Genomic DNA, 57,671 nt, shown 5'->3' with positions numbered 1-57,671 from the left:
TGCGGCACGACGCCTGACCATATCCGGTCGATGGCGCGGACGGTGCGCCAGTATCGCGCCATGTGCAAAGACCACGATTTTGCTGGGGAAGAGTGCGCTGGCAAGGGGCTTGGCGACAGGGGGCCCGGTGGCAGGGGGCCTTCGGAAATCTCCGGCGCGGGCAAGATTGTCTCCTTTGTCCCAATTGGCTCGAAGTCAGGCGGAGCGAAGCCGGAGGCTGGCAAAGCTGAGGTGGAACGCATTCCCTTTGCCGAAAAGTCGCAGCTTGCGGCGAAGCTGGCACGGGGACAGATGGTCTATTCGCTCGAACTGGTTCCTCCTTCTGGTACCACGCTCGACACCATTATCGACAAGGCTCGAATCGCGAAGCAGGCAGGCATCGACGCCATCAATATCCCTGATGGACCGCGCGCGACATCGCGCGTCAGCACGCTTGTCACCGCAATCATGATCGAACAGCAGGTGGGGCTTGAGACCATTCTTCACTACACCTGCCGCGACCGCAATCTCATCAGCATGCAGGCAGACCTTCTCGGCGCCCATGCGATTGGCTTGCGCAATATACTCTGCATCACTGGCGATCCGCCCAAGCTTGGAGACTATCCCGATGCTACTGGCGTGTTCGATATCGACTCCATCGGCCTTACGCGCATGATTTACCGCCTGAACGGTGGCTTTGACATTTCCGGCAAGCCGATAGGCAAGCCGACCGGTCTGTCGCACGGAGTAGGCGTCAATCCGGGTCGCGCCAACTTCGAAACAGAAATGGAGCGGTTCCGCAAGAAAATTGACGCAGGCGCAGAGTGGGCAATTACCCAGCCGGTTTTCGACAGAGCAGTCATGGAAGAATTTCTCGATTATATAGAACGAAATGGCTTGCATATCTCCATCATTATGGGCATTTGGCCGCTTTCCAGCTTGAAAAACGCTCTCTTTATGAAAAATGAAGTACCGGGCATCGAAATTCCGGATGAGGTCATTCAGCGTATGGAACATTGCGCAAGTGCCGAATCAGCGCGCGAGGAGGGAGTGGCGATTGCGCGCGAATTGTACGAATCGCTGAAAGGGAGTATCCAGGGCGTCCAGCTTTCCGCTCCCTTTGGACGCATCGACTTGGCGCTGAGGGTTATCGGAAAATGAAAAGAAGCGAAAAATACGCGTTGCTCGAGCGTCTGGCTTTTGAGCGGATTCTGATTCTCGATGGCGCGATGGGAACGATGATCCAGCGCAGGCGCCTTTCCGAAGCGGATTTCCGCGGGCAGCGCTTTGCGGACCATCCAGTGAATCTTGCAGGCGACAATGATGTCCTTTGCCTGACTCGGCCCGATGTCATTCGCGATATTCATCGGGCCTACCTGGAGGCGGGAGCCGACATTATCGAGACCAATACCTTCAATGCGACTGCCATAAGCCAGGCGGACTACAAGCTGGAACCATGGGTGAGGGAGATTTCCAGGGCTGGAGCGAGCCTTGCGCGCCAGGCATGCGATGAAGCACAGGCGAGCAATCCGAAGAAGCCTCGTTTTGTTGCAGGCTCTATTGGGCCGACAGCAAAATCGCTCAGCATCGCTCCTGATGCTTCCGACCCCGGCAAAAGAGCCGTGAGCTTTGACGAGATGGCTGCTGCGTACCGGGAATGTGCGCTGGGACTCATCGAAGGCGGGGCGGACGTGCTTCTGATCGAGACAGTGTACGATACTTTGAATGCTAAGGCTGCGATCTGGGCCATACATTCAGTGTTCCGGGAATTGGGCAAAGAACTTCCCCTCATGATTTCCGGTACGATTGCGGATGCCTCGGGACGCCTGCTCGCTGGTCAGACGGCGCGCGCGTTTTGGCACTCGATTGCACATGCCGAGCCTTTTTCCATCGGTTTCAACTGCTCGATGGGTGCGGAGAGCCTTCTTCCTTTTGTTGAAGAGATTGCTGAAGAAGCGGAGTGCGCAGTGAGTCTGCACCCCAATGCCGGCATGCCCAACGAACTCGGTGAATACGACGATAGTCCCGAAAATATGGCACGAGTATTGCGCGAATTTGCGCGCGGCGTCGAAAAGAATGAACGGCATGGGGCGAACATCATAGGCGGTTGCTGCGGCACGACTCCGGAGCATATCAGAGCGATTGCGGAAGCTTTGGATGGAATTCGACCGCGCTTTTTCCGCCCCAAGACCTTTGCTTCCGGCTGGAGCTCCCACCAGAAACACAGCGTGCTTGCAGGCCTAGAGCCGCTCGATATAAGCCCCGAAACGCTGTTTGTCAACATCGGTGAGCGAACCAATGTCGCAGGCTCCCGCGCCTTTGCAAGGCTTATAAGGGAAGGCAAACTGACCGAGGCACTCGAAGTCGCCCGGGCGCAGATCGAAGCTGGCGCCCAGATCATCGATATCAACATGGACGACCCGCTCATCGATTCAGCCAACACCATGGCACGCTTTCTCGATCTTGTCGCAGCCGAGCCTGATATCGCGCGCGTACCGGTCATGCTCGATTCTTCCAATTGGAACACGCTTCTGGAGGGCCTCAAACACCTTCAGGGCAAGGGCATTGTCAATTCAATCAGCCTGAAAGATGGAGAGGAAACTTTCCTGGGGCGGGCTCGGACTATCCGGCGACTTGGTGCAGCCATTCTCGTTATGGCGATGGACGAGCATGGTCAGGCTGAAGACTACGAACGCAAAATCAGCATCTGCGAGCGCGCGTACCGATTGCTTACCGAGCAAGCGGGCATACCGGCCGAGGACATTATTCTCGATCCGAATATTTTTGCGATTGGCACTGGTATCGAGGAGCACCGGAACCACGCCGTGGATTATATCGCCGCCGTCGCGTGGATAAAGCGCAACCTGCCAGGGGCTCTTGTCTCGGGTGGGGTGTCCAATCTCTCGTTTGCCTTCCGCGGCAATGAGGCTTTGCGCTCGGCGATGCATGCTGTTTTTCTGTACCATGCGAGAGCAGCTGGCATGGACATGGGCATTGTCAACCCTGCCCAGCTCGTGCCATACGATGAAATCCCGCCTGATATCAGGGAGAGGATCGAAGATCTGGTGCTGAACCGAAGGCCGGATGCTGCTGAACGGCTGATCGAAGTTGCAGCGGGTCTTTCGGGCTCAGCTTCTGGTCAGCCTGGCGAAGCGAGCGAAAAACTCTCTCCGAAGGATCGGGTTATTCATGCGCTTGTATCCGGCAAGTCCGAGACACTGAAAGATGATATCGAAGAGCTTCGACGCCAGTATGCCCGTGCCCTTGAAATCATTGAAGGGCCGCTCATGGAAGGCATGAACAAGGTGGGTTCGCTCTTTGGGGAGGGCAAGCTTTTTCTTCCGCAGGTCGTTAAAAGCGCGAGGGTGATGAAGGAAGCGGTGCACATACTTCAGCCATACATCGAGGCTGAGCAGGCGGGACAGCCTTCCAGCAGGGGGAAAATTCTGCTTGCTACGGTCAGGGGCGATGTACACGACATAGGCAAAAATATAGTTTCTCTCATACTTTCCTGTAACGGCTATGAGGTGATCGATCTTGGGGTGATGGTGTCTTCCGAACGTATTGTAGAAGCGGCAATCGAATACCGCGTCGATGCAGTCGGGCTTTCCGGCCTTATTTCGCCCTCGCTGGAAGAGATGGGAAGAGTGGCTTCGCTGATGGAAGCACGCGGCTTACACATACCGCTGCTGGTTGGTGGCGCTACGACAAACCCGCTCCATACGGCACTCAGGATAGCTCCTGAGTACTCTGGTCCGGTTATCCACGTGGGCGATGCCTCCCAGGCGCCCGGCGTGATGGACAAGCTTCTTTCGGAAGGACGGCGCAATTCCTATCTGGAACAGGTACGGATGGAACAGGAGAACACGAGGACTCGTTATCAGGAAGGGCGGGAACTTGTGCGCTATGTGAGTCTTGAGGAGGCGCGGCGCAATGCGAGTGCTTCCAACCTTGTGCCGCCCGTACGTCCCCACGAGCCTGGTCCGGCTGTGCTTGCTTTTAAAGTAGCTGACCTTGTTCCCATGATCGATTGGTCGCATTTCTTTAGGGCATGGGGCCTTAAAGGGCGCTATCCCGACATTCTTCAGGATCCGCAGAAGGGCGAAGAGGCGCGCCGGTTCTATCGAGATGCTATGGAACTCCTCGAACGTGCTGCCCGGAGTGGCCTTCTTGAGGTAAAGAGCGTTTTCGGAATATTTCCCGCTGCTCGCGCGCAGGACGATATCCTTATTTACGCAGGAGAAGACAGAACTAGTCTTCGGGCCAGGCTTCCATGCCTGCGTCAGCAGCGTTTCAAGCCGGAAGGCGGCTATCTGTGCCTCGCGGACTTTCTGCAGGCAGCGGAAAGCGGCAAACCTGACTGGATTGGAGCCTTCGCAGTAAATGCTGGGGGCAATCTTGAAGAGAGCAAGATTGCGCTGGATGCAAAGGCCGACGACTACCGTGCGCTTTTGATAGCGAGCCTGGCTGATCGCCTGGCCGAAGCGGCTTCGGAGCGCCTCTACATGCTCGTCCGGGACGCCTATTGGGGATTCGGCTGTTCCGGAGTCGAGGGAATCCGGCCCGCCCCGGGCTACCCTACCTGCCCTGATCACAGGGACAAGGCGCTCATTTTTTCCTTATTGGATGTGAATCAGCGGATTGGTCTTTCGCTCACCGAATCGTTTATGATGAGGCCCGCGTCCGCCGTGTGCGGCTGGTACTTTGCAAGCCCTTCAGCCCGCTATTTTTCGGTGGGGAAAATAGGGCGGGATCAGGTCGAGGATTACGCGGCCCGGCGAGGAGAGCCACCCGAGGTTGCCGAAGCCTGGCTTATCGGTGCGCTCAATTATGACCCTTCGGCAAAGGCTTCAAGCGAAAACATCCCTGCATGCCCATCCTGTCTCCGACCACGATAAGAGCGCCGAGTACTTCGCTGGCTTTGCGCAAGCTTGCGAGTGCTGGCTCGATATCATCCGCTGTTTGTACCATATTGCCGGCTGCTGTCGCCCAGGCATCCGCGGTTGCAGCATCGCGGCAGAGAATCACCGCGGCGTCAGCATAGCCAAAACTTAATGATGGGCCGACAGTCCCGCTCGATGTACATAGCCCGCATGGCGAAAGCTCGGGCTGTATCTCGATACCAAGAACACCCGAGAGCGGCGAATTGCCCGCAAATACTGCAATTTCAAGAGGGCTTGAGAAAGCGAGCCAGAGATCGCCGCCATTTTCGACAATTATTTCCTTACAGCCGAAGGCAGAAATGAGCGCTCTGCCGACATGTTCTGCTATTGCCCCGGCTACGGCCGCCATCGGGCCGACGCCAGCCTTCAGGCCCGCCTGGAGCATGGCCCGCACCACAGGCGGGGCCGAAAGGTCGTCGTCCATTGGTGCAAGGGTTTCAAAAAAGTTCGCAGCTGACTTCCGGGATCTGCCATACCCCTCAATTTGCTTCCGGGCATCCATGAGTGCCGCTATTGCCGTCCCCTCCATTCCTGGGCTCCAGGACTCGGGAGAAACACCGATCCAGAGGTCGCTTTCCTTATACTGGATAGTCCATGACCGGAAGCGCTTACCCATGGTGTCCCGGTAGAAGCGCTCCCGGACGGGAGCTCCGCGGTGCGGCCTACCCGCGCCCTTGCTCATCCTTCAGTCTCCGAATTTGAGCGTAAAAAGGCCAAGAGGACAGGCAGGCACGCACAGCCCACAGGCTATGCACTTGCTGCGATCGACGTGCAGTTTCCAGTCAGGCTCCCCGATCGTGAGGCATCCCGAAAAGCACACTGCTGTACACGCTCCGCAATCGATGCATGCCTCTTGCTGAAAGCCAAGGCTTTCCGCGATAGGGATCATTCGCACAGAATGTTCGTTCAGAAATGCCTCAGCCCTGGCCAGGCTATCCGGCTCGCACTCGATTTCGACCAGCATGCTTCCTTCGCGCCCCGGCGAAATCTCGGCGCGCAGAATATTCACCTTCACATCGAAATGTTTTACCAGGCTATAAATAATTGGCTCTTCGACAACTTGTTCCGTATACTCGAGAATATATTTTTCTTTCATATCGCATCTCCTTCGACCCGAAGCCCGCGCACAACTGCATGGTCCGGCAGAGACTGAACAGGCGGCGCGAGAGGGAAGAGACCTGAAGCTACTTGCTTCTTGAGGATTTCCGCGATTTCCCGTGCCTTGGTCAGGCTCGAGAGAGGGGCGGTCCTGATTTTCTTTCCTTCGAGCGTTACATAGCCCGACCGCAGTTCGGCATAGCTCACCTTCGCGATGCCAGGATGCCCAGGGGCGGCATAATCGCAAATTGTTGTCTGAATCTGCTGGTTTGAAACCGAAACACTGCGTGCGATATCTTCATCCAGCACAGGAATGGGAATACCCACGCCCAAAAAGAGCGACACCCCATAGCGCTCGAAATATGCGGCCCTGATAAAGGCAGGATCCATTTTTTTGACATTGGCGGTGAGCATGAGTGTGCGAGCATTGCTCACAGGAAGTCCGAATTCGTTCCTCGGTTTTTCCGTGTTGAATTGGGTGCCATTCCAGCTGACAAACCCCTGGGCGCCGGCCAGGAACACTCTCGTCCCGATGCCGATTGTTTTGAGTTCCGGATCATTGAGCAGCGGCGAGAGCTCTCCCGACGTCGAGTAGGTGATATTGCCAAAACGCGGCAGCAGTGTACCCATGTAGGTGTACATGATGCGATTGCTCGAATTTGTGGCCGCCGGATAGTTCTGGTATGCGTTGCGCGGGTTGACCATGATGATTTCATTGACGTTGTCTTTATCGATTATGGTGCGAGCCGACCTTCGCGGATAGCAGTCGGTACCCTTGCCGTGCGCTTCCAGCACAAGACGCTCTCCGCGCACCAGAGCCTCGATCAAATGTCCCCCGCCATAACAGGGATTGCTTGGCGAGACTTCAGTTGTTCCGATATAGGCATCGACGGCTGCGAGCCCGCCAAAGATCGGTACACCATTGAGAGAAACTGATTCCATGCGCAGACCTGGCTCAGGGTGCCCGAAATTGATAAAGCACCCTGATGAACACATCGCGCCAAATGTCGCAGTTGTGACAACATCTACCCTGGCCGCAATTTCTGCGGGGGAGAGCTCCGACGCCATGCGGGCTACTTCTTCGGCTGTGAGCACAACCGCTTCGCCACGGGCGATTTTTTCGTTGATCTCTTCATAGGTCTTTTGCATTTCCGCCTCCCGCTCCGCGCAAGTTCGTCAGTATTTGGCTGCTGACGTTCGGGCGCTTCTGGATATTGAGGGCTACTATACGGCACTTCTGGATGCTTTTGAAGTATTTTGCAGGCAGAAATGCAAAAAAATACAATCGCGGCCGCCTGACATCTATGTCGCGTGGCCATTTCTAAAAAACGGCCGGTACACCATCTCATATTCCGGGAAAGGTTCGAGCGCCCTGGGCAAAAGGCCATTCGCCCAGGCGAAGAAAAGGCCGTAGTTGGTGACAGGGATGCCGAGCCCAGCGATGGCTTCTATTCTGGCATGGACCGCAGTCTCGTTGAGCATACAGCTTGCACAGTGGATGATGAGATCGCAGGGCATAGTTTTTACTACCTCGAGCGAGCGGGCGACGCTGAACCGGGCGTTGGGCTGGACGAGCTGTTGAAAGAGGCGAGGTATTTTGACGGTGGCGATATCGTCAGCTTGCCGGTGATGAGAACATGCTTCCATCACCGCCACATGGCCGCCGGCGGGGAAATTATTCAGAGCGGAAATGCCGCGAAGGAATGTATCGAGTTCGCCTTTCTTGCGCGCGAAGAGGATCGAGAAGCTGGTGAGAGGCTGGTCCGGGTCTATATCGGCAGCCACCTTGCTAAAAGCCTGGCTGTCGGTGATGACGAGGCGGGGTTTTTCCATGAGTCTGTTATAGGTTTCGAGAAGCTCACGTTCTTTGACTATGATAACGGTGCAGTCGCGGTCCAGGCCGTCGCGAATCGTCTCGACCTGCGGCTGGATGAGCCGGCCTTTAGGCGCGGCAAGGTCCACCGGAGCTACAAGCAGTATCGTGTCACCTTCCTGCACGAGCCCTTCAAGCGGGCTGGGCTCGAAATGCACGATATCTTTGAGCGCGGAAAGCGCTTTCCGCACCTCGGCGGCACCGTAGCCTTTCAGGTTGTCGACGGCGATATACTGCTCTTTTGAAAGCCATTGCAGTTTGGCCGCGTCAAATCCGCAGTCTGCATGAGTCAGTACGCTGATATAGGGTTTTTTGCTCGATTTCAGCTGTTCCAGAAAACGGATTTCCTGAGGCTGCGGCGCGCGGTGGGCAGGGGAGGCAAATACTACGATGGAAGAGGAAGCCAGGCGCGCCTTGGTTTTTTGTGTACGCATGGCGCCGAGCTCGCCCTCGTCGTCGATACCGGCAGTGTCGATAAATGCGACAGGGCCTAGACCCGGAAGTTCCATCTTTCGCACCACCGGATCGGTCGTTGTGCCCGCAACGGGAGATACGATCGCGACTTCCTTTTCAAAGAGCGTGTTCAAAAGGCTCGACTTTCCCGCATTTCTGATGCCGGCGATTACAATGCTGATGGATTCCGACAGGGGGCTTTCGTTGGTGGCGCGGGCATGAGCCGGGTTCTCGCTGGATGGGTTCATGGTGGTTCCTCATGGTTTCTCTGGAGGCGCGCTCATAGCCCCCGGTTTTGTCGGCGCAAAAGCCTCCAGTTGGCTGTATAGAATTTCTTCTGCTATGCCGCTTTCCTTGCTCAAGGTGCGAACAAGCTCTTCGATTGAAGCGAAGGGAAAGCAGGCGCCTTCTTTGCAATGGCTTTCGTAAAAGGTTTTGAGCGCTTCATAGGGAACGACGGCGCGCAGCGCATTCAGGAGGGCAAGGGATGAATGCAGGTTATACACAATCTTCGTAACACTTGCTTCGAGCCGCGGCAAAAGCTTTTCCGACAGCGCCCGGAGTGCTTCGCCAAGGTCATCCGATGCATGCAAAAGCCCGTCGAGGATAAATGGCAGAAACGCATTCAGCTGGAGGTTCCCTTCATGTGCATACTGCATGACAGCCGAACAATACGCGTTTGCACGCATAGCAAGGCCTTTTGCATATTCGATCATCACGGGGTTTGTCTTGAAGGGCATGATTGTCGAACCCCACTGCAGACTAGGGTGCACAAGTTCCCTGACTGCGGAACTTGTATAGAAAAAGAGGTCGTTGCACAGCTTGATTATGGTGCCGGCAACAAGGGAAAAGCCAGACGCGACTTCCGCCAGCTGGTCCTGGTTTGCGATGGCGTCGGGTAGGTTTTGCGAGCGCGAGAGCGGAAGTCCCGTTATGGCGCGAAGATGTTTTTCCGCAAGGAAAAGGTATTCTGGCGGAACGAAAAATGCTGTCCCAATCGCAGTGCCGCCCAGCGGCACAGTGCGCAAGCGCTCTTTTATTTTATGGAGTCGCCATCGGTCGCGCTCGACGGCTCCTGCCCAGGCGCCAGCTACCTGCGCAAGGCTCATGGGCAGTGCATCCTGCCATTCGGTTCTTCCTGTGACCACAATGCCGCGCCATGCCTGCTCCTTTGCTACAAGCGCTTCTTGCAGAGCAATAACGCCAGCTTCGATTTCTCGCAGGCGCCTGCACGCAACAATGATCACCGCAGTTGCGATGACATCGTTCGTCGACTGATAGCGCGCGCCTTCATCGAGAAAATGAAACGGAACATTCGTCCGGCTTTGGACAAGACTGGCTAGCACTTCGTTGAAATTCATGTGCAGGCTGGTACCCGCGCCTCCCTGTGCAAGCGGCAAAGGGAAAGCAGCATCATGAAGGCCACAGCGAATTTCTTCAATCGCCGTGCAGATTGCTGCATAGACCTCGGGAGCATACCTGTGCTCGCTCTCCTGAATGGCGGTGAAAATGGCTTTTTTCACCTCGGCGAGCGCCGCTATGAAGTCTCGCGGGGTCTGACCCCGTCCGAAGTTTTCCACGGCGTGCCGTGTTTGTTCACCATACATGGCTACGTTCCTTCAGCCTGAGCGCATCGCCTCGATCCCATGAAATGGAAAGCCCGACAGAGGCAATCCGCATTGCCTGGCATGACACGCACTGGAAGCCCGATTCATCGATGCAAATCTTTCCCGGGTAGAGCTGGTAGTCTTTCTTGTGTTCGACGGTCGTGATGTTCGGCATGAGAACATTCGCACCTGCTGCGAGCATTTTCTCGCGTCCCAGGGGATCAAGGCTTCCTGCGGCGGTTGTCGCAGGAATATGGCAATGGGGAAGCATGAGGCGCAGTAATGCTGTCGCCCTGATTGCGAGCTCGATGGGCTTTTGGACCGCACAGCGCAGGGGCGTATCGGGATGGGGGATAAAGGGGCCGACGCCGCCCATGTCCATATTGATCTTGCCAGCGAGCATGATGTTCTGGATAAGCGTTTCTTCGGTCTCTCCGGGCAGGCCGACCATAAAGCCAGAACCGACCTGCAAACCGCTTTCCCTGATACAATCGAGCGCCTTGAGCCGCGATGCAAGGCTATTCCCGTTTCTGAGCTTTTCGTGCAGAACAGGGTCGGCTGTTTCGAAACGCATGAGGTATCGATCGGCTCCGGCCCGGGCAAGGCTCCGATATGCCGCAAGGCTTTTTGTGCCAAAACTCAAGGTTATTGCTGCTTTTCCCGCGGTTCTATTCTTGATTTCCTCACACAATGAGGCAAGAAATTCAGTTGTGTAGCAGGGGTCTTCCCCGCCCTGAATGACAAAGGTTCTGAAACCGAACGCGAATCCCCTTTCTACGATGGCCAGTATTTCTTCCCTAGAAAGCCGGTAGCGCCTGACCTTTGCGTTGTTTCTTCTGATGCCGCAGTACAGGCAGTTTTGGGCGCAGTGGTTGGTTGCCTCGATAAGGCCCCGGAGAAAGACGCTCGTGCCGTGATATTCCAGGGATACAGCATGTGCGCGAGGAGTCAGGTCTTCAAGGGGCAGTTGAGCCAGCGCCCTGACCTCCTGTTCCGTCAATTGCGGCAAAAAGGCAGGAGAGCTCATAGGTAAATGTCCCGCTCGCCTGATGCGGTATCGAGAAGGGCTTTGTCGAGCACATGGGCGACTTTGGCCGGAGCGGTAGTTTTCATAGCCTCTATGAGCGCAAGACCCTTCTGCCGTGTCGGGGGAGAAGCATAGTCGTACAGGTACTCGGCAAAGGACACAAGCCCATTCGGAAGACAAAATTCTTTGATCAGTCCTGGCTTTGCCAGGTCCATGAAGTCAGCGCCAACCCGGCCACGCCGGTAGCATCCGGTACAAAATGAAGGAATATAGCCGTCATCGATCAGATCGGAAATTACTTCTTCAAGGGTTCTGTTGTCCCCAACGGAGAATTGTCCATTGTCTTCCTTGTGGGCGCTGTACCCGCCCGGATCTGTCTTTGAACCGGCAGAAATCTGGCTTACCCCATACGCGAATATTTCCTTTCTCAATGCCGGACTCTCGCGCGTCGAGAGAATGATGCCCGTATAGGGCAAGCTGATTCTGATAACGGCGATGAGCTTCTTAAAATCAATATCGCTTACAGGCGCAGGCGGATTGAACGATAGAGGTGCTCCCTTTGCTGGCTCGATTCTCGGCACGCTGACCGTATGCGGTCCACAGCCAAATGCCGCTTCAAGATGATGGGCATGTTCGAGTATTGCGAGAACTTCGTAGCGGTAATTGCCCAAGCCAAACAAGGCACCTATTCCTACATCGTCGATGCCTCCTTCCATCGCCCTGTCCATGACATACAGGCGGTTTCTGTAATCCGCCTTTGGGCCGTCAGGGTGATACATCGCGTACAATTCCGGGTTGTAGGTTTCCTGGAAACAGACATAGGTGCCAATATTTGCTTTTTTCAATGCCCGAAAGCCTTCGACAGATAGAGGAGCGATTTCGACATTGATTCTTCTGACTCTGGCCGTGTCTTCCCGTACGCTGTAGCTTGTTTGTATGGCTTCGAGGGTATATTCGAGCGACTGGTTTCCCGCTTCGCCCGATATAATCAGAATCCGCTTATGGCCTTGCTTGAGGAGTTCGGATGTCTGCTGAGCAATTTCATCCATGGTAAGGCGCTTGCGCTCGAGGCTGTGGTTCGAGCGCCTGAATCCACAGTACAAGCAATCGTTTGTGCAAAAGTTCCCGGTATACAGAGGCGCAAAGAGCACAAGCCGTTTGCCGTAGATTTCTTCTTTTATGTAATGGGCAGCGGCGAGAAGAAGGGAAAGCTGCGCCGGGTCTTGTACAGCAAGCAAAAGCGCAGCCTCTTCGGTGGTGATGCCTTTTAGGCGCTTTGCTTTGGCAAGAATTTTCTCTACTTGAGCAAAGGATGGCGCGGAAAGGCCAGACAATTCCTCGAGCTTTGCATAATCAAGAAAAGTTTGTGTCGCGGTGAGCATCGGCATCGTCTCCTATAGCACGCGTAAGGATGGATTTGACCTGAACGCCTTTAAGGCGCCCAAGCGGCCCGGTAAGGGCGTTAATCTGATCCGGATTTCCTTCGACAATCAGCGAAATGATCTGGACACCCCTGTCCTTGAAAGGCAGGCCCATTCTTCCGTTGATAATGTCGCTGTGATTGGAGAGGATGCTGTTGATGGCAGGAATATTGTCGCGGCCTTCTATAAGGATGGCAACGACACCGATTCTCTTTTCCATTGGAAGCTCCTTTGGATCAGAAAAAAAGCATAAACCTCGGGGTCAGACCCTCTTTCCCCTAAGTCAATACTATTATATCGAGTAAAAATGAGCGAATCAAGGGGCGTGAGGCGGGGGCGGGCGCGAAGTTGGGGCGGGGTATTTGCTATAGCTTGTATTGTCAGGCTGCAAGAGCTGGTTCGTACTATTGAATACTTTGTCGTGTCTGCATTACACTCATCCCACTTTGATGGCGGTCGCGGCTCCCGCCTGAACAAAACAGGAGGTCCTTACCCATGAACAAGGATAAGGCGTCGTATTCGTTCGTGTTTCTGGTTCTTTTTTCAATTTTTCTGGCCTGTCTGCTGATTTCCAACATTATTGCCGGCAAACTCATTCTCGTATTCGGCATGGTCTTGCCATCTGCGGTCATTCTGTTTCCGATCACCTATATTCTTGGTGATGTTTTTACCGAAGTGTATGGATATGAAAAAACCCGGTCCATTATCTGGATCGGCTTCGCGGCGAACATGCTTATGTCCATGATTTTCATGATAGCCGTAGCTCTTCCTTATCCGGGCTTTTTTAAGGACCAGAGCGCATATGCGACGGTGCTGGGGTTGACTCCAAGAATCGTGTTGGCATCGCTCATAGCATATTGGGCTGGCGAATTCGCGAATTCGATTTCGCTCTCGATATTGAAAAAGCTCACGAAGGGCAAATTCCTCTGGGTCAGAACGATCGGCTCGACGGTGGTCGGACAAAGCTTCGATACGGTTCTCTTTATCAGCATAAGCTTTGCGGGGAATGTGCCTTTGTCTGTGCTTCTGCAGATGATGGCGGCTCAATACCTTTTCAAAGTGGCGTACGAGGCCGTGCTTACGCCCTTTACGTATAAGGTTGTGGGCTATATCAAGCGGATTGAAGGGATTGATACCTTCGATCATGGAGTCGAGTACAATCCATTCAAACTAGGAGCAAAATGATGGCAGAGTACAAATTCGAAATTCTCGGCAAAAAAGTTTCGGAGCCGATGCGCAAACTTGAAACCTTCCCCACCCCTGAGCATGTGAAGAAAGTCGTTCTGGATTGCGACGAGGTGACGAGTCTCTGTCCTGTTACGGGACAGCCGGATTGGGAAACGGTTCGGATTGAGTTCGAGCCGGACAAATTCTGTATCGAAAGCAAGAGCCTCAAGCTGTACTTGTGGTCGTTCAGGGAGGAAGGAGCATTTTGCGAAAGCCTTTCCGCAAGGATAGCGCAGGATATTTTCGATGTGTGCAAGCCGCGCTGGGTTAAGGTGACTGTTGCACAAAAGGCCCGCGGCGGAATCGCGATAACTGCAGAGTCGCGGATTCCCGATTTGGAACAAGGTGCAGGGGCATAATGAGGCGCAATGCCTCATCATAAAATCTAGCCCTGCTCCATTGACAGGAGAATATTTAATCACTATATTTATATCGAAATTGATCTTCAGGGCGGGGTGCAATTCCCCACCGGCGGTAAAGCCCGCGAGCGAAGAAAACGGAAACGCCGTTTTTATAGCATGATTCGGTGAAACTCCGAAGCCGACAGTATAGTCTGGATGGAAGAAGATACATGTGTGGTAACACTTTGTCCGTTTTCGGACGTGTATAGCCCTGTAGACAATATTGTTTACGGGGTTTTTTTATGCACGAATTCTTCATGCAATCAGCTCTCGATCTTGCCCGAAAGGGTACCGGATTGGTACACCCCAATCCCCTTGTGGGAGCTGTGCTCGTGCGAGATGGTGAGATCATTGGACGGGGGTTCCATGCGTTCTATGGAGGCCCCCATGCAGAAGTCATGGCAATTGATAACGCCATCCTTTCTGGAAATACCGATTTTTCCAATACAACCCTCTATGTTACCCTGGAACCCTGTTGTCATTTCGGTAAGACGCCGCCCTGTACATCATTGATACTGAATAGTGGAATTCGTTCTGTAGTCGTGGGAATGGAAGATCCCAACCCTCTGGTCGCAGGCAAGGGAATCAGGATTCTGAAAGAGGCAGGGATTGATGTTGAAGTTGGAATTCTTGAAGCAGAATGCCGGGAACTAAATCGTGTTTTTATAACATACATTACAACTGGCAAGCCCTTTGTACTCCTGAAATCTGGATTATCTTTGGATGGAAAAATATCGACCGCTTCCGGGGAATCGAGATGGATTTCCTGTGAGGAATCGCGCAAAGACGTACATCGGCTTCGCAGCGAATACATGGCCATCATGTGCGGCATTGAAACGGTACTTTCCGACGATCCTGCGCTTACGGTTCGCATGGTTGAAGGGCGCAACCCTATACGGATCATTGCGGACAGCCATCTTCGCATTCCAATGGATTCCAACATCGTTACCACCGCACATAAGATTAAAACAATTATAGCTACCACAGAAGACAGCGATACTGCGAAAGCGGAAAAACTGAAAGATGCTGGCGTACATCTAATATACACCAGGCAAACAGAAGGACATGTGGATCTTCAGAAACTGATGACCATTTTGGGGCAAATGGAAATTGATAGTATCCTGCTGGAAGGCGGCGGTACCCTGGCTTTTTCTGCGCTAAAAGCGGGTATTGTGAATGCTGTACGCTTTTATATGACTCCTGTTTTATTAGGTGGCCAACGCGCCAGAACTGTAATCGCGGGTGAAGGATTTTCTGCTCTTGCCGATGCCTGCAAAATTGAGAACATTCGTATCGGTTCCTGCGGATCCGATATTTTGATCGAGGGGACCGTATGTTCACCGGCATAATTGAAGAAGTCGGGTATGTCCGGTCTATTACCCGGGGGGCTCATTCCGCAAGAATTACAATACTAGCCCACACCGTATGCCAAGGAACTCGTCTTGGGGACAGCATCGCTGTAAACGGGGTCTGCTTGACGGTGACAGAAATTTCCTCCTCAGTTTTTGTATCGGATATAATGGCGGAAACTCTTCAGCGAACAACCCTTGGCGAACTTCAATGCGGAGATGCGGTAAACCTTGAACGGGCTCTGACCCTTGCCACCCGACTCGGGGGACATTTGGTCAGCGGTCATGTCGATGGTGCCGGAACAATTCGTTCGATATTGAAAGAGGGCATCGCATCAATATTGGAAATCACTTGCAGTCCGGAGCTTCTGAAATATATTGCGGTAAAGGGATCCATAGCCCTTGATGGTATAAGCCTTACTGTCTGTGGGGTTTCTGATTCCAGTTTTTCTGTCTCGCTCATTCCTCATACACAGATGCAGACAAATGTATATCTAAAAAAAGTCGGGGATACCCTTAATATCGAATGCGATTTGATTGCCCGATATGTCGAAAAATTGATCATGTCCAAAATTCCTGATGAGGCTGAACACCCGCGCCCTGTTTTGACTGAGGAATTATTGAGATTGTCCGGGTTTATTGGAGGGGAATTATGAACAGTGTCGAAGAAGCGATACGCGCCTTTCGGGCTGGAAAGATGGTCATCATTACAGACCATGAGGACAGGGAAAACGAAGGGGATGTATGTATCGACGCGCAATTTGCCACCCCCGAGGTAATTAATTTCATGGCTCATTTTGCCTGTGGGCTTATCTGCGTGCCCATGGAACAACGGAGGCTGGAAGAGCTTGAACTGCAGCCTATGGTTCACCACAATGAGGATAATCACGGGACAGCTTTTACCGTTTCCGTGGATCACATCGAAACTGCTACCGGTATTTCAGCATTCGAGCGAGCACACACCATACAGAAACTTATAGATACATCCTGTGGGCCGGCCGATTTTCGGAGGCCTGGTCATATTTTCCCCCTCGCGGGACGTACCGGTGGAGTTCTGGAACGACAAGGACATACAGAAGCCGTACTCGATCTGGTCAAATTGGCCAGAAGCGAAATGCCAGCTTCTTCCAATACCGCTATTGCAGGCGTGATTTGCGAAATACTTGATTCTGATGGCACCATGGCTCGGCAAAAATCATTGGAAAATTTCGCGAAAACGCACAACCTTTGCATGATCAGCGTCGCCGATCTGGTCAGGTACAGAAAAGACCGGGAAGGCGGTATCACAAGGGAAACCGAGACTATTCTGCCGACGGAATACGGGAATTTCAAGCTTGTGGGGTATACCGAAAACGCAACAGGAAAAGAGCACCTCGCCCTGATTCTGGGTGATATATCGGGAGATGAGCCGGTCCTTTGTCGCGTGCATTCCGAATGCCTTACCGGCGATGCGCTCGGTTCCCTGCGATGCGACTGCGGGGAACAGTATAAAGAAGCAATGCGGCTGATTTCCCGCCAAGGACGTGGAATTCTTGTATATCTTCGACAGGAAGGCAGGGGAATAGGACTGATCAATAAATTAAAAGCCTATGCATTGCAAGACACAGGAATAGATACGGTTGATGCAAATATCCATCTCGGATTTCCGGCCGACATGCGAGATTACCGAATTGGAGCCTTGATACTGAGAGACCTTGGAGTCCGGAGCGTGCGACTTATGACCAACAATCCGCAGAAAATTGAAAGCATGGAACAAAATGGCATCAAGGTATTTCAGCGTATTCCCCTGCATATTCAGGCTAACACGTACAACAAGTTTTATTTGCGGACAAAACAAGAGCGGATGCATCATCAGCTCGAAACCTTGCAGATTTTAAACAGGAGTGCCAAATGAAAATTATGGAAGGGAATCTCATTGCTCAACATATCCGAATAGGAATTGTTGCTGGAAGATTCAACGAATTCATCGTATCAAAATTGCTCGAGGGAGCGCTTGACGGGCTAAAAAGGCACGGCATAGACGACACAAATATCATTATGGCCTGGGTTCCAGGGGCTTTTGAAATCCCCCTGGTCGCAAAAAAATTGGCCGAACGAACGGATATCGATGTGGTTATCTGCCTTGGTGCGGTAATTCGAGGATCGACACCGCACTTTGACTATGTAGCCGCGGAAGTATCAAAAGGGGTAGCCCAAGTCTCCTTGAGTTCGGAAAAGCCTGTTATCTTTGGTGTCCTTACGACGGAGAACATAGAACAAGCCATAGAACGAGCCGGAACAAAAGCGGGCAATAAAGGATATGATGCTGCCTTAAGCGCAATAGAGATGGCAAACCTCATGCGCGCATTGAGCGAATAATTGAGCGAATAGCTGATGTACAGGCTTTACCCGGCTTTACACAAGAGCCCGGATATGGTAAGCATCTTGCAGACATTTTTTTCGTTCTTGCGGGGGAACCTCACGGTTGAGAAGGTTAAAACCTGACCCTTGGAACCTGTCAGTTAATACTGTCGTAGGGAAGCAATGCACGTATTGAATAACTACTATTTAATGCAAGCGCTTCTCCATCGGTGGGGGAGCGCTTTTTTTGCATAAATTACACATAGCTCCTACCTGGTGGAAAAGACCAAACACGCCTCCTCTCCGGTATCCTTCAAAAGCGAAAAAAGAGGAGGAAATATGTACTCGACACAAATGGATGCCGCACGAAAAGGGCTTATAACGGAACAACTCCGTTTGGCAGCCGCGTGGGAGCAATTGGATGAAGAAGTCCTTAGAGCCCTCGTAGCGCAGGGCAAAGCGGTCATCCCCGCAAACAAGCGACACAAGAATCTGGTACCTCGCGCTATAGGCCGCACCCTGAAGACAAAAATTAACGTTAACCTTGGTACTTCACGGGACTGCTCCGACCAGGAAGCAGAGATGGAAAAAGTCCGTACAGCCTTGGCTTTGAATGCAGATGCCCTGATGGATTTGAGTTCCTTTGGGAACACCCATTCATTCCGTAAACGACTTATCGACGAATCCCCGGTCATGATCGGTACCGTGCCTATTTACGATGCGGTCGTTTATTACAACAAGCCTCTTCGGGAAATCACCGCAGAAGAATGGCTGGCAACTGTACGGATGCACGCGGAAGACGGGGTGGATTTTATGACCATCCATTGTGGTCTGAACCGCGCCACCGCGGAACGATTCAAGAAAAATCCACGGTTGACCGGAATGGTATCCCGCGGTGGATCTCTTCTGTTTTCGTGGATGGAAATGACGGGGAAGGAAAATCCTTTTTACGAGCATTATGATGAACTCCTTGCGATATGTCGTGAATATGACGTGACAATCAGCCTGGGAGACGCGTGCCGGCCCGGATCAATCGCCGATGCGAGTGACGCGGTACAAATTGAAGAGCTCATTGTGCTTGGCGAACTGACGCGGCGAGCGCACGATCAAAACGTTCAGGTAATTATTGAGGGCCCAGGGCACATGGCCCTGGATGAGATTGCGGCCAACATGAAGCTGGAACAGCGCCTTTGTGATGATGCCCCTTTCTATGTTCTTGGTCCGCTCGTCACCGATATAGCGCCAGGGTATGACCATATTACCGCCGCTATAGGCGGAGCGGTGGCCGCATCAGCCGGGGCGGCCTTTCTCTGCTACGTTACTCCGGCGGAACATCTCCGGCTTCCTACCCTTGAGGATATGAAAGAAGGGATTATCGCTTCGCGAATCGCAGCACACGCAGCGGATATCGCAAAAGGGGTAAACGGTGCGCGAGAGTGGGATAACAGCATGAGCCAGGCCCGGAAAAACCTGGACTGGAAAGAAATGTTTGCATTGGCCGTAGACCCTGAGAAAGCCCGCCGATATAGGGCTGAATCGAAACCGGAACTAGAGGACACCTGCACCATGTGCGGGAAAATGTGTGCGATGCGGAATATCAATACCATCATGCGCGGAGAGGAAGTCGATGTCATCTAGTTCTATGCGGCATGTACTCTCTATCGCTGGAAGCGATACCAGCGGTGGGGCGGGGATTCAGGCTGATTTAAAAACCATGAGTGCCTGCGGAGTCTTCGGGATGTCGGTCATCACAGCCCTCACCGCGCAAAACACTCAGGGGGTCCAGGCTCTCCACCAAGTTGATGCGGATTTTGTCGGCGCGCAGATTGACGCAGTATTCAGCGATATTAGGGTGGATGCAGTAAAAATTGGCATGCTTGGCACCCTGGCGGTGATGAAAGTAATTGGAAAGCGATTACGCTGGTATCGCCCCAAATGGATTGTGGTTGATCCTGTTTTGCAAGCTAAAAATGGATACCCCCTCATGGAAGACACTGCAAAAGACATTTTTTTGTCCGAAATTGTGCCTTTAGCCGATCTTATTACCCCCAATCTCCCCGAGACTGCAGCCCTTGCAGGTTTTGTCCCCCAGACCATGGCTGAATTGGAAAGCGCGGGAAAGAAGATTCTATCGCTTGGGGCTAAAGCAGTCCTTATAAAAGGGGGACATCGGAAAACCGATGCTGATGATGTCCTGGTAACCAATCTAGGTGTGCACGTTTTCAAGGGGGAACGCCTTACCAGTCAGCATACCCATGGCACCGGATGCTCTCTTTCGAGTGCCATCACGGCATATTTGGCTCGAGGCTTGACGATCCTTGAGGCTATAGAACGTGCCAAGAATTACGTCAGAGTGGGTATCGAACATGGCCTCAATATAGGCCATGGAATCGGTCCTATCCATCATTTTTATAACTTGTATCATGGAGAGGTGCCTCAATTATGAACCAGACCAATTTCGAAGCAATGAATCTCGCGGATGTTCTAGAGAACCTCAGATCTTCTTCGCCGCTCATTCACCATATCACCAACGCGGTGACAATCAACGATTGCGCGAATATTACCCTTGCGTTAGGAGGCTCCCCAGTAATGGCTGATAGCCCGGAAGAAGCCAGCGAAATGGTTGGCTTTGCAGGAGCTCTGGTAATTAACATGGGAACGCTACACCCAAGCGCTATATTGTCTATGATCGAGGCGGGGATCCGGGCTCGAGAAATGGGCAAACCGGTGATTTTTGATCCCGTCGGTGCAGGAGCAACGCAATTTCGGCGGAATACAGCTGAAGAAATCCTTAGGAAGGTTCGACCTACTATCATTAAAGGCAACGCTTCCGAGATCAAGTTCCTGGCAGGGGAGGCTTCCAACCAACGGGGAGTTGATTCCCTGGATAGCGAGGCGGACCAGGCCGCAATAGCGCTTGCGCGGTCAAGCGGAGCCATTGTAGCCGCTACAGGGGCTATAGATACAGTCACCGATGGCAAATCGATGTATAAAATTGGCGGAGGAACCGCAATGCTCGGCCGAATAACCGGCACTGGCTGTATGACCTCTTCCTTGGTTGGCTGTTTCTGCAGTGTTATGTCGTCCCATCTTTTCGCTGCTATCTTGGGCATCATGGCCATGAAGCTGGCCGGTGAAAAAGCTCAAAAAGCCTTAAAGCCAGGACAGGGCACCGGACAATTCCGAATCAATCTATTTGATGCCATTAGCCTCCTGACGCCCTCGGACTTCCTTTGGAAAGAAAGGATCACCTATGTTACGCTTTGATTCATCCCTATGCTTGATAACCGACCGATCCTTTTGTCCCAAAGCTGATTTTTTCCCGATTCTGGAAACTGCCATTGATTCCGGAGTCACCTGGGTTCAGTTTCGGGAAAAATCCGGGCTCGCCGATCGGGAGATGTTTGAATTGGGCCAAAAGGTTCGTGAATTGACTGCCAGAAAAGGGGTGCCGATGATAGTGAATGATCGCCTTGATCTGGCTATGGCCTTGGATGCGGATGGAATCCACCTGGGACAAGGGGACCTGCCCCTCTGGGCTGCAAAAAAACTTTGGAGGCCGGATAAAATATATGGCGTATCGGCACAGACCTTGGAACAGGCAGAAAAAGCCCTCCACGATGGAGCCGATTATTTGGGAATCGGGGCGCTATTCCCCACCATCAGCAAAAATGACGCCATCATGGTACATCATCGGCAGATTGAACTGATCAGAATGTTAGGAGTACCCCTTATTGGAATTGGGGGCATAACTCCTGAACGGATAAAAGACATACGCCGCTTTGGTTTTTCTGGCATCGCGGTCATATCGGCGATATGGGGAGCTCCAGACCCTGCAAAGGCAGTGAAAACTTTTGTTCAACAATGGAAGGACGTTTGAAAGATATGCTGACCAGCAAAGCTGTACTTTGGGATAAAGACGGCACGCTCCTGGACACCTTTGGGAGCTGGATTGATGTGGAGCGGAAGTTGGCGGAAGCAATGGCGGCCGAGTATGGATTTTCATCCGTAAAAGAACAAGATTACATTCAACGAGTCCTTTTTCGGCTGGGAGTCAAGCCAGATGGGACGGTTTCTGGCCAGGGCGTACTGGCTTCGGGAACGAGCGAAGCCATTATTGGGGAATTCTATTCCGCATTTCTTGAAATGGATTCTTTCATTTCCGAGAAAAAGCAAAGCTTCTTTTCTTTGGCAAAGTCAAAACTCGCCGAAATTCTGGAGCAAAGCCCAATTACGCCGATACCGGCACAAGGCGCGCAAGAGGCTCTTAGGTTTTTTAAGGATTTGGGCTTATGCCAGGGACTTGCTACCTCGGACTCGCTCGCGAACGCCCAACGGGATATGGCGGCGGCAGGATTTCTTGACTATTTTACGTTTATTGCCGCATCTGATACCATCGAACAGCCGAAACCACATCCCTGTTCCGTGTACGCTTTTGCCGACTTTTGCGGAGTTTTCCCCAGCGAGGTTCTGGTAATAGGCGATACGCCCGCCGATGAGGCAATGGCTGTGGCTGCGGGTGCTTCCTTTGTGGCAGTTCTCAGCGGAACAGGAGTTGTCCAGGATTTTTCTCCAAAAGCCAATGTTGTCCACGACCTGCTTGATCTCCCGGGCTTTTTCGCATTGCCTCCGTTCTGTATATTTTCCAGCTCTAGAATGCCTCGCCGAAATTGAAGTAGCATTGGGGGCTGCTACCAGCCCAGGCGATATCCACTCGCATGTTGGCATTCGAGGCGTCGTCCAGTTTGATTCGCAAGCCAATTCCTCGCGAAACCTTGGGGTGTTCGAAATCGAATGCAGCTGGCTTCCTGTCAAAGAATTCCATGCGCTATTCCTTGCCGAGAGTGGTCAGTTTCGTAGCCGCCCGGGACGCAAAACTTCCGTTTTTGGGTTATATTTATAATTATTGTTTTAACATATGTGTTTCCTGAAAATATCGGAGGCTTGAAATGAAATATTTATCAACGCAAAATAGGAAAGCAAGGCGCACTCTATATCTAGCGGCAGGAATTCTCATTCTGTTCACCGCCTCGTGCTCTACGCAGCCAGCGCCGATAGGTCAAGCCTCCCTGCCTCCTTCGGCAAGCGCATCCTCTCCGCAGGCAAAAGAAGGCGTGATGTATTCTATGGCATTGCCGCAAAGTTCAGCTGGCCCACTTGCGTTTGTAGCGCAAACAGGGTTGCCCGGAAGCAATGGCCAAACCGCCGCGCTAGGTTCCCAACCCGAATTCAATACCGAAGAATACCAGCGGATCGTGGACAATCCGTTCCGCAATACGCTGGGCAATCCCGTTTCCACCTTCTCGATCGATGTCGATACCGCGAGCTATGCGAACGTGCGCCGCTATCTTATGGAATCGCGCAAGCTTCCACCGAAAGATGCGGTGCGCATCGAGGAAATGATCAATTATTTCACCTACAGCTATGCGCCGCCGACTGGAGAACATCCGGTTGCGGCGACCTTGACCATGGCGCCGGCTCCATGGGACCCCGATCACTGGCTCCTTCGCGTCGCGATCAAGGCAAAGGAAATTGAGACCGCGAACCTGCCGCCGTCCAACCTCGTGTTCCTGATGGATACCTCAGGTTCAATGGATGAAGACAACAAATTGCCTCTTCTCAAGCAGAGCCTCAAAATAATGGTAGAAAAGCTCCGTCCCCAGGACAAAGTTTCCATTGTCGCGTATGCGGGTACAGCTGGGCTCGTCCTCGACGCGACATCAGGGGCGAAAAAAGAGACCATCTTGAGCGCCATCGAGAGGCTCGAAGCTGGCGGCTCCACCGCGGGCGGTGCGGGAATCAAGCTCGCATACGAAGTAGCAAAGCGCAACTTCATCCAGGGCGGCAACAACCGCGTCATTCTCTGTACTGACGGCGACTTCAATGTTGGCGTCAGCTCGACGAGCGATCTCGAGCGCATGATTGAAGACAAGCGTAAAGAGAACATCTACCTCACCGTGATCGGCGTCGGCACAGGCAACATCAAGGACTCGCGCATGGAATCGCTTGCTGACAAAGGAAATGGCAATTATGCTTACATCGACAACCTGCTTGAAGGCAAGAAAGTGTTCGGCAAGGAGCTGTGGGGCAACATTTTTACTGTGGCCAAGGATGTCAAAATCCAGATTGAGTTCAACCCGGCCATCGTGAGCGAGTACCGCCTGATTGGCTACGAGAACCGCCTCCTGGCGCGCGAAGACTTCAACGACGACACAAAGGATGCTGGCGAAATGGGCTCCGGCCACGCCGTTACTGCGTTCTATGAGCTTGTTAAGAGGGGGTTAGACCCTCAACTTAACGACCTCACATTCCAGCAGATTACCATCGTGCCATCGAACGACGTGCTCATCTTCAAACTTCGCTACAAAACACCCGGCGACGGCCAGGAGGCGAGCAAGCTCATTTCGATGCGTTTTGACCAGCAGGCCCTCTACAAAGAATTTGCCGCCTGCGACGACGACTTCAGGTTCGCAAGCGCTGTCGTCGAATTCGGCATGCTTCTGCGCGACAGCCCCTACAAAGGCTCATCCTCTTGGAAGAGCGCCATGGATCGCGCCCGCGCCGCGAAAGGTGCCGACCCAGACGGCTACCGCGCCGAGTTCGTCAAGCTTGTCGAGATGGCTGAGCTGGTGGCGGGGGAGTAAAATTTAAAAAAGGGGGTCAGACCCCCCGCACCATCGCATGCTTCCCCAGTGCCCGGGCAACCTGCACTAATGCTTCAACCTCGCTGGGGGCCGGTTCTTTAAGCAGATCCCATTGCGGGTCCAGGCAGTTGCCACCCCGAAAGCCGGCAAAATACCACGGGCTTTCATCAACTAACGCCGCCAATTCCTCAATATCTTTTTCGGTAATGAAGGAGCCCGGCAGGGCGAGTGTGCGAAATTCATGGGGGATGCCATACTGTCGCAAGAGTTCGACTGAGCGGCGCAGGTTTTGGCCGGGAGATGCATGCGAGTCTTCATCGCTCATTTTTTGCGGTTCGTGGGCGGCAAGCTTGTGAGCGGAAAGCCTGCCGCCGGGGAGGAGCTTGCGGTATCTGTCAGGAGCGAGCTTCAGATCCATGGCCACATAGTCCGGGCGCGTTTCATCTTCCCGCAACAGCTTTTCCAGGCTGAGCGGCAAGGTTCCGTTCGTATCCAGCTTGACATCCAGGCCCAACCGATGAATTGCCGCTACAATGTCCGGCAGTTCGGGCCTGAGGGTTGGCTCCCCTCCAGTGATGGCAATACCACCCAGCACGTTCTTTCTTTTTTGTATGATGTCCAGAGCTTGTGAAAGGGGAATCAGGGCAGGAGCGTTTTCGGGTGCCTGAGCCGGCGACTGGGCCCCCGTAACAGAGAAATTTTGCGTGGCGGCTCGGAAATGGGCCTCATTGATATTGAGATTTTGCGCCGCGGCGAAGCCCTGAGGCTCCACCAACTCCCTGTTATGGCACCATGGGCATCGAAGATTGCAACCCGGGAGGAACAGCGTCGCTGCTATTCTCCCCGGATAATCCACGAGGCTTGTCTTCCTGAGGCCGACCATCAGCTCTGCCATACGCTGTGCCTTTGGCTCAATCAGCCTTGAGGGCAAACATTTTTCTCTCTTTGTACTCTTCCCGTTTCCCTTTATTCCAGTTGCGGACCGATCGGTAGTAGCCCACAATGCGGCTATATACTTCGGTTTCGGCTCCACAAACCGGGCACGAAAAATGCTCGCCATTCAGGTATCCATGGGTGGGGCAAATCGAATATGTCGGGGAAATCGTGAAGTACGGAATCCGGTACGAATAGGCTATGGTTTTGACCAGATCCCTGCAGGTGCGCCAATCGTCAATGGCTTCTCCCAGAAAAGCATGGAAAACTGTCCCGCCTGTGTACGCTCTCTGCAATTCCTCCTGCAAGTCGAGCGCATCAAAAATGTCATTGGTATACATGACTGGCAACTGGGACGAATTGGTGTAGTACGGCTCCGCAGTACCGGCGGTAATGATATCGGGATACCGTTCCTTGTCGTGCCGAGCGAGGCGATACGATGTCGACTCGGCAGGTGTCGCTTCCAGGTTGAAGAGCTCCCCTGTTGCTTCCTGATACGCGACCAGGCGGTCTCGCATATACTGCAGGGTCTTGAGCGCAAAGGCCTGGCCCTGTTCCGTAGCCAATGTCACGTCCTTGCTGAAGAAATTTAGAAGGCATTCGTTCATTCCCACGATGCCGATGGTATTGAAATGATTGTCCAGATGCTTCAGATATCGTTTGGTATAAGGGAAAAAGCCGGCATCCAGCAGGCGGCTTATCACCTTGCGTTTTGTGACGAGGCTCTCTTTTGCAAGGTCCATCAATTTCCCAAGGCGCCTGAAAAAGTCATCTTCATCCTTGGCCAGATAGCCGATGCGCGGAAGATTGAGAGTAACAACCCCAATAGAGCCAGTAAATTCATCGGACCCAAAGAGGCCGCCACCCCGTTTGCGCAGTTCGCGTTTGTCCAGCTGAAGCCGGCAGCACATGGAGCGGACATCCTGCGGTTTTAGATCCGAATTGACAAAATTCTGGAAATACGGCGTCCCATAGCGGCTTGTCATTTCAAAAAGAAGGCGGGCATTGTCAGAGTCCCAGTTGAAATTTGCTGTTATATTGTAAGTCGGGATTGGGTACTGGAATCCTCTGCCATCGGCATCTCCTTCGAGCATCAGTTCAATAAAGGCTCTGTTGACCCTGTCCATTTCTTCCTGGCAGTCCCCGTAGGTGTAATCCATCATTGTACCACCTACTACGGCAGGCATGTTCTTCATGTCCTCCGGGACGACCCAGTCGAGAGTGATATTGGTGAAGGGTGCCTGGCTCCCCCAACGGCTTGGCGTATTGACGCCGAAAATAAAGCTTTGCAGGCACTGTTTGATTTCCTTGTCCGAGAGATGGTCTTCTTTTACAAAGGGGCTTATGTACGTGTCGAATGAACTGAACGCCTGCGCCCCCGCCCACTCATTCTGCATACAGCCAAGAAAATTCACCGCCTGTTGCATCAGCGTGCTGAGGTGCCTAGCCGGCTTGGATCGTATCTTGTCGGGGACTCCTCCAAGGCCTTCCTGGATCAGCTGAAGAAAAGACCAGCCGGCACAGTACCCCGAGAACATGGACAGGTCATGGATGTGAAAATCCGCGTTGCGGTGCGCTTCGGCGATTTCTTCAGAATAGATGTTCTTCAGCCAGTAACGTGCCGTGATGGTGCCTGAATTGTGGAGGATGAGGCCGCCCAGCGAATAGTTGACATTTGCATTTTCATTTACTCGCCAGTCTGATTGATTGAGATAGCCGTCCATTGTGGCGTCTATGTCTAAAAGCAATTTTCTAGTATCGCGGATGGCTTCATGGCGGGCCCGATACAAAATATACGCCTTGGCTACAGATACTTCCTTTGACTCAATGAGAGCTGTTTCCACGAGGTCCTGGATTTCTTCTATGGCGGGAATGGAATGGGGATGGCGGCTGGCTAGAAGCTGGGTTACCAGTTCTTCTACGAAGCTTGTGATGCGGTCGATTCTCTCTTGCGTTTCTGGAGCCGAGACAGGAAAACCAACTGCCGCAAAAGCCTTTTGTAGTGCTGACTTGATTTTCGCGGCATCATACTCTTCCAGGGCGCCTGAGCGCTTGACGACATACTGCGGCTTTTGCACTGTGCTTTTTGCAGAGGTATGGATTTCGTTAAACATATTCCCCCCTCGGGTTACAAGGGAGCAAAGAAGGATTGATACGAAGAAGCGGCGTTCGGAGAGCAGTAGAATGCCGACCCCATGCCTTCCCTCGAGGCTCCCAGGTACTACATCGTTGCGTACAAACAACGATGGCTTCGGCAGGTCTTCGGACTTGCGGGCGTTTCGATCGGCAAGATCGTTTTTCTACTGGCTGTTGCTTCCCAGCGCTTTGGAGCACCAGTGCATTCGTACAGCGTTCGTTCCCGTATACCGCTGCGGGGCAGTCCCGGATTCTCACCGGGTTCCCTTTTGATCGCGCCCCTTAGAGGCTGCGAACCGTAGCATGGTCAGTATGTGGGGGTAGCCTTGCAGTTGTCAAGGGGCTGCATTTTTGATTCAAAGCGCAGAGGCATAATAGGGCGATTTTCAAGGTCGAACATACCGCCAGCCTTCGTTTTGAAGGTCTACCAGCGTCCGAATTCCTGCTGGAACAGTTTTCAGAATGGGAGGAAGCGAATCGGCAGGAATTCCGTGCTTTTTAAGAGAGTTCTCGCACAGGAATATTTCCACACCATGTTTTGTGAGCATTTCGAGCAGTTCCAGAAGCTTCGGGCTGCATGGAGCGCAAGCTAAAACAGCGTCGGAATTGGCCACTATACGAATTTCCAAGTGCTCGCCGGGAGCAGCAGTCTTGAGGAAGTTTGCAGCATTGCTGATTGCTCCTTCCCATTTGTCGACTTGAGCAACATGGAGGACAAGTTTGAGTGATTCTGGCATACAGTATCCTTTACTTACTACTTTGCAAACCTTTCCTTCAGCACGGTCATTGTGTAGCCGTATTGGTCTTTCAGGTCCCGCAATGGCTTATCCGTGGGGAAGTCCGCCGGCAGCTGCAGCTTCTTGATCACCGCTGTTTCGGATGTTTTGAGTGCCGCGGCGACATCCTTTACGGTCATTGTGCCTTCCAAAGCAAAGTCTGGGGGCACGGTGAGTTGGGTCGTAGAGGCGGCGGGCGCGCTGGATTGAGCGGCATTTACTGGAGTAGAGGTCGGCGCTGGAACAGGGGAAACAGCCGCAGGCGCAGCAGCAGGCGTTGGGGAAGCTGGCGCAGCTGCGGCCGATGAACTCGGAGCTGCGCTGGTCGGCTCCGCGCTGGAAGGAGCAGCACCCGAGGGCGTCGCTGCAGGGCTCGCAGGCGCCGCATTTTCACCGGCATACGGTATGCCAGTTATTTTCGAGACAGCAAATCGCGCAGTGTCGGCTTCGAAGGTCTTTCCTATGAGCGCTCCCGTATCTTTGAGCTTGGTTTCGGGCGGGACTTTCGAAGCATCGACCCCGGCTTCGCGATAGAGCCGCTCGAAGTCAATTCCAAATGCGGTCGCTACTTCTGCCCACGTCGAGGAGCCTTTGATATCCCCGATCGCCAGTGTGCCACTCGTGGCTTTCTGGCTCAAAGTGGGGCCGACAAAATCGAGTTTCCCCAAAAGCGCGCCGACGCCCATTGTGCCAAGGTAAATAGCCAGGCCAAGCGCCGCGATTTTCCCAACACCTACTGTTTTCCCGGCCAGGGTCGTTACAAGCGAATTCTTTTTGGTCGGGCAGACAGAGACGCATTCCATGCAGGCGATGCATTCTGGCGACGAAATAGTGTCGGCATGTGAAACATCGATGTTCATCGAGCACGCTTTGTCGCATCTTGCGCACGAAATGCAAGTGGTCGTTTCGCGCTTAATTCTGAACAGAGGGATTCTGCTGAGGATCGCGGTGACCGCACCAAGCGGACAGACATATTTGCAGAAAACCCGCTCATAGAACATGGAAAGAACGAGGGTAAGCACCAGAATGACAAAGCCGACCGCAAATTCAGCCCACACCGCGGACAATCCCGCAGACAGATGCCCGTATGCGGCGAGCGGATCATACGGCCGTATCACCAAGGTCCCCGTTTTCCATGTAAAATAGACAATTGCAACAAGTATCGGATATTTCGCCCAACGCAGGACTCTATCGACCTTGGGCGGCACCACAAAGCGCCGATTGAAAATCTTTTTGCCAAGCCAGCCGAACACGCCCTGCAGCGCGCCGAATGCACAGATCCATCCGCAGAAAAATCGCGACAGGACCACGCCCAAAAGGACAATCCCAACCAGAAGCACAATGTTGGCCGGCACTATCTTTTTGATGAATTCTCCACCGGCAAGATACTTGAAAAGCGTCTCAATGCCGCCAAATGGATCGAGCGCATCGATCGAAGGCATGTTCTGCACTTTCTGATGCAAAATTGTCAGCACAGTGACAGCAACAAGGAATATTCCCAGCGAAATCCTTCGTATAAGCTGGATGCGCGGCATTTTCTTGGCCATATGCTCTCCTTTTGTAAGAATTCTAAGTGTTCGGGCGCAATTTTGCAAATATTAAGCTACGCTATTGCCCAAGATAACTGAATATATGTCGCCGCGCGCTGCCAAATAGTTCCAATTTAAATTGTCACTGCGCTTTTGCCGGCCGCCGAACCCAGGCTTTTCAGAAATGGCGGGCCTTTCTACTTTAAATACCCCAGCCACTGCGCCTGGCGCTCGATCATCACGTTCACGAGCTCGGGCACGCGCGCGCAGGCTGTCACTACAGGATTCACCAGGAGCGCTTGGATGGCGAGGTCTTTGCTCTTCTGCAAAATAGCCTCGGCGGTGAGGTCGTAAACGCCGGTGTAATTCCGAAGCAGGGCGGCGAACCCTTTCGGGTAGTCCGGGAAGGCAATGCCTTCGAGCCCCTTGCGCCAGACACGCGCGGGCACTTCGACAGCCACCGAGTCCGGAAGGCTCGGAATGAGGCCGGTATTCATGATGTTAACGGCTGCCTCTTCGTAGCCGGTGTCGCCGAGGATGCCCTCGATGATGGGCACAACGCGCTCTTTGACTTTGAGTTCGATGGTCGGTTTGAGCATGCTGAGCGAGGCGCGGTACAGCATGTAAAAGTCGAGGATGCCCTTATGATCGGCCACTTCATGAGCCCACTGGATATACTCGCCGATATGGCTGTCGGAAGTGATGGGCAAAAGGTGGAATCGCTCCAGAATGTGGCGGAAAAGTCCGCGGTCGGACCATGCTCGCGACGATTCGGTGCGCCCGATGTCCGGCAGTCCGGTTTCGCCCTCGGTTCGGGGGATGTTGCCGGTTGTCTGGATATATTCGAGGATGTCGGAATAGCCGAGCACTTTTTCGAAGAAAGCAGGCGCCTTGGCGAGGATGTCAGGATAAGCGTCTTTGCCGCTTGTGCGATAGCGAGCCGAGACGAGGACGCTGAAATGGTTGAGGCCCGCCGCCCGCAGCTCGAGTTCGCTAAAAGGCACGTCGAGCATGAGCGGCAGATATCGCTCGAGCGAGGCGATTTCGTGGCACAGCCCGATAAAACGCAGGTTCGGGAACTTGCGAAGCACCGTGGTGGTGATGGCGGTCATGGGGTTCGAGAAATTGAAAACGAAGGCGTCGGGGCAGAGGCTTGCGCAGTCTTCACAGATGTCGAGAATCGCAGGCGTGATGCGCAAAGCATGGAACAGCCCGCCGGCGCCGCCGTTCTCTCCGTACACCTGAGGAATGCCGTACTGAAGGGGGATCATCCAGTCCTGGTCCCAGAGTTCAAAGCGATTACCCACTTCAATCGAGATGATGACAAAATCCGCCCCTTTCAACGCCTCGCGTCTATCGGTGTGGGCTGAGAGGGTAAAATCGAGCCCATTCGCTTCGATAAAGGCCTGGCCTGCAGCCTGCACGCGGCTGAGCGACTCTCCATTGATATCGACAAGCGCGATATGCGATCCTTTGAGCACCTTGCTCGAAAAAATATCGCCAAGCGTGCCGAATCCGAACTGGGCGCTCCCTGCGCCGATGAGAACGAGTTTCATTGCGGTTCCTCCTGTAAAATGAGCTGCAAAAAGCAATTAACTTCTGCTCGGCTATTTATTTCATGCAATTTTCCTCACGACGATGCTCTTGTTACCAAACTGCTCGGGATAACCGCATGAAAAGGCTCCGGTTTTTCACCCTTGATCATGCGTATCAACGTTGAAGCGCCTTTTTCTCCCATTTCTGCAAGAGGAAGAGAAAATGTGGTGATGGGTATTGGCCAGAACCAGTCGAATTCGCGGTTATCATAGCCGACGATGCGCAGTTGCTGAGGAATGGCTATATTCTGTTTCTGTGCTTCGGTAATCGCGCCTGCAGCCATGTAGTCATTTGCACAGAATACCGCATCGATAGAGCGGTCGCGCTGCAAAAGAGTCGCCATGCATGTTCTTCCGGAATCGAAGGAAAAGTCGCCATAGACAATCATTTTGTCCCTATCAAAGGGAATTGATTGTGCGGCCATTTCATCGACAAAGCCTTGTATGCGTTCTTCACTTGCCAGTCGGGATTCTGGCCCGCCGATGATGGCTGGATTTTTTGCGCCTCTTTGCAGGAGATAGCGTGCTGCCTCTCTTCCTCCGGAATAATCATCGGGTTGAATTGAGGGAATATCGTCCGAAACTCGAGCATTAATGGAAACCACAGGGAAGTCCAGCGCCTTGGGAAGTCGGTTTTCGATTCTTTTTCGTATGCCAAACGATACAATAAGGCCATCAATTCGTCTTCTTTTAAGAAAATGCATTGCCTCGGCAATATCGTTATTGAATTCAACCCCGCTTGCAAAAATCATATAGTAATTATTTTCCCTGCAAATGCGCTCGGCTCCTTGAATGATCAAGGTTGAGAACACTTCTGTTATGTCGGATGCATAAAAGGCGATAATGCCGGACGATGTCGAGCGCAATGCCTGGGCATTGGGATTTGGCTCGTATCCAAGAGCTACTATGGCATCGTGTACCCGCTTCTTGGTGGCATCGCTTATTGGACGCTTGCCGTTGAGCACATGGCTTACGGTTGAGGGTGAGACGCCGGCAGCTTTTGCGACATCGATTATCGTTACCATACTGGCCTGTATTCAATCCTGGCGCTTTACGATGAATACCAATAATAAATGAAAATGATGTTCTATGTATATCATATTTACAGGCGGAAATTCCTTTTTTGAAGCTCCAGAAAGAATTTTATTTTTAGCCTTGACAGGCGGGAAAAACGATCCTACAATTCAATCATCAAAACCTTTTGATTACCCAAGCAAGGAGCGTGTGTGAAACTTGAGATCAAGCATCTATCCAAGCTTTCTATTCGCAACAGCAAGGCCGAAATCTACGGCGAGAATGGTGCGCTTTTCATTACGCCGTTTTTGAATTTTTTTCATATTGAATACAAGATTGGGTTTTCGCGAGATTTGAATTCTGAAGCTGACCAAAATCTTGCAAGCGAATTTGATGTCCCCACGATAAACTGCTGCAATTTCGAATCGATCAAAGAGCTGGAAGATAGATTTGTCTTTGTGCAGAACGATGCGAGGCTTGAAGTATTGAAAGAAACCGCTGTGGTCAGTGTCTATTGGAAAAATAACTTGGCCTTTGGCGGCACAATAGGGAATAGTGACACCGTGCTTCCGAAATTTCCTCTCAGAATACGATACGAGTCGCAGAAGGCAGAACATCAGGGAATTGGCGAGGAATGGCCAGCTCAGTTCAATTTTCGATCCGAACCGGACGATATCTTTTTTGGTCTGGGAGAAAAGACAGGGAAACTCAATAAAGCCTACCGGCGCTTCAAAATATTCAACCGCGATGCGTTGGGATACGAACCAGAATATTCCGACCCCCTCTATATTTCGATTCCGTTTTATTTTCAGGAGAGCAGGCGCCATTCGACAATCGCCGGCGTGTATTTCCCGTCTGAGGCGGTCGAGGAAATCGATTTTCTTGTTGAAAGCAATTTTTATACTGCAGTATCAATGGCAAAAGGCCCTTACGCATATATTGTGTTTGTCGGTGATACCTATAAAGAAATTCTCGCACATTATCTGACATTAGTTGGCACACCGGCGCTGCCTCCAAAATTCGCCTTCGGTTTTTTTGGTTCATCGATGTCATATGCCGAGCCAAAAGATGCACAACAAAAAATATTGGAATATTTCCAAAAAGTTGAAGAATATGGAATTCCTTGTGAAGGCATGTATCTTTCTTCCGGTTATATCAAAGCAGAAAATGGCCGTCGCTATACCTTTTTGTGGAATACAGCAAAATTCCCAAATCCCAAAGAATTCATTCAATCTATTAGAGAGCGGGGTTACCGACTTTGCTGTAATGTCAAACCAGGTTTTTTGCTGGACCATCCGTGGTATGAAGCGCTCAAGACCAAAGGATATTTTATCAAAAATACATTGGGAGAGGCAGCAGTCGAATACTACTGGGGCAACTATGCGTCACTCATCGATTTTTCCGATGAAAGAGCCTACAACTGGTGGAAAGAACAGATTAAAAAGGCATTTCTGGAATTGGGCATTCTAGGCATATGGAATGATAACAATGAATTCGAGCTGGAAGATGACGAAATCCAAATGACGAAGACCCTCCCTGTTCTCATGTCGAAAGCAAGTTACGAAGCCTCGCAGGAAGTGTTTTCAGGCAAGCGGCCATGGGTTATTTCGCGGTCTGGCTTTACCGGGATACAGAAATTTTCTTCAACATGGACAGGAGATAATGTATCTGACGAAAAGTCCATGATTATGAACATTCCAATGGGCTTCAATCTGGGGCTTTCCGGTCTTTTTTTCTATGGTCACGATATCGGAGGATTCTATGGCCCTCGGCCGGGGAAGGATCTTCTTCTCAGATGGTGTCAGAGTGCAGTTTTTCAGCCTCGCTTTATAATGCATTCCTGGAATCCGGACGGCATTCCAACCGAACCGTGGCTGTACCCCGAGATTCTCGATGCGATTCGTGGGCTCATCAGGCTGCGCTACAAGTTTCTTCCTTACATATATTCTTCTGCCATTCGTTCAGTCCTGGAATCAGTGCCTCTTGAAATCCCCTTGTGGCTCGAGTTTTTCAGTGACGATTCTCTCGATGTCGATTCAGCCAATCATCTGGTTGGCGATGCGCTGCTTGTTGTACCGCCCCAATCAGTCGGGGAACATACCATTGACTGCCGTTTTCCCCAAGGCACTATGTGGCTTTCTTCAGACCTTGCGACTTGGTACTGGGGCGGGAGCACAGTCCAGATGCAATACCCAGAACAAGAGCCTCTGTTTTTCTTCCGGGCAGGCTCGGCCATCCCGTTTGAGAGCAGGCAATCGGGGCCGCTCGAAGGCTATAGCGACAGCGTGCATGTGCTTATTATCCCCATTCCGGCGGAGTTGACCCAATCAAAGGTTTTCCATGTGTACGAAGACGATGGTCTGAGCGAAATGCAGGATGGAAGCTATAACTGCTTTGAATTTGTCCAGCACAAGCTTGGGGACACTAGCATGCAGCTTTCCATCACCATGAAAAGTCAGGCGCACAATGCACCAAAGCCAAGAACATTGGTGCTGAGCCTGCCGCCGGGCTACGGATTTTATGATTCACCGGCAGGCGCAAGCACGAACAGCGAATGCACAATGAAGTTATTCAGCAAGGGCCAAACCGAGAGCGTTCGTATTGTAAAACTACCGGACTCTTGGAGTTCGGCATTACTATAGGGAGGCATACTATGAAACGACGGTTTCTGTTGGCAAGCATTTTTTTGCTTGTAGTTGGAATTTTTGCGTTTGGTCAGGCGCAAAAAGAGCTGACAGCTCTATGGTTCTATGACGATCCATCAGAGCTGGAGTTTTTGAACAAAAAGGCAGCGGAATATTCCACTTCCCATCCCGGCGTGACAATCAAGGTGAATACTGTTGCCTACAATGACTTGTTCACTCGGCTTACTCAGCTCGTCGCGGGCAATAATCCGCCGGACATCGTCAAGCTGACAGATATTCGACCGGAAATCGAGCCTTTTATCCTTGACCTTTCGAAATATCACGGCAAGGACTTTTTGAAACCATTTATCCCGGGCGTCGCCGCTGCCCTCAATCGAGAGGGGAGAATTCTGGGAGCTCCTCTCGATGTGACCGCAAATGGCATTATTCTCAACAAGACCTTATTTGACAAGGCTGGTGTCGCTATTCCATCCAAAGAAAAAGCCTGGACCTACAATGAGTTCTTGCAGGCAATTTCTGATGTGAAAAAGAAAACTGGAGCGCTGTATGCTCTGGTATGGGATGTCACTCCGCATCGCTGGTCTACCTATCTTTTCGAGAATGGCGGTTCTTTTTACGATTCGACCGGCCGCAAGAGCAATTTCAACTCTCCTGCAGCAATTCAAGCGCTCCGCGGATTTGCTGACATGTTCGATAAGGGGTACATTCCGAAGAGTATCTGGATCGGCTCGGAAAATCCGCGGGATATGTTCTTCAGCGGGCAGGCGGTTGCTTGGATGAGCGGCAGCTGGCAAGTCAAGGCAATGCTCGATAATATCAAGAATTTCGAGTGGACTGCAGGGCCAAACCCTTACGTGACCACACGATCGAGCGTTCTCGGATACAAGTTCGTTTCAGCATTTTCCACGAGCAAATATCCGGATATTGCAGCTGACTTCATCAAGTTCTTTACTTCAAAAGAGAATAACAGTGACTATGCCAAGTCGCTTATGACCATTGCGTCGAGGACCGATACCGGCACCATCAATTATGGCAATGCGCAGGCTTCTTCGGCTTTGAACAATTTGGCCTACGAGCTTGCTATCAGCCCGCTGCCCGCAAGCACCGATATTGCGAACCCGGTTATGGGCTATGTCTGGAACACGGTAAAGGAGAATGTCATCGCTGTGCTGACAAAAACCAAGACTGCTGAGCAGGCGGCTGCAGCCATCAATGCCCAGATCGAAGATTCTCTCCGCATAGTCTACGGAAAGTAGCCTTTCAGAAAATATAATTTTATTGCTTGGCGAAGGAGGCGGCGCAAAGCTACTTCCTTCGCTTCATGCGAGAGCCTATGAGCAAAAGAAAAATACCGATAGCACCCTATATTTTCATTGCGCCGGCAATACTTATTTTCTTGCTTTTTATTGTTGTGCCGGCAATGGAAGGGTTTTTGCAATCTCTTTTTACCCGTGGCATTATAGTGCGGCAGGACATTCCTGCGCTCCGTTCAAGATTTGTAGGGCTCTTCAATTACCAGAAGCTTGTGTCGGATCCGCGGTTTCTGACAGCCTTCGGAAAGACAATTCTGTTTACGCTGATCACGGTGCCGTCCATTATGGTTGTATCACTGTCGCTGGCCTTGCTTTTGCAAGAGAAAATACATGGGGTCGGCATTGCACGCGCAATGGTGTATTGGCCGTCGATGATAAGCCCCATAATCATCGGTATCGCGTGGCGCTGGATTCTGGGGTATGACACTGGCATTTTGAATTATTTTCTGACCCTTTTTCATATAGATAAACAACCCTGGCTCATTGACAACGCGCGGGCGTTTATTTCAGTGATTGTTGTCTCCATATGGGCACAGACTGGATTTTTTATGGTCATTTTTATTGGTGGCCTCAATACCATACCTGATTCTTACTACGAAGCCGCCAGGATAGATGGTGCAAACAAATGGCAGCAGTTTTCGGGGATCACTCTGCCTTTACTCAGGCCCACGACACTGCTCGTGCTGGTGCTGTCTACCATCAATGCATTCAAAGTGTACCAGCTCGTTACCGTGCTCACCTCGGGCGGACCCGGGCGCGCGACTGCGTTCCTGGTACAGAATATCTATGAAGAAGCATTTTCAAAGCCACTGAGTGTCGGTTATGCCGCAGCGCAATCAGTTGTGTTTTTCTTTGTAATGTTGCTATTGTCTATTGCCCAATTCAAACTCAGCAAGGAAGAATCCGTATGAAAAGCAGAAAGGTTCTCATCGGATTTTTGAAATATGTGATTGTGATTGTTGTAGCTGTTATTTTCTTTTTCCCGATGCTCTGGGTTGTTATCAGCGCATTCAAGGGGGAGAGCGAGCTGTTTCTCAACCCTCCAAGGATACTTCCTGTACATTTTACGCTCGACAATTTTAAAAGTGGCTTGAAATTCGGCAACTTTACCCAGTATTTCGTCAACAGCGCCTACGTGACCATAACGAGCACAATTATAACCGTGATTATCAGCACTATGGCGGGCTATGGTTTTGCGAAATTCAAGTTTCCCGGGAGGGATGTTCTTTTTATTGGTGTGATGGCGACATTGATGTTTTCGCTCGAAATAATCATGATTCCGATGTTTCTGACCTTGAAGGGATATGGGCTTATCAACACATTTATCGGCATAATTATTCCGCCGGCGGCTACGCCGACAGGTATTTTCCTTCTGCGGCAACATATGCGCAGTATCCCCGATGAGCTTTTAGAAGCGGCAAAGATCGATGGGGCAAATGAATATCAAATCTTTACAAAGCTAATTGTGCCGCTATCGGTGCCAGCCATATCGACACTGACAATATTCAGCTTTGTCTGGCGCTGGAATGATTACCTCTGGCCATTTCTCGTGATCAATGACGACAAGAAACGGACGGTCCCACTCGCGCTTGCCAATTTTGTCGGGCAATATGCAGTTAGATGGGGAGACCTTCTCGCAATGACGACACTTTCGATTATCCCGACGCTCATCATTTTTCTGATTTTTCAGAAATATTTCATAAAAGGAATAAGCATGACAGGGCTGAAGGGGTAGCTGGATGCCGTCATCAATCGAGAGAATTGACGTCCTTGTAATTGGCGCGCATCCCGATGATGCAGAAATCGGCGCAGGCGGCTTTCTTCTGGCAGCCAAGAACAGAGGCTATCGTACGGGAATTGTCTGCATATCCGATGGATCTGCCGGGGCTTCTGGCGATGTCAGCCAGAGGAAAAGGGAAGCTGAAAATGCCGCCTTCGTTCTTAAAATAGATGCGCTGCATTTTCTAGGTATGGAGGATCTGCATATTCCATTCGAAAGAACTGCAGAATTGATTGAAAAGCTCCTTGTCGAAATGCGGCCCGGTCTGATTTTGACACATTCGCCTGACGATTGGCACCCTGATCATCGGCTTGTTTGGCAAATTGTCGATGCAGCCTGGGCGCTTGCCAACAGAAGAAGCCGCCATGGAGAAGACCGCATCGAGAGGCCTCGAATGCTGCAATTTTCCACAGATGTATTGCGGGCGCACAAGCCGGCACTTCTTGTCGATATCAGCGCTTTTGCGGAAGAAAAACAGAAGGCGCTTTCGTGTCACGCTTCACAGAGCGAAATCGTGAAAAATGTATTGGCCTTCAACGCACTGTGGGGCGCATCAATCGGCGCTCTCTATGCTGAGCCTTTTTTTACCCCCGAACCGCTCGTGCTTACCTCATCACTGGGTTTGCTTGAAAAGCTATGAGTCGATTACACGATATCGGCAATGGGTGGCTCGCGGGCGATGCTCCTTTTCTTCTTCCGTTTTCGGGGAGCCGTTTGCAGGGGTTTTTCAATCATCGGGGCGCTCTGGAAATTGCGCTGTGGGGTGCGGGCAAAATAGGCTCATTGTATGTAAGAGCAGCAGAGCGCGCCGTGGGGCGCAGGAGCTTTGTTGAATATCGCGTTTCTCCTAATGTGCTGGAACTGAAAAGCGAAACACGCACCGTGCGATTGTCTGCGATGGTGGATGAGCCGGTTATTGTTGTGTATCAGGAGAGCCGTGGCGATCCGTTGGATCAGAACATAACATTCGTACCTGCAAAGAATTATCTATGGCAAACAGAAAGCGGCAAACAGATACATACATCATTCATTTTTGGAGAGAGCGCGAGGCTGTCGGCGATACATGAAGAGCTCTATATATATTATGAAAATAGCGTGCATGATTCTCAAGGCAAAAAACTACGCGTTTCCTTTTTTGTGATTGGTTCGGCCCAAGAAACCAAAAGGGCGCTTGAAAAGCTCAAGTCGCATATACACAATCCTTCCGAAGCAAACGCGTTTGTGGCTCGCTCTATCCCCGCCGAGCAGTACATGTCGAAATTGGCGCACCATAAGCTTTCGGAACATTCCTGTACCACTCAGGCAATCCACTGCTTTCATGCGGCATTCTCCTGCGTAAAAAGCGACGATTCCGGGAATTTTGCGGGAATTGCGGCCGGCATAGGCTACTCCATTCCTGCTCGAAGCTATTTCAGGGATTCGTACTGGACATGCCTGGCGCTTCTGCCATTTACGCCCGACATCGTGAGGCAGCAGATCCTTTTTCTCGAGAAAGGCGTGTATGAGAATGGTGAAGCGCCATCAGGCCTGATTTTCCCTACCGATGCAGGTATGCGGTATTGGGAAGAGCGCAAGAAAGCTGACCCAGCTTTGGCTCGCGATCATGTACGGCCGCTCGATTGGTGGTCGGATCACTTTGATTCACCGCTATTTTTTGTCAATCTGGTTTTCGACTATATTGATTTCACTGCTGACTGGTCTATTTTGGATGAAGGTACTGGCCAAACCATTCTGGAAAAAATCCGCACTATCTTTTCCGGATACAAGGCTTTGGAAGACGCAGATGGAGTTCCTGTAAAACCATTTCACGACCGGGATTGGGCAGACAATGTATTCAGACAAGGGGCAGTTACCTACGATGTGGCACTTTATTATGGGGCGCTCGCAAAAGCTTCAAGGCTCGATGGGGCTTTCGCTGCACGTGCGCAGGCACTGCGCCGCGCCGCTGCCAAGCGCCTTTGGCTTGATGATAAAGGCTATTTTGCTGAATTTGTGCAGTCAGATGGCTATGCAGAAACACATTTGGCAATAGAAACCATTACCGCAATTCATTTCGGCTTGGCCACAGAAGAACAATCAAGAAAAATCCTCAAGGCGGTGAAACAACTCCTCTTTACAAGGAATAATCAAGCACAGCCATTCGGCGATTGGGGAGTCATGTCGGTTTTTCCTGGATATTCGGCGCGTACAAAAAGAAGAGGTAAATCCTTATTCCCTTATCGGTATCACAACGGTGCAGATTGGCCATATTGGGACGGACTTTTGGCCTGGATTCTTGTGGAGCGGAACGATCCAGATTATCAATATGCCTTGACACGTTGGTGGGAATATGGGCTCGAGCAAGGATGGCCAGAACCAGTCGAGTACTTTTCTCCACCATTTGGCAGAGGGTCCCCTTTACAAGCATGGAGCAGCCTCAGCCTCAGAGCGATATATGAGGCGAAAAAGAAAAAGCTTCTGTAAGGCGTATCTGGAACCGATCATTGTTTCAAACTGAGAGGCAACGCCACTGTGGCTCTCGTCCCCTCACCCACCGCACTCGAAATCTCGATCTGCCCGCCATGGGCTTCGGCTATTTCATGGGCTATTGCAAGGCCAAGACCAGCGCCGCCGTGAAGCCGGGATCGATCGCTTTCCACCCTGTAAAAAGGCTGAAAAAGAAAAGGAATTTCGCTCTTGGGGATTCCATGTCCATTGTCGCTGATCTCTATAACGGCTGCCTTTCGCGCCTGTACCTGCTTTATTGAGATTGAGAGCATGACCTCAGTATTCGAGAACTTGACCGCATTGTCCAGAATGTTGAGAAACAGTCGCACGAGATAATCGCGAACGCCCTCAATTTCCACATGATGTTCGTAATCCCTTTTTACCGTGACATGTTTGTCCGGAAAGGCCGTGATAATCTGGTCGACACAGGAATCCAGAAGCTCGCCCACATCGATTTTTTCGGCTCTGGATGAGAGAGCAACATTCCCCATCCTTGAAAGCAATAAGAGATCTGCGCTCAGGGATATCAATCGCTCGACATCCCCTTTCATGTTGGTCAAGGCTTCTTCGTATTCTTTGGCAGTTCGTGGCCGCGAAAGCGCCACTTCCAGCTTGCCTTTGAGTGCGGTAAGCGGTGTTTTCAGTTCATGGGCTGCATCAGCGGAAAAACGCTTTTCTCGCGCAAACGAAGCCTCAAGCCTGTCCAGCATCGAGTCGAAGGTAGCGGCGAGGCTTCCAAATTCATCGCTCGGCCCTTGGTAATGAAGGCGGTCGGACAGCCTGTCCTCCCGCACATGTTCAGCAAGATTCTTCATTTCGACAATCGGTTTCAGCGCGGTATTGGCCAGAAACAGCCCACCTGCAGCGGCTATGAGCAGTATGAAAGGCAAACCGACCAGAAATCGCACGATAAAGCTCGATAGCTCTTTATCTATATTGGACAAGGAATTGGCGATTTGCAGGAAATTTTTCGTTTGAGTGCCCGCAATAATGAGCACTGCGGTGACCACCCTGTAGTGCTCTGTCCCCAATTGTATCGTTTGATAGATTGGCTTCGAGTGGTCTCCGAGAGCATGCAGTGCGCTCTGATGTATGGGGATGGCCGGGAAGCCGCTCGCAGAATAGATGACATTGCCGTCCGCATCGAGAATGCGAATTCTCAGGGCAGTCTGCGTCTCGGATAGTGGCTTTATAGGCGTTTTTTCGACGTTTTGGAGAGCTAAATTGCCGTTTTCGACATCCAGATTCTGGATGGTCTGGTCCATGGCAGACAAGAGCCCAGCGTCCATCTGAGAAATAAGGTTTGCTTTGAGCTCGAAATAGCTGAATGTCTGATATGCCAGCAGAGAAATGCTGAAAACGGCAATATACCACAAGGTGAGTCTGTATCTGAATGAAAAAGACCTGTGGAATTTTGACATATGCTATCCTTCCGGAGAAAAGCGATAGCCGACACCCCGAATTGTTTTAATGTAGCTGTGCGAGGGATCTTCATCGATTTTCTTTCTTAGATAGCCGATATAGACATCAACTACGTTGGATCCGGCATAGGCATCGAAATTCCAGATATGCTCCGCTATCTGAGTTCGCGTAAGCACTTGGCCAGGGTTGCGCATGAAATACTCAAGGATACTGAATTCGCGTCCGCTCAGTTCGATACGTTCTCCCCTGCGGCGGAATTCGTGCTTGATGGTATCGAGCTCGATATCTCCAAATGAAATGGCGGTATCTGTGCTGATGCTCGGTCTTCGCAAAAGTGCTCTGATTCTAGCAAGCAATTCCGCAAACGCAAAAGGCTTTACAAGGTAATCATCTGCACCGGCGTCAAGGCCATGGACCCTGTCATCCACCGTACTCCGGGCAGTCAACATGATGACAGGAGTTTTGATACTCGCCCGCCGCAATTCCCTTACCACTGCAAAACCATTCAATTTCGGGAGCATGACATCGAGCAGAATGACATCGTACTGGGTGGCGAGCGCATAATCGAGGCCTGTCTGCCCATCGTTTGCAATATCAACTGCATAGCCCGATTCTTTCAAGCCCTGCGAAAGGAAATCGACAATACTCTTTTCATCTTCAACGACAAGAATGCGCATAATTGTTGATACTATAAAATTATTGTTCTTTCAGTGTCCAGCCCGGACAGAAAACGCAAAAAGAGGGCGGCCATTTGCTCATCGCGTTTGGCCGCCCTGAATTCGGCAGTATCAGGCTGCCGAATCGGCTATCTCCGAATTACTCCTGGACTTCGATATTGTCAGTATCTGCAGCCGATTGAGATTCGGAACTCTCCGCCACGGCTTCGGTTTCCTTGTTCTTCTCGTCTTTTTCGTCATTCTCGACCGAAGCGCTCTCTTCCTGGGATTCTGCGCCGTCGTTCTCTTCACCTTCGAACTCATGCTGTCCTTCCTGATCCGCCTGAGCAGTACCTGCAGGAGCAGCGGGTGCCGTTGATGTTGCTGCCGCAGGTGCAGTAACCGGCGGGGTTGCACTGGCTGACTGGGCAGAAACGCCCAACAGCCCGATGAGTCCGACCATCAGGGCCAGAATCGCAATTTTCGCCTTTTTCATAATGACCTCCTCGTCATTTGTATTTGGCACGGTGTCTCCGTGTCATGTACATAAATCTATAGGGGTCATATGAGAAGAGGATGAAAGAAAAATAAGAGTTTTTTAATAAATCGGGGAATTCTGGCTGTGCAAAAAAGCAGTATTGCACGAGGCGGTTCGGCGCGATTCTAATTTCTTGTTAAGGAAATGAATAGTGCCGGCTACTTTTTAGGCGCATCTTTTGCATCGCCGCGCGGCTTTGCATATTGCTCCCAGCCGGCAAAGGGCACATATTCCAGGGCAGCAAGTTTTTCTCTGGCGCGGTCCGCATAGATCCAGATTCGATGATCGATGACATCGAAATGAGCATCCAGTTTTTGGACTCCCTTGAAAGCGGCAGGCATGTTGTCAAAATATGTTGGTTCGGCGATTGTCACATAGGGGCCGTCAAGTAGCATCAAGAGCATGCCGGCCTGGGTATAGGGGCTTTCGGGATAGAAGGACTTCGGAGGCAAAAAAGGCACAGGATCATAGGCCGACACAACTCGAATGACCGGCAGCGATTCGAATTGCTCCCATCCTTCGTCGTCGGTGACTTTCGGCGGCCCCGATGCCAGAATTTTCTCCACTGTGTATCCATTTTTTGTCAAAAGCATTCCTACGATAATCGCTTCCGCGGCTCCGAGCGAGTGCCCTGCAACAACGATTGGCATTTTCGGTTTGAGGCGCGGCTCGAGATCGTTAAAAACCGCCAGAGCGGCTTTTTCAAAACCATGGTGCAGGTTGATGCCCAAAATCGGGCTGCGGTCTTTCCAGTATTCCAGGTCGAGAATGGCATTCCGCAGGTTATGCGTTCCCCGGATAACGACATACTGTAATCCTTGGTCCGAATCGACTGCATAGGCATAGCGATTTGCTGTCGCAGGGATTTCCCGGACAACAAGCTCGTCGAATTTGTCTTGCCAGTCAGTATTCACTTTGGCTGCAGGGTCAAGAAACAGCGAGCGCTGCAAATCCAGAAGCCGCACAAGGTCTTCTATTGTAATGTTGAAGCCAAGAGCTTGCAGCGAATCATGTTTGGCTGCTGGAGCAGGGCTCGCTTCCTGGGCAGGGATGAAGCTTACAATAAGCCCCGCGAAAAGCAACATACTCAGGAATAAATACAGCCGTTTGAACTGATGACAATTGCACATACAAAAATTGTAGCAACAATTGTATCTGGATGCCAGCTTATGTGTATGGTTTTGAGCTTTTCGGTGCGGCCTTTGGATCTCTGTAATGCGCGCTGCGTCTATTCCATATTGGCTATAATTTCCTTCCCAAATTCAGAACAAGAAAGCATTGTCGCCTCTTCCATCTGGCTGGCCAGATCATAAGTCACGCGCTTTTTGGCAATTGCGCCCACCATACCTTTCTGAATCATGTCAGCGGCCTCTTTCCACCCCAGGTGCTCAAGCATGAGCGCTGCGCTCAGGATAATCGAACCGGGGTTCGCCTTGTTCTGCCCCGCCAATTTCGGCGCCGTCCCATGGGTCGCTTCGAACACAGCAGCATTATCCCCAATATTTGCTCCAGGGGCCATACCGAGGCCGCCGACCTGCGCGGCGCATGCGTCCGAAAGATAATCTCCATTCAGGTTTGTCGTTGCAATTACTGAATATTCCTCGGGCCTTAGGAGCAGTTCCTGGAACATGGCATCAGTGATGACATCTTTGATGGCTACTTTGCCGGGCGCGGGAGCTGCCTCTGTCCCCTGGATGGTCTGCTCGGAAAATTCTTTTTGTGCGAGTTCATAGCCCCATGTACGGAAGGCTCCCTCGGTATATTTCTGGATATTGCCTTTGTGAACCAGGGTGACCGATGGGAGCCCCATTGCAAGAGCATACCGGATTGCCCGGCGAATGAGACGCTTCGAGCCTGTTTCGCTTATAGGCTTTATGCCAATGGCGGTTGCGGCGATATCCTCGATCTTTCTGCCTTCATGTGGTGTTGCGTTGATTGTCTCGATGATGGCGCGAGCTTCGGGGCTGCCGGCTGGCCATTCTATGCCTGCATACACATCTTCGGTATTTTCGCGGAATATGACCACATTGAGCCGTTCGGGGTGTTTCATTGGCGAGGGCACGCCCGGGAAGTAGCGCACAGGCCTGACGCATGCATACAAATCGAGTTCCCTGCGCAGCGCCACATTGATCGAGCGAATCCCACCGCTCACGGGGGTTGCAAGGGGCCCTTTGATCGCTACTTTGTATTCGCGGATAGCTGCAAGGGTTTCCGTGGGAAGCCATTCATTTTCGCCATAGACAGAAAGAGCTTTTTCACCTGCGTAAATTTCGAACCAGTGAATTTTTCTTTTGCCGCCATATGCCTTCTGCACGGCCGCATCAACGACCGCGCGCATGACAGGGCTTATATCCTTGCCGATGCCGTCTCCTTCGATGAAAGGAATGATTGGATTATCCGGGACCTTGAGCGAACCGCCTTTGTCAATCTCGATTGCGCTGCCCTCTGTGGGCGCCGTCAGCTTGGAAAACGCTTTCATGGTTGGCCTCCTGCTAATCTGAATTGCAGTCTGAAGTCTCAGATTTTGCATATTTGTGTTTTTCGAACTCACAGCGTGCCGCATTGAGCGCACCGCCTGCGCGCAGAATTTCGATCTGGCGCTCCGAAAGGCCGTGCTTTGTCATGAATACGGCGCCCGTCGTCAGATTCTGTACTTCGATTCTGTTGCTTTGCAAGCCCTCGAAAAGGTTCAAAATAGCGAGCCTGTTGCCCTGCCTGATTTTTTCAGCATCCTGAGGGGTTTCAAAAATCAGTGGCACTATGCCGGCGTTGACAAGGTTCTGCCGGTGGATTCGGGCATACGATTTTGCGATAACTGTACCAACTCCCAGATAGCGCGGGGACAGAGCTGCGTGTTCCCTGCTTGAGCCTTGGCCATAATTCTCTCCAGCAACCAGAATGCCGCCCGAGGCAGCGCGCGCCCTCTTGGGGAAGGAAGGATCGATTGCACTGAAGCAGTATTCCGAAATTGCAGGCAGATTCGAGCGAAGGGACATGATCTTGCTGCCTGCAGGCAGAATATGGTCTGTCGTAATGTTGTCGCCCATTACAAGGAGCACTTCGCCTTCGATTGTGTTGGGAATAGGCTTGAATTCGGGAAGAGGTAGTATATTGGGACCACGCCGTATGCTCTGAGAACGCCCTTCCGGCTTCGGGAAGATGATCATAGCATCGTCCACCGCAAAGCGTTCGGGCACAACAGGGGGTTCAATGTTGCCCAGGTCGCGCGGATCGGTAATGACGCCCATAATGGCGGAAGCTGCCGCAGTTTCTGCGCTTACAAGGTAGACGAAGGCATCTTTTGTGCCTGAGCGGCCTTCAAAGTTGCGATTGGACGTGCGCAATGAAATGCCGCCTGTTCTCGGAGCCTGGCCTATTCCTATGCACGGCCCGCAGGCGGATTCAAGGATGCGCGCTCCTGCCTCGATCAGGTCAGTCAGAATGCCTGCGCGGCTGATCATGAGCAGGGTCTGTCGCGAGCCTGGTGCAATAACCAGACTGGTTTTCTCTGCTACATGGCGCCCCTTCAGAATTTTAGCGCTCATCGCCAGATCATAATAAGAAGAATTTGTGCAGCTTCCGATAAAGCACTGGTCGACAGGCGTTCCGGCAACGCTCCGTACCGGGACTACCTTGTCAGGCATATGCGGGAGCGCAATGAGCGGCTCAAGTACCGAAAGGTCAATTTCAATTTCCTCGTCATATGCTGCATCCGGGTCGGCAGAGAGCGGGATAAAATCCTGTCCGCGGCCTTGCGCTTCGAGGAAACGTTTTGTCTGCTCATCGCTCGGGAAGACCGAGGTGGTAGCGCCCATCTCCGCCCCCATGTTCGCAATAGTCGCTCTCTGCGGAATGGTGAGCGTTTTCACACCTTCGCCGGAATATTCGAATATTTTGCCTACACCGCCTTTTACCGTGAGCCTGCGCAAAATTTCAAGAACAATATCCTTTGCGCTTACCATTGGCCCGAGCCTTCCTTTGAGATTAACCCTCACGATCTTCGGATAAGGAAAAGAAAACGGAAAACCGGCCATTGCTAGCGCGACATCGAGTCCGCCTGCTCCGATAGCCAGCATCCCGAGCGCTCCTGCCGTGGGAGTATGGCTGTCGGATCCAAGTAGCGTTTTCCCCGGAACGCCAAAGCGCTCCAGATGGACCTGGTGGCAAATCCCGTTGCCCGGCCGCGAAAAAATAATTCCATATTTTGCAGAGACATCCTGAAGGTAGTTATGGTCATCCGCATTTTCGAAGCTGACCTGGAGCGTGTTGTGATCGACATAGCTTACCGATCGTTCGGTTTTTATATGGTCGATACCCAAGGCTTCGAACTGTAGATAGGCCATGGTGCCAGTCGTATCCTGCGTGAGCGTCTGATCGATTTTGATCAGCACTTCCTTGCCCGATGACAGCGAAGCGCCTCTTTCTGCATCCGCTAAAGATACATTCACGGCATGACTTTTGATGAGCTTCTGAACCAGATTCATTCCCGCCATATATTCCTCCTGCAAACCGAACGATTTTCACTTTACAGAATTGCAAACCGGCTGCAGTATATAGATTTTATATAAAATACGGAATATCCAAGCCGCGAGGTATTGCATAATTATGCAAAAAATGTTTAATTACATTGCATTTCCAGGCACTGAAACATGGAGGGGCCTATGGATATGCAGTATTATCTCAGCAAAATCTTTGAGAATAACAAAATAGAAGAAGATCTGTACGCCCGTTACGATGTCAAGCGTGGGCTGAGGAACGCCAATGGTACCGGCGTTGTCGTTGGGCTTACGCGGGTTGGCGATGTTCATGGCTATATCATGGATGAAGGCGAACGCGTGCCCGTCGATGGAAAATTGTACTATCGCGGTATCGATGTCGAAATGCTGGTGAAGCACGCGCAGCAAGAAAATCGATATGGATACGAAGAAGCTGTCTACCTTTTGATGTTCGGGAATCTTCCTACAAGAAGCGAGCTTGATGCGTTTACGAGGTATCTCGGAGAAAAACGGGCATTGCCCGATAACTTTGCTGAAGACAGCATCATGAAAGCTCCTTCCCCCAATATAATGAATAAACTGGCTCGCTCGGTGCTCGCCTGTTATGCCTACGATCCCAATCCGGAAGACTTGTCGCCAGGGAATGTGCTGCGCCAATGCCTCGAGCTCATCGCCCGATTCCCTACTATTGTGGCTTATTCCTATATGGCCAAAAAACATTATTACGATCGGGAAAGCCTTTTCATTCATACCCCTGCAGCCAATGGATCGACTGCTGAAACGCTTCTTTCCCTCATACGACCGGACCAGAAATTCACTCGCCTCGAGGCGGAAGTATTGGACCTCGCGCTTATCATCCATGCTGAACATGGAGGCGGCAACAACTCTACCTTTGCCGTTCGCGTCATTACCTCAACGGACACGGACACCTATTCAGCTATCGCCGCCGGCGTAGGGTCTCTAAAAGGGAACAAACATGGCGGCGCCAATATCAAAGTCATGGGTATGATGGAAAATATCAAAGCTTCTGTCAAAGACTGGTCAGACGAAGAAGAAGTGGCGGCTTACCTGGCTAGATTATTGAAAGGCGAGGCGTATGACCGCACAGGCCTCATTTATGGGCAGGGACATGCAGTCTATACACTTTCAGATCCGCGTGCCACGCTGCTGCGCAGCAAGGCGGAAGAGCTGGCAGCAGAAAAGGGTTTCGAAAAGGAGTTCCAGCTCTACAGAACAATTGAACATCTGGTGCCCACGGTTTTTCAGCAAGTAAAAGGCTCTACCAAACCGATTTGCACAAATGTGGATTTCTATTCGGGCTTTGTCTACCAAATGCTGGGCATCCCCGAAGAACTATTTACCCCGCTCTTCGCAATCAGCAGAGTGGCAGGCTGGTGCGCCCACCGAATGGAGGAAATAGTAGCCGGCGGTCGTATTATCCGCCCGGCAAATAAATGCGTGCAGCCGAGGCTGGCGTATGTTCCTCTTGCTGAAAGGGGATGAGAAGGCAAGCGACACAGGGCGAGCGGTGAGCGAAATCATATCACGTGTGAGCGCCGCCGTCCCGGCTGTATTTTTGCTTCAACTATGTTCCGGCTCGAACCGCCTGCATTCAAGATTCGGTATGTATTTATAATGCTTGTTGTTAGCCGTGATTAAACCATCACATGTTGTGGTGGCATATGCCCGCTCTGCGGCTTCCGCAATGCACTTGGCGCCTTCGATGGGGAATATGGGGTCGAGCAATCCATTCGTCATCATGAAGGGGCGCGGGCTTATCGCCCCAACAACTTCGCGTAAATTTGCTGCGCGAGGATATCGGCTCGCTCGTTGGTCATATAGAAGGCCGGAATATTGAACATGTCGATGGTGCTTGGTGTCATGGCACCAGTCGTCGAAGAGCGGATGCCCCAGTAGCCCAGGTTTTTTGCGGTTTCGATGATCTCTTTGCGGCCCGCGCCGGCGCCGAAAGGAAGTGCGAAATACCTCACAGGCGCACCGATCTTGCTCTCTATCGCCAATTTCGATTCTGAAAGCTCCCTCGGGATTTGGTCTGCTGGAATTTCGTCGAAGCGTTTGTGATCGAGCGAGTGCGAGCCGATAGTGAACAGCTTTTCGCCCTTTGCGTTGCGATAATCCGACATTTGCTTGAGCTGGTCCCAGCTGACATAGCCGGTGGTTCCCACAAAATCAGTGATGATAAAGAATGTTGCCTTGATGTCGTATTGTTTCAATAGAGGAAAAACAACTGCATAGATCGAAAGGTCGCCGTCATCGAACGTGATGATTGATGCGTCGGTGTCGAGCTTTTTCTTGCCGGATTGAATGCCCGGCAGTTCATCGAGGCCAATAATCTGCGTGCGGTTTCTGAGGAACACAAGGTCGTGCTCGAAATTGTAGAGGTCGCGATTGTACTCGCCGCCTGTGCGCCCGAAGACGATGTTGTGGTACATGAGCAGAACAATCTTTGGGTCAGTCCTCTTCGGAACGCGCGCTGCGAGCTGTTCCGGCGTCTCGATGGCAAGCTCTTTGATTGGGTCTTGCTGGCCCTGATCCCACCAGCGAATCGGATCGAGGTAGGAGGGCTTGGGTGCGGTGGCACAGCTTGTCAGCGCGAAGAAGGCAAACAGCAGCGCCAAAGATGACAACTTTACAAGATGATTCTTTTTCATTTGCATGAACCTCAGTCAAAATTTTAAAAGCAAATAATTTTATCACGCCAAGCTATAAAAAACCAGAAAAATAGTTGTCAAGACTCGATAAAATTTCCCCTTTTCTCTATTCTACCAATAGGAAATTTTAATCGAGTCTTGATAATATGGCGGCAAATCCGCTGCAGAATTGATACTTTGTTTCAATTCATAGCTTGCCAGGCTGTAATCAAGCTTGACTTTGGGCGCGAATAGAATAGAATAAATATTCCGTATAGCCGGCGTTGCCGGTGGGACGACTCTAGGAGGCAATCTATGAACAGAAAGAGAAAAGCAATTGCAGGGCTGCTATTTCTAGCAGCACTCTCTGTAGCAGTGGCGGCGAACATACCCAAGGATACGCTTGTCGTCGCAAGCAATAGCGAGATATTCAAGTCATTTGATCCGGGTGTGTGCTTCGAGGTGGAACCATCTGTATATGTCAAGAATATCTATGCAAATCTTGTCACGCTGAAAATGGTGGACGGGGCATTTACGCCTGTCCCGGATCTCGCAGAAAAATGGGAACAATCCAGCGATGGCAAAACATGGACGTTCTACCTCCGGAAAGGGGCAAAGTTTGCGAATGGCGATCCTGTCAAAGCTTCGGACGTCGAATATTCGTATCGGCGAGCCATCACCATCAATAAATCTCCAGCGTGGCTGTTCAAAGATACATTGGGACTTACCGTGGACAGTATCAAAGCAGTGAACGATACGACCGTCACCATTGTCACGAATGGCGCCCCTTCGAACATTGTGCTTTCAGTGCTTGCGGCAAATATCGGTGGTGTTCTCAATGAAAAGGAAGTGCGAGCGCACGAGGTAAGTGGCGACATGGGGCAGGCGTGGCTGACCGATCACAGTGCGGGCGCGGGCGCCTATGTCCTGAAGGAATGGAAGCGCAAAACACAGATTGTTCTGACTGCGAACAAGAACTACTTCAATGGTGAGCCACCAATCAAAACAATTATCGTGCGCGACGTCCCCGAAGCTTCAGATCGCTATTTGTTACTGAAGAAAGGCGATGTCGATGTTGCGTGGCAGATCACGGTTGAGCAGGCCGCTTCTTTGAGAGACAAGAGCGAAGATGTTGCTCTCATTTCGACGCCGGCGCAATCGCTGGAATATGTGGCAATGAATGCCAGCTGGGGTCCTTTTAAGGACAACAGGGTGCGGCAGGCAGTTAAATATGCCATCGATTACGATGCAATCATCAACAAAGTGCGCGAAGGCTTTGCGATTAAAAACCAGCAGTTCCTTGCGATCGGATATTTTGGCTACAAAGAGAGCAATCCGTACAAGCGCGATGTAGAAAAGGCTAAGAAACTTCTGGCTGATGCAGGATATCCCAATGGCTTTGAAGTGGAAATCGTCACCAGCGAATCGGACATCCGCCGCGCAGAGGCTGTCGTTGTACAGTCCAATCTTGCCGATATCGGAATCAAGAGCAATATCGTTGTGATGCCAGCTGCCCAGATGTACGACAAATATCGCAACCAGGGCCTGCAAATGATTGTGGCTGGCTGGGGAATCGATTATCCCGATGCCGATGCGCTTGCAAAACCATTTGCCGACTATACCGTAAAACAACTTGCGTGGAGAAATGCCTGGCTCGACGATAAGGCCGCGGCGATGACCGCTGCTGCCGCCAAGGAAATCAACGATAAGAAGCGCGCGCAAATGTACATCGATCTCGTGCAGTACTGGCAGGTCAACGGCCCCTTTGCGATGCTGTATCAGCCTATCGAGTACTGGGGCATAAGAAAGGAAGTGAAGGGCTACGACAAAGCGTTCGAAGGCTACAACGTGCATTGCAACTTTACGCTGATCAGCAAGTAATTGGATCGCGCCGGGCCGCGGCTTTCAGAAAATTGTAGCTTTCGAAAAACCGCAGCTTTTGATACATTGCCGCCTTCGGCAAGCCCCCATTACTATAAAAGACAAATGACGGCTTTGTTGCTCCAGTCGACAAAAAGCGGCTGGAGCAACTGCGTATTTTTAGTTCAGTGGGGCATCGAACAAACTCGATCAAACAAGGAAAAATGCATCGATGGAATTGAGTAGCTTTATCCTGAAACGCCTGATTCTGATGGTCGTAGTCATTTTCGGCGTGCTCATCATAGTGTTTGTCGTTACCCGAATCATACCTGCCGATCCGGTAGGAGCCATTCTTGGGGGTAATGCGCCGCCCGCGGCTGTCGACGCAATGCGACATCAATTGGGCCTTGATAAGCCCATATTCATGCAACTGCTCGATTATCTGGGGGGCGTACTGCGCGGCAATTTCGGCAATTCTCTGGTGAGCAGCCGCTCGGTCATCACTGATATTCTGGAGTATCTTCCGGCCACAATCGAACTCGCCATATCGTCGATTATTTTTGCTGTCTTGCTGGGGACGACGTTGGGGCTTTTGTCCGCGGTTTTTCGGAACCGGTTTATCGACCATTTTTCTCGTGTCTTTTCAATATTAGGAATATCATTGCCGGGATTCTGGCTTGGTTTGATATTGATTTTGTTTTTCTATTATCGTTTGGGATGGCTCCCGAGCGGAGGTCAATATGACATGTTTCTTTCCCCTACGAGAGTAACCGGGCTCGTTTTGTTGGATTCAGTCATCACTGGGGAATGGAATGTGTTCTTTAATGCAATCAAACACCTTATCTTGCCGACATTTATTCTTGGCTATAGCAGTACGGCTTCAATTGCGCGCATTATGCGTGCAAGCATGCTCGATGTACTGCACCAGAACTATATCCGCACGGCGCGGGCCAAAGGGCTTCCTAAAAAAACCGTTATTCTGCGGCACGCTCTGCGAAATGCGCTTATTCCGGTGGTAACCATTATCGGACTTGAATTTGGTGGACTTTTGAGCGGCGCGGTGCTCACCGAGACGATTTTCAGCTGGCCGGGGCTGGGGCGATATATTGTCAATTCGCTTTTGACGCTGGATTATCCGGCAATAAGTGGAGGCACCATTTTCATAGCTTTGATTTACTCGGTCGTCAACCTGGTTGTTGACATTCTGTATGCGGCTTTGGACCCGAGGATGCGGGCTTGAGGAGCAATGAAACTATGAGAAAACCATCTTCGGACAAAAAAATAAGCGGGCAGTCGGCTTTTCGGGAGTTCTTGCGCGAAAGAAAGCCAATGCTGGATGATGTTCGCCATACTGTCTATCTATGGAAAAAAACGCCGCTCGCGCTGGTCGGAACAGTGATAATATGCCTGTTTCTGCTGGTTGCGCTGTTTGCGCCTCTGCTTGCGCCGTATAGCCCGATAGCGACTGATCTTTCCCGCAAGCTGGAAGCGCCGAGCGCGGCCCATCCTTTTGGTCTCGACCAATTCGGGCGGGATGTGCTTAGCCGCGTCATCATGGGCACGCGGATTGAAGTGAGCATTATTGTCATCATATCGGTGATAAGCATTGTCATCGGGCTGATTGTCGGCATTGTCGCCGGATATTTCGGCGGAATTATCGATGAAATTCTTATGCGCATCACCGACATATTCCTTGCGTTTCCCAGACTTGTGCTGGCAATGGCCTTTGCGGCGGCTTTGCGGCCGACGCTCACGAATGCGATTATTGCGATTTCTCTTGTGGAATGGACGGTGTATGCCCGCCTTGCGCGCGCGGAGGCCATGAAGATTCGTTCCCAGCCGTACATTGAAGCAATACGGGCGGTAGGGGCAAGCAACATAAAAATTATGGTTTTTCATGTTCTGCCAATGTCGATTTCGCCCATTATCGTGCAGCTTACCATGCGAATGGGGACAATTATTCTCACCGCGGCCAGCTTGGGTTTTCTTGGTTTGGGCGCACAGCCACCCTTGCCGGAATGGGGGGCGATCGTCAGCGATGGGCGCAGTTACCTCATGAACAATTGGTGGATCACCGCGTTTCCGGGCATGGCAATTGCGGTCACCGTGCTTGGTTTCAATCTGCTCGGGGATGGCATACGCGACATTCTCGACCCGAGGATCAGGAGATAGTGATGGAGCAACAGCGGGGAGATTTGCTTGACATTTCCGGCCTGAGGGTTGTGTTTAATACCTATGCGGGGCAAGTAAAAGCGCTCAATGGCGTCGAGCTCTGGATGAATCACGGGGAGCGTTTGGGCGTTGTCGGCGAGACAGGCTGCGGCAAGTCGGTGACTGCTTTATCGGTTATGCGCCTGATCGAGGAACCCGGGGAAATAACGAGCGGTGCTCTTTGGTTTGAGGGTAGGAACCTGGCGCAGTTATCCGAGAACGACCTGAACAGCATCCGCGGGAAAGATATCGCAATGATTTTTCAGGAACCTGTCGCCGCGCTCAATCCGGTCATGAAAGTCGGCGCGCAGATCGTCGAGAATATCGAGTGCCAGCGACGTTCGGCGGATGCGGGGCAAATTCCGGACAAGAGAGCATTCTCCGAAATAATGCGGGACATGCTTGGGCGTGTCGGGCTCGATTGGCAGCGGACTGAGAACCTGTATCCGCATGAATTGAGCGGCGGCATGGCGCAGCGAGTAATGATCGCCATGGCACTTTCGTCCAAGCCCAAGCTTCTGATTGCGGATGAACCGACTTCGGCCCTCGATGTCACGATTCAGGCGCAGATACTGAATCTTCTGAATAAGCTGGTAAGAGAGACGCAAACGGCGGTTTTGCTTATCACGCATGCGATGGGGGTTGCGGCGCAGTTCTGCGATTTTATCGCGGTGATGTATGCCGGCAATGTCGTCGAGTATGGGTCCGTTCAGTCGATTTTCAGAAATCCCTTGCACCCCTACACAAAAGGGCTATTGAACGCGGTGCCGAAAATAGGCAGAACCGACGAGCTCCAGAGCATTCCCGGAATTGTGCCGGATCTGATCGATCCGCCGAGCGGATGCCGTTTTCATCCTCGATGCCCGTACCGCAAACCCGATTGCGACACATTGGAACCAACGCTCCGGGCAGCCAAAACAGAGCCGGCGGCAGACAGGCATCATGTCGCATGCTTTTTGTACCAGAACGATGCGTAAGAGGAACAGACTGCGATGCAATCAAGTACAAGCGATGATATGTTGCTGCAAGTAAGTCACCTGCAGAAATTTTTTGCTGTGAGGAAAAATCTGTATTCCAAGCCGCTGTACGTGAAAGCGGTTGATGATTGCAGCTTTTCGATTCAAAGAAATACTGTGTTCGGCGTGGTGGGCGAATCCGGCTCGGGCAAGACGACGCTTGGCCGCGTGCTGCTTCGCCTTATCGAAGCAACGGGCGGATCAGTCCTATTCGACAATACCGACATACTCTCGCTGAACACGCAGGAGCTTAGGCTTTTCCGGCGCAGAATGCAGATCATTTCGCAGGACCCTTATAATTCTCTCCACCCCAGAAAAGTGGTAAAGAAACTGATCGGTGAAGGCCTGCAAATTCATTTTCAGCTTTCCGCCCAGGAAATCGATACGCGTGTGCGGGATATTCTCACGCTGGTGGGGTTGAGGGAAGAGCACATGTATCGCTATCCGCATGAATTTTCAGGTGGGCAGCGGCAGAGGATTGCCATTGCGCGGGCCTTGGTGCTCAAGCCGGAATTCATTGTTCTGGATGAACCTACGTCGGCGCTGGATGTTTCGGTTCAAGCGATCATTCTCAAGATGCTGAAAGACCTGAAAAAAGATTTTGCTCTGACCTATATGCTGATAACCCACGATCTCGCGGTCATTGACTATATGGCTGATTATGTGGCGGTGATGTACCTGGGGCAGATCGTGGAATCAGGCTCGAAAGACGATATTTTCAAAAGAACTGCGCATCCGTATACAAGCCTACTCATAGACTCGGTGCCGCCTCCTACTCCAAGCGAGCATTGGAGCGGGCACATTCTGAATGGAGAAATCCCGAGCCCCATCCATTCGCCCTCGGGCTGCAGATTTCATCCTCGCTGCCCGCAGGCCAAGGAGATATGCAAGACAGCGGAGCCCGAGGTCGTTGAAGTGCAGCCTGGCCATGTGGTCATGTGCCATTTCCCGCTTGGGTCGTAGGGAGAGGCGGCGTCCGGCGGGCACCCTTGCACCAGGCGCGCGAAAATTGCCGACGGAGGCCCGCTGTATTAGACGCGCCAGTTGGAAGCCCGCCTGATGCCAAGCGCCCGGCGCATGATGCGCGCCGAGCACGCGCTGTATCTCGCGCGCCAGCTCTCAGCCGACTTTGTGGTATCTATCGCGCTCGATATAGAGGTCAATCCCCTTCGGGCCGACCCGGAATTCTATCGGCAGGCGCACCCCTTCTGTTAGTGTATAGAATCGAAAATTTCGCAGATAATCGTCTTCCGGGATAAGCGGCACCACCGAATCGATGAACGGATTTTTCTGTTCAAGGTAAAGAAGTCCGCCCTTGGCGAAAATCCGCACGCTGACAGCGCTGCGGTATGTTTCATACGTTCCGGCCAGAAGGTTCATTCGCTTCTTGATGTCGAAGACTGGAATCGCTTCGTAAGGGTCTTGCCCAAGGAGGGCGGCCAGGATTCCCTCCGCGATGGTCGCATGCGGCATTCCTGAGGAATTCGCGGCGAGCATGACGCTCATGCGCTTTTCCGGAAGGAAGGCGGCGTAGGCGGTGGACACTTCTATGGAACCACCGTGGGCGACCATTTTGTGCCCGAGGAAATTGTCGGTGATCGTCCAGCCGTACCCATAGCCATTGCTGCCATAGTAACCGGCTGGGCGGTCGATATACTTTGTCTGCATTCTGCCGAGCGTCTCCGGCTTGAGAAGGGGCGCAGCGTTCCCGGTAAGTGATACGTTTTCCGAAATCGCTGCGCGCCCGGGCTTGGCAGCGCGGCCCGGCATATTCGCGCTCAAGAATTTCATCATGTCGCGGACCGAGGAAATAAGCCCGCCAGCAGCGACAATAAAAGAAAAATCCGGGATAAGCCCGATATCCGGATACGGGAATTCCGCAGGCACAATCGTGCCATCCGGCTTTGCCCAGTAGGGGCGCATTTTGTCCGCGTCGCGCTCATACTCAGAGCGGACAAACGTGCTGCGTTCCATTCCGAGCGGCTTCAAGATATTTTCAGCGATGAACTGATAGAACGGCATGCCGGATACCGTCTGGATGATGTGACCGAGCATTCGGTAACTCTCGTTGCTGTAAAAAAATCTCTCGCCTGGCAGTGCGGAAATTTCATCCTGGGCTCCATTCACCCAGCGGTAGAAATCTTCGGCGCTCGCTAGTGGGACGCCGGTCTCCAGCCCAAGCCCCTGCTGCAAAAGAATTTCAGATGTCGAAAGAGACGGAAGGCCCGAAGAATGCGTCAGAAGGTGGTGA

At 51.8% G+C, this 57,671-nt stretch carries 50 protein-coding genes and 3 riboswitches (1 of these 53 running past the window's edge); of the genes, 27 read left to right on the top strand and 23 right to left on the bottom strand.

Going from position 1 to position 57,671, the window contains the following annotated elements:
* Both GAP13_RS02815 and metH read left to right on the top strand, forming a co-directional pair.
* Positions 1–1,140: the 3' portion of a bifunctional homocysteine S-methyltransferase/methylenetetrahydrofolate reductase gene (locus tag GAP13_RS02815; protein WP_158905978.1), read on the top strand. The gene continues 822 nt to the left of window position 1, outside the view; only the last 1,140 of its 1,962 coding nucleotides appear in the window; the start codon falls outside the window, past its left edge; the stop codon is at positions 1,138–1,140.
* Positions 1,137–4,877 (top strand): methionine synthase, encoded by a 3,741-nt coding sequence (gene metH, locus GAP13_RS02810; RefSeq protein WP_158905976.1) that lies wholly within the window; start codon positions 1,137–1,139, stop codon positions 4,875–4,877. Before GAP13_RS02815 ends, metH begins: the two co-directional genes overlap by 4 nt.
* Here the strand turns inward: metH and GAP13_RS02805 are convergent.
* The 8 genes from GAP13_RS02805 to GAP13_RS02770 all read right to left on the bottom strand — a co-directional run bounded on the left by GAP13_RS02805 (position 4,804) and on the right by GAP13_RS02770 (position 12,621).
* Positions 4,804–5,604, bottom strand: a complete 801-nt coding sequence (locus tag GAP13_RS02805) for a UPF0280 family protein (protein WP_158905974.1) — start codon at positions 5,602–5,604, stop codon at positions 4,804–4,806. The two genes, metH and GAP13_RS02805, sit on opposite strands and share 74 nt — an antisense overlap.
* Positions 5,605–5,607: 3 nt before the next feature.
* Positions 5,608–6,018 (bottom strand): NIL domain-containing protein, encoded by a 411-nt coding sequence (locus GAP13_RS02800; RefSeq protein ID WP_158905972.1) that lies wholly within the window; start codon positions 6,016–6,018, stop codon positions 5,608–5,610.
* On the bottom strand, positions 6,015–7,169 hold the full coding sequence (locus GAP13_RS02795; RefSeq protein ID WP_158905970.1) for a homocysteine biosynthesis protein: 1,155 nt from the start codon (positions 7,167–7,169) through the stop codon (positions 6,015–6,017). Before GAP13_RS02795 ends, GAP13_RS02800 begins: the two co-directional genes overlap by 4 nt.
* A gap of 153 nt (positions 7,170–7,322) precedes the next feature.
* Positions 7,323–8,594 (bottom strand): [FeFe] hydrogenase H-cluster maturation GTPase HydF, encoded by a 1,272-nt coding sequence (gene hydF / locus GAP13_RS02790; protein WP_158905968.1) that lies wholly within the window; start codon positions 8,592–8,594, stop codon positions 7,323–7,325.
* 9 nt (positions 8,595–8,603) lie between these two features.
* Positions 8,604–9,953 carry a lyase family protein gene (locus GAP13_RS02785; RefSeq protein ID WP_158905966.1) on the bottom strand — a complete coding sequence of 450 codons (1,350 nt, stop codon included), beginning with the start codon at positions 9,951–9,953 and terminating at the stop codon, positions 8,604–8,606.
* On the bottom strand, positions 9,943–10,980 hold the full coding sequence (gene hydE, locus GAP13_RS02780; RefSeq protein ID WP_158905964.1) for a [FeFe] hydrogenase H-cluster radical SAM maturase HydE: 1,038 nt from the start codon (positions 10,978–10,980) through the stop codon (positions 9,943–9,945). The genes GAP13_RS02785 and hydE overlap by 11 nt, the downstream gene beginning before the upstream one ends.
* Entirely contained in the window at positions 10,977–12,368 is a 1,392-nt protein-coding gene (gene hydG, locus GAP13_RS02775) for a [FeFe] hydrogenase H-cluster radical SAM maturase HydG (protein ID WP_158905962.1), read from the bottom strand. Before hydG ends, hydE begins: the two co-directional genes overlap by 4 nt.
* Positions 12,334–12,621 carry a TM1266 family iron-only hydrogenase system putative regulator gene (locus GAP13_RS02770; RefSeq protein WP_158905960.1) on the bottom strand — a complete coding sequence of 96 codons (288 nt, stop codon included), beginning with the start codon at positions 12,619–12,621 and terminating at the stop codon, positions 12,334–12,336. The genes hydG and GAP13_RS02770 overlap by 35 nt, the downstream gene beginning before the upstream one ends.
* A gap of 275 nt (positions 12,622–12,896) precedes the next feature.
* Here GAP13_RS02770 and GAP13_RS02765 point away from each other — a divergent pair, with 275 nt between their 5' ends.
* From GAP13_RS02765 to GAP13_RS02715, 11 genes are all read left to right on the top strand, one after another.
* The gene (locus GAP13_RS02765) at positions 12,897–13,586 is read left to right on the top strand and encodes a queuosine precursor transporter (protein ID WP_158905958.1); all 690 of its coding nucleotides are present in this window, start codon (positions 12,897–12,899) and stop codon (positions 13,584–13,586) included.
* The gene (gene queF, locus GAP13_RS02760; protein WP_158905956.1) at positions 13,586–13,987 is read left to right on the top strand and encodes a preQ(1) synthase; all 402 of its coding nucleotides are present in this window, start codon (positions 13,586–13,588) and stop codon (positions 13,985–13,987) included. The genes GAP13_RS02765 and queF overlap by 1 nt, the downstream gene beginning before the upstream one ends.
* Before the next feature lie 78 nt (positions 13,988–14,065).
* Positions 14,066–14,201: riboswitch (FMN riboswitch) on the top strand.
* A gap of 70 nt (positions 14,202–14,271) precedes the next feature.
* Positions 14,272–15,378 (top strand): bifunctional diaminohydroxyphosphoribosylaminopyrimidine deaminase/5-amino-6-(5-phosphoribosylamino)uracil reductase RibD, encoded by a 1,107-nt coding sequence (gene ribD / locus GAP13_RS02755; RefSeq protein ID WP_158905954.1) that lies wholly within the window; start codon positions 14,272–14,274, stop codon positions 15,376–15,378.
* Complete coding sequence (locus GAP13_RS02750) at positions 15,363–16,034, top strand: riboflavin synthase (protein ID WP_158905952.1); 672 nt, start codon at positions 15,363–15,365, stop codon at positions 16,032–16,034. Before ribD ends, GAP13_RS02750 begins: the two co-directional genes overlap by 16 nt.
* Positions 16,031–17,272, top strand: coding sequence for a bifunctional 3,4-dihydroxy-2-butanone-4-phosphate synthase/GTP cyclohydrolase II (locus GAP13_RS02745; RefSeq protein WP_158905950.1), 1,242 nt, complete (start codon positions 16,031–16,033; stop codon positions 17,270–17,272). The genes GAP13_RS02750 and GAP13_RS02745 overlap by 4 nt, the downstream gene beginning before the upstream one ends.
* Positions 17,269–17,736, top strand: coding sequence for a 6,7-dimethyl-8-ribityllumazine synthase (gene ribH / locus GAP13_RS02740; protein ID WP_158905948.1), 468 nt, complete (start codon positions 17,269–17,271; stop codon positions 17,734–17,736). Before GAP13_RS02745 ends, ribH begins: the two co-directional genes overlap by 4 nt.
* Before the next feature lie 81 nt (positions 17,737–17,817).
* A riboswitch (TPP riboswitch) is annotated at positions 17,818–17,915 on the top strand.
* Positions 17,916–18,057: 142 nt separating this feature from the next.
* Entirely contained in the window at positions 18,058–19,356 is a 1,299-nt protein-coding gene (gene thiC / locus GAP13_RS02735) for a phosphomethylpyrimidine synthase ThiC (RefSeq protein ID WP_158905946.1), read from the top strand.
* Positions 19,346–20,164, top strand: coding sequence for a bifunctional hydroxymethylpyrimidine kinase/phosphomethylpyrimidine kinase (gene thiD, locus GAP13_RS02730; RefSeq protein WP_241864275.1), 819 nt, complete (start codon positions 19,346–19,348; stop codon positions 20,162–20,164). Before thiC ends, thiD begins: the two co-directional genes overlap by 11 nt.
* Positions 20,161–20,985, top strand: a complete 825-nt coding sequence (thiM, locus tag GAP13_RS02725) for a hydroxyethylthiazole kinase (protein WP_158905944.1) — start codon at positions 20,161–20,163, stop codon at positions 20,983–20,985. The genes thiD and thiM overlap by 4 nt, the downstream gene beginning before the upstream one ends.
* Entirely contained in the window at positions 20,972–21,598 is a 627-nt protein-coding gene (thiE, locus tag GAP13_RS02720; RefSeq protein ID WP_158905942.1) for a thiamine phosphate synthase, read from the top strand. Before thiM ends, thiE begins: the two co-directional genes overlap by 14 nt.
* Positions 21,583–22,392, top strand: a complete 810-nt coding sequence (locus tag GAP13_RS02715) for an HAD family hydrolase (RefSeq protein WP_158905940.1) — start codon at positions 21,583–21,585, stop codon at positions 22,390–22,392. Before thiE ends, GAP13_RS02715 begins: the two co-directional genes overlap by 16 nt.
* Here the strand turns inward: GAP13_RS02715 and GAP13_RS02710 are convergent.
* Positions 22,370–22,543: a hypothetical protein gene (locus GAP13_RS02710; protein WP_158905938.1), complete on the bottom strand. Its 174-nt coding sequence runs from the start codon at positions 22,541–22,543 to the stop codon at positions 22,370–22,372. The genes GAP13_RS02715 and GAP13_RS02710 overlap by 23 nt on opposite strands.
* A 124-nt stretch (positions 22,544–22,667) precedes the next feature.
* On the opposite strand from GAP13_RS02710, the gene GAP13_RS02705 reads away from it, so the two are divergent.
* Entirely contained in the window at positions 22,668–24,362 is a 1,695-nt protein-coding gene (locus tag GAP13_RS02705; protein ID WP_158905936.1) for a vWA domain-containing protein, read from the top strand.
* Positions 24,363–24,378: 16 nt separating this feature from the next.
* On the opposite strand, the gene GAP13_RS02700 is transcribed toward GAP13_RS02705, so the two are convergent.
* The 6 genes from GAP13_RS02700 to GAP13_RS02675 form a co-directional block, all read right to left on the bottom strand.
* Positions 24,379–25,257 carry a radical SAM protein gene (locus GAP13_RS02700; RefSeq protein WP_158905934.1) on the bottom strand — a complete coding sequence of 293 codons (879 nt, stop codon included), beginning with the start codon at positions 25,255–25,257 and terminating at the stop codon, positions 24,379–24,381.
* 16 nt (positions 25,258–25,273) lie between these two features.
* Complete coding sequence (locus GAP13_RS02695; RefSeq protein ID WP_158905932.1) at positions 25,274–27,409, bottom strand: ribonucleoside triphosphate reductase; 2,136 nt, start codon at positions 27,407–27,409, stop codon at positions 25,274–25,276.
* Between the two features lie 121 nt (positions 27,410–27,530).
* Positions 27,531–27,747: riboswitch (cobalamin riboswitch) on the bottom strand.
* Between the two features lie 70 nt (positions 27,748–27,817).
* The gene (locus GAP13_RS02690) at positions 27,818–28,168 is read right to left on the bottom strand and encodes a DsrE family protein (protein ID WP_158905930.1); all 351 of its coding nucleotides are present in this window, start codon (positions 28,166–28,168) and stop codon (positions 27,818–27,820) included.
* Positions 28,169–28,185: 17 nt separating this feature from the next.
* On the bottom strand, positions 28,186–29,754 hold the full coding sequence (locus GAP13_RS02685; protein WP_158905928.1) for a 4Fe-4S binding protein: 1,569 nt from the start codon (positions 29,752–29,754) through the stop codon (positions 28,186–28,188).
* Between the two features lie 179 nt (positions 29,755–29,933).
* Entirely contained in the window at positions 29,934–31,292 is a 1,359-nt protein-coding gene (locus GAP13_RS02680; RefSeq protein WP_158905926.1) for a family 4 glycosyl hydrolase, read from the bottom strand.
* A gap of 74 nt (positions 31,293–31,366) precedes the next feature.
* On the bottom strand, positions 31,367–32,356 hold the full coding sequence (locus GAP13_RS02675) for a LacI family DNA-binding transcriptional regulator (protein ID WP_158905924.1): 990 nt from the start codon (positions 32,354–32,356) through the stop codon (positions 31,367–31,369).
* Between the two features lie 64 nt (positions 32,357–32,420).
* On the opposite strand from GAP13_RS02675, the gene GAP13_RS02670 reads away from it, so the two are divergent.
* From GAP13_RS02670 to GAP13_RS02640, 7 genes are all read left to right on the top strand, one after another.
* Positions 32,421–32,561 carry a hypothetical protein gene (locus GAP13_RS02670; RefSeq protein WP_158905922.1) on the top strand — a complete coding sequence of 47 codons (141 nt, stop codon included), beginning with the start codon at positions 32,421–32,423 and terminating at the stop codon, positions 32,559–32,561.
* Entirely contained in the window at positions 32,558–34,987 is a 2,430-nt protein-coding gene (locus GAP13_RS02665) for a TIM-barrel domain-containing protein (RefSeq protein WP_158905920.1), read from the top strand. Before GAP13_RS02670 ends, GAP13_RS02665 begins: the two co-directional genes overlap by 4 nt.
* Positions 34,988–34,998: 11 nt before the next feature.
* The gene (locus GAP13_RS02660; RefSeq protein ID WP_158905918.1) at positions 34,999–36,246 is read left to right on the top strand and encodes an ABC transporter substrate-binding protein; all 1,248 of its coding nucleotides are present in this window, start codon (positions 34,999–35,001) and stop codon (positions 36,244–36,246) included.
* Positions 36,247–36,323: 77 nt separating this feature from the next.
* Positions 36,324–37,214 (top strand): carbohydrate ABC transporter permease, encoded by an 891-nt coding sequence (locus GAP13_RS02655; protein WP_158905916.1) that lies wholly within the window; start codon positions 36,324–36,326, stop codon positions 37,212–37,214.
* On the top strand, positions 37,211–38,038 hold the full coding sequence (locus GAP13_RS02650; RefSeq protein WP_158905914.1) for a carbohydrate ABC transporter permease: 828 nt from the start codon (positions 37,211–37,213) through the stop codon (positions 38,036–38,038). Before GAP13_RS02655 ends, GAP13_RS02650 begins: the two co-directional genes overlap by 4 nt.
* A 4-nt stretch (positions 38,039–38,042) precedes the next feature.
* A complete protein-coding gene (locus GAP13_RS02645; RefSeq protein WP_158905912.1) occupies positions 38,043–38,723 on the top strand; it encodes a PIG-L deacetylase family protein in 681 nt (226 codons plus the stop codon).
* Positions 38,720–40,546, top strand: a complete 1,827-nt coding sequence (locus tag GAP13_RS02640) for a glucosidase family protein (protein ID WP_158905910.1) — start codon at positions 38,720–38,722, stop codon at positions 40,544–40,546. Before GAP13_RS02645 ends, GAP13_RS02640 begins: the two co-directional genes overlap by 4 nt.
* A 17-nt stretch (positions 40,547–40,563) precedes the next feature.
* Here GAP13_RS02640 and GAP13_RS02635 read toward each other — a convergent pair whose 3' ends face one another.
* The 6 genes from GAP13_RS02635 to GAP13_RS02610 form a co-directional block, all read right to left on the bottom strand.
* A complete protein-coding gene (locus tag GAP13_RS02635; RefSeq protein WP_158905908.1) occupies positions 40,564–41,991 on the bottom strand; it encodes an ATP-binding protein in 1,428 nt (475 codons plus the stop codon).
* Between the two features lie 3 nt (positions 41,992–41,994).
* Positions 41,995–42,669, bottom strand: coding sequence for a response regulator transcription factor (locus tag GAP13_RS02630; RefSeq protein ID WP_158905906.1), 675 nt, complete (start codon positions 42,667–42,669; stop codon positions 41,995–41,997).
* A 139-nt stretch (positions 42,670–42,808) separates the two neighbouring features.
* Positions 42,809–43,144, bottom strand: a complete 336-nt coding sequence (locus GAP13_RS02625; RefSeq protein WP_158905904.1) for a hypothetical protein — start codon at positions 43,142–43,144, stop codon at positions 42,809–42,811.
* Positions 43,145–43,344: 200 nt separating this feature from the next.
* Positions 43,345–44,271 (bottom strand): lipase family protein, encoded by a 927-nt coding sequence (locus GAP13_RS02620; RefSeq protein WP_158905902.1) that lies wholly within the window; start codon positions 44,269–44,271, stop codon positions 43,345–43,347.
* 143 nt (positions 44,272–44,414) lie between these two features.
* On the bottom strand, positions 44,415–45,665 hold the full coding sequence (gene icd, locus GAP13_RS02615) for an isocitrate dehydrogenase (NADP(+)) (RefSeq protein ID WP_158905900.1): 1,251 nt from the start codon (positions 45,663–45,665) through the stop codon (positions 44,415–44,417).
* A 13-nt stretch (positions 45,666–45,678) separates the two neighbouring features.
* On the bottom strand, positions 45,679–47,679 hold the full coding sequence (locus GAP13_RS02610) for an aconitate hydratase (RefSeq protein WP_241864274.1): 2,001 nt from the start codon (positions 47,677–47,679) through the stop codon (positions 45,679–45,681).
* 168 nt (positions 47,680–47,847) lie between these two features.
* On the opposite strand from GAP13_RS02610, the gene GAP13_RS02605 reads away from it, so the two are divergent.
* The gene (locus GAP13_RS02605; RefSeq protein ID WP_158905898.1) at positions 47,848–49,185 is read left to right on the top strand and encodes a citrate/2-methylcitrate synthase; all 1,338 of its coding nucleotides are present in this window, start codon (positions 47,848–47,850) and stop codon (positions 49,183–49,185) included.
* Positions 49,186–49,457: 272 nt separating this feature from the next.
* On the opposite strand, the gene GAP13_RS02600 is transcribed toward GAP13_RS02605, so the two are convergent.
* Positions 49,458–50,354 carry a polysaccharide deacetylase family protein gene (locus GAP13_RS02600; RefSeq protein WP_158905896.1) on the bottom strand — a complete coding sequence of 299 codons (897 nt, stop codon included), beginning with the start codon at positions 50,352–50,354 and terminating at the stop codon, positions 49,458–49,460.
* Positions 50,355–50,648: 294 nt separating this feature from the next.
* Here GAP13_RS02600 and GAP13_RS02595 point away from each other — a divergent pair, with 294 nt between their 5' ends.
* From GAP13_RS02595 to GAP13_RS02575, 5 genes are all read left to right on the top strand, one after another.
* Complete coding sequence (locus GAP13_RS02595) at positions 50,649–52,214, top strand: ABC transporter substrate-binding protein (RefSeq protein ID WP_158905894.1); 1,566 nt, start codon at positions 50,649–50,651, stop codon at positions 52,212–52,214.
* Between the two features lie 211 nt (positions 52,215–52,425).
* Positions 52,426–53,433, top strand: a complete 1,008-nt coding sequence (locus GAP13_RS02590; RefSeq protein ID WP_158905892.1) for an ABC transporter permease — start codon at positions 52,426–52,428, stop codon at positions 53,431–53,433.
* A 14-nt stretch (positions 53,434–53,447) separates the two neighbouring features.
* Positions 53,448–54,365, top strand: a complete 918-nt coding sequence (locus tag GAP13_RS02585; protein WP_222126128.1) for an ABC transporter permease — start codon at positions 53,448–53,450, stop codon at positions 54,363–54,365.
* Positions 54,366–54,367: 2 nt separating this feature from the next.
* The gene (locus GAP13_RS02580) at positions 54,368–55,381 is read left to right on the top strand and encodes an ABC transporter ATP-binding protein (protein ID WP_158905890.1); all 1,014 of its coding nucleotides are present in this window, start codon (positions 54,368–54,370) and stop codon (positions 55,379–55,381) included.
* Between the two features lie 78 nt (positions 55,382–55,459).
* Positions 55,460–56,383: an ABC transporter ATP-binding protein gene (locus tag GAP13_RS02575; RefSeq protein ID WP_241864273.1), complete on the top strand. Its 924-nt coding sequence runs from the start codon at positions 55,460–55,462 to the stop codon at positions 56,381–56,383.
* A 156-nt stretch (positions 56,384–56,539) separates the two neighbouring features.
* Here the strand turns inward: GAP13_RS02575 and GAP13_RS02570 are convergent.
* On the bottom strand, positions 56,540–57,671 hold a 1,132-nt coding region (locus GAP13_RS02570), incomplete at its 5' end, for a serine hydrolase domain-containing protein (RefSeq protein WP_158905886.1).

Origin of the sequence: Rectinema subterraneum, assembly GCA_009768935.1 — a bacterium.
Lineage (GTDB): Bacteria > Spirochaetota > Spirochaetia > Treponematales > Rectinemataceae > Rectinema > Rectinema subterraneum.
This window is presented reverse-complemented; position numbering and strand designations above follow the sequence as displayed.

Coding starts and splice junctions, on each gene's coding strand:
- metH (WP_158905976.1), top strand. CDS start 1,137: ATGAAAAGAAGCGAAAAATACGCGTTGCTCGAGCGTCTGGCTTTTGAG.
- GAP13_RS02805 (WP_158905974.1), bottom strand. CDS start 5,604: ATGAGCAAGGGCGCGGGTAGGCCGCACCGCGGAGCTCCCGTCCGGGAG.
- GAP13_RS02800 (WP_158905972.1), bottom strand. CDS start 6,018: ATGAAAGAAAAATATATTCTCGAGTATACGGAACAAGTTGTCGAAGAG.
- GAP13_RS02795 (WP_158905970.1), bottom strand. CDS start 7,169: ATGCAAAAGACCTATGAAGAGATCAACGAAAAAATCGCCCGTGGCGAA.
- hydF (WP_158905968.1), bottom strand. CDS start 8,594: ATGAACCCATCCAGCGAGAACCCGGCTCATGCCCGCGCCACCAACGAA.
- GAP13_RS02785 (WP_158905966.1), bottom strand. CDS start 9,953: ATGTATGGTGAACAAACACGGCACGCCGTGGAAAACTTCGGACGGGGT.
- hydE (WP_158905964.1), bottom strand. CDS start 10,980: ATGAGCTCTCCTGCCTTTTTGCCGCAATTGACGGAACAGGAGGTCAGG.
- hydG (WP_158905962.1), bottom strand. CDS start 12,368: ATGCCGATGCTCACCGCGACACAAACTTTTCTTGATTATGCAAAGCTC.
- GAP13_RS02770 (WP_158905960.1), bottom strand. CDS start 12,621: ATGGAAAAGAGAATCGGTGTCGTTGCCATCCTTATAGAAGGCCGCGAC.
- GAP13_RS02765 (WP_158905958.1), top strand. CDS start 12,897: ATGAACAAGGATAAGGCGTCGTATTCGTTCGTGTTTCTGGTTCTTTTT.
- queF (WP_158905956.1), top strand. CDS start 13,586: ATGGCAGAGTACAAATTCGAAATTCTCGGCAAAAAAGTTTCGGAGCCG.
- ribD (WP_158905954.1), top strand. CDS start 14,272: ATGCACGAATTCTTCATGCAATCAGCTCTCGATCTTGCCCGAAAGGGT.
- GAP13_RS02750 (WP_158905952.1), top strand. CDS start 15,363: ATGTTCACCGGCATAATTGAAGAAGTCGGGTATGTCCGGTCTATTACC.
- GAP13_RS02745 (WP_158905950.1), top strand. CDS start 16,031: ATGAACAGTGTCGAAGAAGCGATACGCGCCTTTCGGGCTGGAAAGATG.
- ribH (WP_158905948.1), top strand. CDS start 17,269: ATGAAAATTATGGAAGGGAATCTCATTGCTCAACATATCCGAATAGGA.
- thiC (WP_158905946.1), top strand. CDS start 18,058: ATGTACTCGACACAAATGGATGCCGCACGAAAAGGGCTTATAACGGAA.
- thiD (WP_241864275.1), top strand. CDS start 19,346: ATGTCATCTAGTTCTATGCGGCATGTACTCTCTATCGCTGGAAGCGAT.
- thiM (WP_158905944.1), top strand. CDS start 20,161: ATGAACCAGACCAATTTCGAAGCAATGAATCTCGCGGATGTTCTAGAG.
- thiE (WP_158905942.1), top strand. CDS start 20,972: ATGTTACGCTTTGATTCATCCCTATGCTTGATAACCGACCGATCCTTT.
- GAP13_RS02715 (WP_158905940.1), top strand. CDS start 21,583: ATGGAAGGACGTTTGAAAGATATGCTGACCAGCAAAGCTGTACTTTGG.
- GAP13_RS02710 (WP_158905938.1), bottom strand. CDS start 22,543: ATGGAATTCTTTGACAGGAAGCCAGCTGCATTCGATTTCGAACACCCC.
- GAP13_RS02705 (WP_158905936.1), top strand. CDS start 22,668: ATGAAATATTTATCAACGCAAAATAGGAAAGCAAGGCGCACTCTATAT.
- GAP13_RS02700 (WP_158905934.1), bottom strand. CDS start 25,257: ATGGCAGAGCTGATGGTCGGCCTCAGGAAGACAAGCCTCGTGGATTAT.
- GAP13_RS02695 (WP_158905932.1), bottom strand. CDS start 27,409: ATGTTTAACGAAATCCATACCTCTGCAAAAAGCACAGTGCAAAAGCCG.
- GAP13_RS02690 (WP_158905930.1), bottom strand. CDS start 28,168: ATGCCAGAATCACTCAAACTTGTCCTCCATGTTGCTCAAGTCGACAAA.
- GAP13_RS02685 (WP_158905928.1), bottom strand. CDS start 29,754: ATGGCCAAGAAAATGCCGCGCATCCAGCTTATACGAAGGATTTCGCTG.
- GAP13_RS02680 (WP_158905926.1), bottom strand. CDS start 31,292: ATGAAACTCGTTCTCATCGGCGCAGGGAGCGCCCAGTTCGGATTCGGC.
- GAP13_RS02675 (WP_158905924.1), bottom strand. CDS start 32,356: ATGGTAACGATAATCGATGTCGCAAAAGCTGCCGGCGTCTCACCCTCA.
- GAP13_RS02670 (WP_158905922.1), top strand. CDS start 32,421: ATGTATATCATATTTACAGGCGGAAATTCCTTTTTTGAAGCTCCAGAA.
- GAP13_RS02660 (WP_158905918.1), top strand. CDS start 34,999: ATGAAACGACGGTTTCTGTTGGCAAGCATTTTTTTGCTTGTAGTTGGA.
- GAP13_RS02655 (WP_158905916.1), top strand. CDS start 36,324: ATGAGCAAAAGAAAAATACCGATAGCACCCTATATTTTCATTGCGCCG.
- GAP13_RS02650 (WP_158905914.1), top strand. CDS start 37,211: ATGAAAAGCAGAAAGGTTCTCATCGGATTTTTGAAATATGTGATTGTG.
- GAP13_RS02645 (WP_158905912.1), top strand. CDS start 38,043: ATGCCGTCATCAATCGAGAGAATTGACGTCCTTGTAATTGGCGCGCAT.
- GAP13_RS02640 (WP_158905910.1), top strand. CDS start 38,720: ATGAGTCGATTACACGATATCGGCAATGGGTGGCTCGCGGGCGATGCT.
- GAP13_RS02635 (WP_158905908.1), bottom strand. CDS start 41,991: ATGTCAAAATTCCACAGGTCTTTTTCATTCAGATACAGACTCACCTTG.
- GAP13_RS02630 (WP_158905906.1), bottom strand. CDS start 42,669: ATGCGCATTCTTGTCGTTGAAGATGAAAAGAGTATTGTCGATTTCCTT.
- GAP13_RS02625 (WP_158905904.1), bottom strand. CDS start 43,144: ATGAAAAAGGCGAAAATTGCGATTCTGGCCCTGATGGTCGGACTCATC.
- GAP13_RS02620 (WP_158905902.1), bottom strand. CDS start 44,271: ATGTTGCTTTTCGCGGGGCTTATTGTAAGCTTCATCCCTGCCCAGGAA.
- icd (WP_158905900.1), bottom strand. CDS start 45,665: ATGAAAGCGTTTTCCAAGCTGACGGCGCCCACAGAGGGCAGCGCAATC.
- GAP13_RS02610 (WP_241864274.1), bottom strand. CDS start 47,679: ATGGCGGGAATGAATCTGGTTCAGAAGCTCATCAAAAGTCATGCCGTG.
- GAP13_RS02605 (WP_158905898.1), top strand. CDS start 47,848: ATGGATATGCAGTATTATCTCAGCAAAATCTTTGAGAATAACAAAATA.
- GAP13_RS02600 (WP_158905896.1), bottom strand. CDS start 50,354: ATGAAAAAGAATCATCTTGTAAAGTTGTCATCTTTGGCGCTGCTGTTT.
- GAP13_RS02595 (WP_158905894.1), top strand. CDS start 50,649: ATGAACAGAAAGAGAAAAGCAATTGCAGGGCTGCTATTTCTAGCAGCA.
- GAP13_RS02590 (WP_158905892.1), top strand. CDS start 52,426: ATGGAATTGAGTAGCTTTATCCTGAAACGCCTGATTCTGATGGTCGTA.
- GAP13_RS02585 (WP_222126128.1), top strand. CDS start 53,448: ATGAGAAAACCATCTTCGGACAAAAAAATAAGCGGGCAGTCGGCTTTT.
- GAP13_RS02580 (WP_158905890.1), top strand. CDS start 54,368: ATGGAGCAACAGCGGGGAGATTTGCTTGACATTTCCGGCCTGAGGGTT.